A 49,479-nucleotide genomic window follows, 5' to 3' on the forward strand; every position below is an offset into this window, starting at 1 on the left:
CGGCAGGCTTCAGGTCGCCCGCCCGCCCCTCCCCGTGACGGAGACCCGCTTGTCCTTCGACATCACCCCGCTCGTCGACCCCGAAGCCTCCGCCGCCAGCCGCCGTCTCGCCTGGCTGGCCTCCGGGGACGACGGCGTGCCGCTCGGATCGGCCTTCCTGCGGCTGTTCACGAAGGAGGGACAGGAGCACCTCGCCGAACTCCAGCTCGCGGTGCACGGCGCCGAGCGCCGGCAGGGCGTCGGAACCCGGCTCCTCGAGGCCGCCGTGGACGCGGCGAGGTCGGAGCGGCGACGGTCGGTGATCGCGCAGGCCGTCCAGGGCTCCCCCGCCGACCTGTTCCTGGCCGCACGCGGCTTCCGGCAGGTCCTGACGCTCACGTACGCCCGCCTCCCGCTGGCCGACGTCGACCGGGCCGCCGTCGAGGCGCTCGTCGAAGTGCCCCACCCCGGCTACCGGTTGACCGAGTGGGAGGGCACCGTGCCGGACGCGCTGGCGCGGTCCTTCGCGGCGTCCCGGCGCGCGATGGACGACATGCCGATGGAGGGCACGGACTTCGGCACGGTCGTCTGGGACGTGGAGCGCGTGGTCGCGGCCGCGGAGGCCGTCGCACGGCGCGGCGAGCTGCTGCACACCGTCGCCGTCCTGGACGCGACGGACGGCGGCGTGGTCGGCTTCTCCGAACTCGTCGTGCCCGGCGACGGGTTGGGCGACGGCCAGCACTACGGCACCGCCGTGCTCCCCGGACACCGGGGGCGCGGACTGGCCCGCTGGATGAAGGCCGCGGCCGTCCGGCACGTCCTGGCACGGCACCCGGCACTGTCCGGCCTGCGCACCGACACCGCGCAGAGCAACGGGCCGATGCTCGCCGTCAACGACTCCCTCGGATACCTGCCGACCCACCAGGCCGTGGAGTACCAGCTCGACCTGTGACGACCGAGCCGACCACCTCCGGTCGCCGCCCGCGGTGCCGCCGGCCTGGTCGTCCGGGCCGCCGGCCTGGTGCGAGACGGCCGGGTGCACGGCCGGCGCACGTCTACGGCTGGTACACGTGCGGTTGCGTGATGGTCAGCGGCTCGAACCCGAGGCGTTCCAGGATGGGGCGGCTGGTGGCCATCGCGTCGACCTGGAGGTACCGGTAGCCCCGCTCCATGGCGGCGCGGGCCCGGTGGGCGACAAGGGCGCGGTAGATGCCACGGCCGCGCCAGCCCTCGACGGTGCCGCCGCCCCACAGCCCGGCGAAGCGGGTGCCGGGCACGAGCTCCATGCGGGCCGCGCTGACCGGCACGTCACCCGCGAGCGCGACGACCGCGACGACGGTCTCGGGATCGTCCCGGAGCCGGGCGAGCAGTTGGTGCCGCAGCCGGGAGCTGTCGGTGCCGAACGCCTTCTCGTGCACGTCCGCCACGAGGTCGACGCCCGCGCGGTCGGTGACCGGGAGGAAGCGGACCCCCTCGGGCGGCTCGACGTCCAGGGTGAGGTCGGCGACCTCGGCGATCATCAGCGTCTCCTCCGGCTCGGGCGTGAACCCGGCCGCCCGCAGCCGCTGCCCGAGGTCGACGGGCAGGTCGTGGCCGTACAGCTTCCACTCGAACTCCCGGCCGAGCCCCGTGTAGTACGCGATCTGCTCGGCGATCGCCGCGTCGGCGCTCGATTCGTCCAGGCCGGACCAGACGACGCCGTTCCAGCCGTGCTCGGCGGCGACCTGACGGACCACCGCGCCGACTCGCTCCACACGTGCCCCGGGACCGTCCGGCTGTGCGCCTTCGCGCATGTCCCGGTCGTAGAGGGCGAGTACCGCAACATGATCCATGCGCTCACTTCACCACCTGGACGCCCGCGCGGCAACGATGTTTACGGCCGCCCCGGTCAGGATGAGCCTAGGCTCGGGGCATGGTCGTGAAAGAGAGCGAACTGCCGTATCTGCGCCGCTGTGTCGAGCTGGCCGCCGAGGCGCTGGAGGCCGGGGACGAACCGTTCGGCTCGGTCCTGGTGGGCGCCGGGGGCGTGATCCTCGCCGAGGACCACAACCGCGTGGCCTCCGGTGACCGCACCCGCCACCCCGAGTTCGAGCTGGCCCGCTGGTCCGCGGCGCACCTCACGCCCGAGGAGCGGGCCGCGGCCACCGTGTACACCTCCGGCGAGCACTGTCCGATGTGCGCCGCCGCGCACGCCTGGGTGGGCCTGGGACGCATCGTCTACGTCGCCTCGTCCGCGCAACTGGCCTCGTGGCTGGAAGAGTCGGGCGTCCCGGCACCGCCGGTGCGGACCCTGCCGGTCAACGAGATCGCCCCGGGCGTCGTGGTGGAGGGCCCGGTGCCCGAGTTCACGGAACGTGTACGACAGTTGCACCACCGGTTCCACCGGCGCTGACCGCCGTCCTCCGGGATGCAGGCCGTCACTCCCCGTGCCTACGATCGGAGGATCCCGGACCAGGTGGAAGACCCGGTCTCCTCCAGTGGCCAGTGGGGGGAGGCGCTCGCCTTGCAGTGGGCACGCCGGGCGACGGCAGCCCATGTCTGTCTGGTCGCCGTCGCCGCGCTCGTCTACATGACGGTCCCCGCCGCGCGCACACCGCTGTGGGCCGTGATCGGCCTCTCCGGCGTCTGCGCCGTGCTCGTCGGCGTCCAGCTGCACCGGCCCGCCCACCGCTGGCCCTGGTGGGCGCTGGCGGCGGGCCTGCTCACCTTCATCACGGGCGACACGTACTACAACGTCCTGGAGGAGTACTTCGACGCCTCCAACCCCTTCCCCTCCCCCGCCGACGCCAGCTACCTCGCCACCTACCCGCTCTTCGCGGCCGGCCTGTACGGCCTCATCCGCTACCGCTGGGCGAGCCACGACCTGCCCAGCCTGCTCGACGCCCTGATCTTCACCGCGGGACTCGCCCTGCCCGTGTGGGTGTACCTGGTGCAGCCGCTCGCCGAGGTGGAGGGCCTGACCTGGCAGCAGCGGGCCATCAGCATCGCCTACCCCCTCGGTGACGTGCTGGTCCTCGCCCTGCTGGCCCGGCTGCTGACCCCGAGCCCGGTCGACGGGCCCAACCGGTCGGTGCAGCTCCTGGTGGTCGGCACGCTGACCCTGCTCGGCTTCGACATCGCGTACGGCATCCTCCAGCTCAACTCCCTCTGGCAGGCCGGCACCCTGCTGGACTCCGGGTGGGTCGTCTTCTACACGGCCTGGGGCCTGGCCGCGCTGCACCCCTCGATGACGGCGCTCACCGCCGCCGTGCCGCAGCGGCAGACCCCGCTCCCGCCGCCCCGGCGGCTCGTGCTGCCGGCTGCGGTCACCCTCGTCGTGCCGGGGATGCTGCTGTACGAGGCGGTCACCCACAGCGCCCACCACTCGGCGGTGATCGGCGCCTTCTCGGCCCTGCTGTTCGTGCTGGTCATCCTGCGGCTGGCGGGCATGGTGGTGGCCCACCGGGGCGCGGTGGCCCGCGAACTGGCCCTGCGCCGGGCGGCCGGGTCCCTGGTGTCCGCGGTCCGGCAGCAGGACGTCGTACGGTCCTGCGAGGCGGCCGTCGCCATGCTGCTGGGGCCGGCGGTCCGCCACCGCACCCTCCTGCTGTCGGCCGAGGAGGCCGCGCCGCTGCATCCCCGCGAGGCCCGGCGGGCGGCCCCGGCCGACCTCGGACCCGATGTCGCGGAACGGCTGGACGGGCTGCCGGCGGTCCAGGTGTGCCCCATGACCTCGCCCGACCGCCCGGCCACCCACGACCCCGGCGTCCTGCTGGTCGCCGGGCCGCCCGGGCCGCTCGCCGAGACGCGCGGCTCCCTGGAGATCCTCGCCTCCCACGCCGGACTCGCCATGGAACGCGTCCTGCTGCGCCAGGAGGTGATCCGCCAGGAGAGCGAGGCCTACTTCCGCACCCTGGTGCGCAACACCTCCGACGTCATCCTGATCGTCGAGGACGACGACACCATCCGGTACGCCAGTCCCTCCGCCGCCGCCGTGTTCGGCACCGCCGACCTCGTCGGCACCTCGCTGCCGGACCTGGTGGACCCCCGCGACCGGCACCGGGCGGCCCGCGAGCTGACCGCCGTACGCGACCACGGGCCGAGCGTCTCCCACGACCACTGGTGGGTGCGGCACCGGTCCGGGCGGGTGGAGGTGGAGGTGCGGTGCAGCGACTTCCGCGACGAGCGGACCGTGGCCGGCCTGGTGGTCACCCTGCGCGACGTGACCGAGCAGCGCAGGCTGGAGCACGAGCTGACGCAGCGCGCCTTCCACGACTCGCTGACCGGTCTGCCCAACCGGACGCTGCTCCTGGAGCGGATCGAACGCGCCCTGCTGCGCGGCCGCCGCGAGTCGTCCCTGACCTGTCTGCTCTTCATCGACCTGGACGACTTCAAGCTGGTCAACGACACCATGGGGCACTCGGCGGGCGACCACCTCCTGCTCGACGTCGGCAACCGGCTGACCCGCACCCTCCGGCGCACCGACACCGCGGCCCGGCTGGGCGGCGACGAGTTCGCCGTACTGATGGAGGACGCCCGGGAGCCGCTGGACGCCGAGCTGCTGGCGGCCCAGGTGGTGCAGACCCTCACCCGGCCCTTCGTGCTGGGCGAGGAGTCGGTCACCGTCTCGGCCAGTGTGGGCGTGGCCACGGCCCGCGACAGCACCGACGCCGAGGAGCTGCTCGGCCATGCCGACCTCGCGCTGTACGCGGCCAAGGCGGCGGGCAAACGGCAGTGGCGGCGCTACCGGCCGATGCTGCACGCCCGCGTGGTGGAGCGGCACGACCTGCAGAGCCGGCTCGCCCGGGCCGTCGCCGCGCAGGAGTTCGCCCTGCGCTATCAGCCCGTCGTGGACATCGACGCGGGCGAGGTGGTCGGCTTCGAGGCGCTGGTGCGCTGGCCGCGGGCCCCGCACCAGCCCGTCTCCCCCGAGCAGTTCATCAGCCTGGCCGAGGAGACCGGGCACATCGCCCCGCTGGGGTCGTGGGTGCTGGAGAACGCCGTCGCCGACATCGCGGGCCTCCAGCAGCTGCCGGGGCCCGCGGCTCCCCCCTACGTGAGCGTGAACGTGTCCGCGCGGCAGTTCCGCGACACCGGGTTCGTGGACCAGGTGGGCCGGGCGCTGCGGACCCCGGGGCTGGCCCCCGGTTCCCTCCAGCTGGAGCTGACGGAGACGGTGCTGCTGCGCCGGGACGCCCAGATCCAGGGTGTGCTCCAGGCCCTCAAGGAGCTGGGGGTGCACATCGCGGTCGACGACTTCGGCACCGGGTTCTCCTCGCTGCGCTACCTGCGGGACTTCCCCATCGACGTACTGAAGATCGACAAGACGTTCATCGACGACATCACGCGTGACGCCCGGCAGGTCGCCCTCGTCGAGGGCATCGTCCGCATCGCCGACACGCTCGGGCTCCAGGTGATCGCCGAGGGCATCGAGGATCCGGCGCAGCGGGACATGCTGGCCGCGATGGGCTGCCGGTTCGGGCAGGGGTTCCTTTTCGCCCGGCCCATGACGGTTCAGCAGAGCGAACGGGTGCTGCGCCAGGACGGCGGCCGCTTCGCCCCGGGTTCCGGTGGCACGAACGGGCGCCCGGCCCGCCGTTCCGCGCCGTCGGCGGCCGCCGGGAAGCGCTCGGCGGACCTGGAGCACCTGCGGCGCACCAGTCCGATGAGCGACGCGGTCATCGACGAGGTGCGCGGCCGCCGCATCCGCTGCCGCGACCACTGGCTCACCGACTTCGCCTCCTGCAACTACCTCGGCTTCGACTGGGACCCGGAGATCGCCGCCCGCATCGATCCGGCGGTTCGCCGGTGGGGCACCCACCCCAGCTGGTCGCGGCTGCTGGGCAGTCCGCGGCTGTACCTAGCGCTGGAGGAACGCCTCGCCGCGCTGCTGGGCGCCCCCGACACCCTGCTGCTGCCGACGCTGACCCTCATCCACGCCTCGGTGATCCCGGTCCTCGCCGACGGCGGTCACGTCTTCGTCGAGGCGAGCGCCCACCGCACGGTGTACGACGGCTGCGTGGTCGCCCGCGGCCAGGGCGCCACCCTGCACCGCTTCCACGCCGAACGGCCCGAGGAACTGGACGCGCTGCTCTCCTCCGTGCCCGCCCGTACCACCCGGCTGGTCTGCATGGACGGCGTGAACAGCATGACCGGCAACATCACCGACCTGCCCGTGCTGGCCGAGCTGTGCCGCCGGCGGGGCGCGGCGCTGTACGTCGACGACGCGCACGGCTTCGGGGTGATCGGGGAGCGCGCCCCGGACGAGCCGTGTCCGTACGGCCGGCGCGGCAACAGCGTGGTGCGGCACACCGGGGAGTCGTACGACGGGATCGTGCTGGCCGGCGGGTTCTCCAAGGCGTACTCGTCGCTGCTGGCGTTCCTCGCGCTGCCCACCGACCTCAAGAACCGTCTCAAGACGACCGCGGCCCCCTATCTGTACTCGGGCCCCTCGCCCACGGCGTCGCTGGCCACGGCTCTGGCCGGCCTCGAGGTCAACGATCGCCGGGGGGACGCGCTGCGGGCCGACCTGTACCGCAAGACCCTGCGGGTGCTCGACCATCTCGCGGAGCTCGACGTGAGCACCCTCAACCGGGACCGGCTGCCCATCGTGGAGATCCCGCTGGCCGACCCGGCCGATCTCGACGCGGTCGCCGCGTTCCTGTGGCAGGAGGGCATCTACGTGACGCTCGCCGCCCACCCGCTGGTGGCCCGGGACCGGGTCGGTTTCCGGGTGCAGATCACGGCCCTCAACTCCGACGAGGACATCGACCGGCTGAACGCCGCGCTGACCGGGCTGGCAGGGCGCTTCCGGCTGCGGCCGCGGACCTGAGGAGGTGGATGCGATGGTGACGACACACAACGACGACGTGGACTGGGACCGCTGGCCGGTCGCCGACTACCTCGCCGAGAACTACCGGGAGTTGCACCCCGCGGACGCCGAGGTGATCGCCCACCACTCCGCGTTCTACCGGCGTCTGCCCCCGGGCGGGATCGCGCGCTCGGTGGAGTTCGGTGCCGGGCCCAACCTGTACCCGCTGATCCTCGCGTCCGCGGCGAGCCGGCACGTGGACGCCGTCGAGGCCGGCGCGGGCAACGTGGCCTATCTGCACCGGCAGATCGTCTGCGGTCCGGACGCGAGCTGGCTGCCGTTCCACGCCCTGTGCCGGCGTCTCGATCCCGGTCTGCCGCGGACCCTCGCGGGGTCGCTGGCGCAGGTGCACGTCGTGCACGCGGACGTCCGGGACCTGGAGCCGGGCGGCTACGGGCTGGCGTCCATGCACTTCGTCGCCGAGGGGGCCACGGAGGACTTCGCCGAGTTCGCCGACTTCTGCCGGGCGTTCGCCCGCTGTGTGGTGCCGGGCGGCTACCTGGTGGCCGCGTTCATGGAGAACATGCCGACCTACCGCATCGGACCGACCTCGCGCTGGCCGGGCTGTCCCGTGTCCCCGGAGTCCGTCACGGAGGTGTTCGCACCCCTCACCCGGGAGCTGTCCGTCACCCGCGTCGACGCCGATCCGACGCTGCCGGACTACGGGGACTCCGGGATGGTGCTGCTCACGGCGGTGACGGCGGACGGGCGGCGGTGAGCGGACACGGACAGTGCGGCCCGGTCCGTGATCCCGCTCGTCCGGAGGCGTACGGCCACCGGGCCGCTTATCGTGATCGAGGGCGCCGATGGGCGTCCTTGGAGGCATGGATGCTCGCCAAGGTGACGAGGCGGCGATGCGCCGTGTCCGGAGCCGTGGGGCTGGCCCTGCTCGGCGCCGGGCTGCCGGCCGTGGCCGCGGACGGCTCCGGACCGGACCTGTCGCGCTTCTACAGCCAGAAGATCAAGTGGTCGAAGTGCGTGGGCATGGAGACACCGAAGGACCTGCAGTGCGGCAAGGTCACGGTGCCCCTCGACTACACGAAGCCCCGCGCGGGCACCCTCGACCTGGCACTCGCCCGCTACCGGTCCACGGCCCGGCACAAGCGTGGTTCGGTCCTGATCAACTTCGGCGGCCCGGGCGGTGCGGGCGTCCCCGCGCTCGCGGCCGGCGGCGACGACTTCATGGGCCTGACCGACGAGTACGACGTCGTGTCCTTCGACCCGCGCGGCGTGGGCAGGTCCTCGCCGGTGAGCTGCGGCGCCGGCACCGACGAGGCGCTCGCGGCCACCGACGACGAGACGGCCGTCGCCCAGGACCCGCGGTCGGTGCTCGGGAGGCTGCGGGACGCGGCCGCCCAGTGCGCCAAGCACTCCGGGCCCGTGCTCCGGCACATCGGCACGGTGAACGTCTCGCGCGACCTGGACGTCATGCGCCAGGCCCTCGGCGACAAGAAGCTCAACTACCTCGGGTTCTCCTACGGCAGCCGGCTCGGGGCGGTGTACGCGGCCCAGTTCCCGAAGAAGGTGGGCCGGCTGGTGCTGGACGGGGTGGACACCCTGACCGAGCCGCTGTCCGAGCAGGGCGTCGCGGGCGCCGCCGGTCAGCAGACGGCGCTGGAGGACTTCGTCGACTGGTGCGTGAAGGACATCGCCTGTCCGTTCGGCACCGACGCGCGCGGTGCCCGGGAGCAGGTCCTGCGCCTGGTGGCGTCGCTGGACGAGGACCCGGTGCCGACGGACTTCGGTCCCGCCTTCACCGGCCAGGACCTCGTGGGGGCCATCAGCCAGGCCCTCTACAGCGAGGACCTGTGGCCCTCGCTGGAGCGGGCGCTCGCCGAACTGGTGGAGGACGGCGACACGACGGGCGTCATCGCCTTCGCGGGCGGCGGCTCCGGTTTCCTCACCCGCGCGCGCCCGCCCTCCGACGACCCGACGAACACCCCTCTCTCCGACGTGGAGGACGTGCCCTTCGACAATCTTCCGGCGGCACTGATGGCGGTCAACTGCGCGGACGATCCCGACCGCCCCGGCGCCGACCGGATCGCCGGGGACCTGACCCGGCTGCGCGCCGCCTACGAACAGGCGTCCCCGGTGTTCGGGCGCTACCGGCTCACCGAGTACCTCATGTGCTACGGCCGCCCGAAGGGCACCGACTTCATCCGCGAGAAGGTCCGCGACGTCCGCACCCCGAAGATCCTGCTCGTGGGCACCCGCGGCGACCCGGCGACGCCGTACCGCTGGACCGTGGAGACCGCCGAGCGCCTCGGCGACTCGGCCGTGGTCCTCGACAACAAGGGCGGGGGCCACACCGGCTACGGCTCCTCCAAGTGCGTGCACCGCAAGGTCGACGACTTCCTGCTGTACGGCAGCCTGCCGCCCGACGGCAGCTCGTGCGGGGCCGAGAACGAGGACTGAGGGCGGCCCGCTAGGACTCCCAGTGGGCGAGCCGGTGCATGGCCGTCGCCGCGCCGGTGAAGCCGTCCTCGCCGAGCAGCTCGCGCAGTTCGGCGTTGAAGCGGTCGATCTCCGGCCGGGCGGCCCGCAGGGCGTCGGTCCCGGCGTCGGTCAACTCCAGGACGACGGCCCGGTGTTCGCGCGGGTGCGTGTCCTTGGTGACGAGTCCGGCCGCAGTGAGCCGTCCGACCAGCCCGGTCACCGCCGACTCGCGCAGGCCGAGCGTGCGGGCCAGCCGCTGCTGGGTGATGCCCGGCTCGTCGTGCACGGCGAACAGCGCGCCGAGCTGGGCCGTGGTGACGCCCGCGGCGGCCAGGCAGCGCCGGTCCGCGGTGGTGCGCAGGCGGTGTGCGGCCCGCTGGAGCAGGAAGTAGAGGCGCTGGTCGTCGGGCTCGGGCATGGGCCGATGTTGACAGACGGGAGGGACGGGCGCCAGTCTCACTTCACCAGTGAAGTGAGGTGGACAGAGATGACTCGGACCCTGGACCTGGAGCTCGCCCGGAAGGTGCTGGCGGACCAGCCCTTCAGCAGGCTGGTCGGCGCCCGGCTGACCGCCTTCGAGGAGGGCGCGGCGACACTCGAGTTCGACATCCGCGACGACCTGCTCCAGCAGCACGGCACCGTGCACGGCGGAGTGCTCGGTTACGCGGCGGACAACGCGCTCACCTTCGCGGCGGGTTCGGCGGCCGGCCCAGCGGTGACCACGGCCGGTTTCGCCATCGACTTCCTGCGGCCGGCCCGCGGTGAGGTGCTGCGGGCCCGCGCCCGGGTCGTCCGGGCCGGCCGCACCCGCGTGGTGTGCCGGTGCGACCTCAGCACCGTGGACGCGGAGGGCGCCGAGACCCTGTGCGCGGTGGCCCAGGGCTCGATCGCCGTCCTCGAACCGCTCCCCGCGTGAGCGGTCAGAACTCCACCGGGTCCCGCACGATCGGGCAGGTCATGCAGTGCCCGCCGCCGCGACCGCGCCCCAGTTCGGCGCCGACGATGGTGACGACCTCGATCCCGGCCTTGCGCAGCAGGGTGTTGGTCTGGGTGTTGCGGTCGTAGGTGAAGACCACGCCGGGCTCCAGGGCGACGGCGTTGTTCCCGCTGTCCCACTGCTGGCGTTCCGAGGCGTAGACGTCCCCGCCGGTCTCCACGACCCGCAGCTCCGGCAGTCCGAGGGCCTTGGCGACCACGTCGACGAAGGCCGCCGAGCCCTCGTCGACGACCTCGATGCCGGGCGCCTTGTCGGAGGGCCGCAGGGAGAAGGTGTGGACGGCCTCCATGATGGCCGGGTAGAGGGTCACCAGGTCGCGGTCGGCGAAGGTGAAGACGGTGTCCAGGTGCATCGCGGAGCGCAGCCTGGGCATCCCCGCGACGACGACGTGCTCGGCGGCGCCGTTCTCGAACAGGGCGGCGGCCACCTGGGTGATCGCCTGCCGGGAGGTGCGTTCGCTCATGCCCATCAGGACGACGCCGTTGCCCACCGGCATGATGTCGCCGCCCTCGAACGTGGCCTGTCCCCAGTCCAGTTCGGGGTCGCCCCACCAGACGGTGGCTCCCGCGTAGTCGGGGTGGAAGGTGTAGACGGCCTTCATCAGCAACGTCTCGTCGTGCCGGGCCGGCCAGTACAGCGGATTGAGGGTCAGGCCGCCGTAGAGCCAGCAGGTGGTGTCCCGGGTGTACAGGGTGTTGGGCAGCGGCGGCATCAGGTACTCGCGGACGCCGGTCGACTCGCGGGCCAGCGCGATGTGGGCGGAGCGGTACTCCTCGGGCAGGTCGGTGGTGGCCAGGCCGCCGATCAGGTAGCGGGCGAGCCGGTCGGGTTCGAGGGTCTCCAGGTAGGCGCGGGTGGCGTCGATGAGGCCGATGCCGACCTCGTTGGCGACGATCTTGCGGTCGAGGAGCCAGTCCCTGGCCCCGGGGACCGCCATCGTCTGCGCGAGCAGGTCGTGCAGTTCGACGACGTCCACGTCCCGTTCGCGCAGCTTGTTGACGAAGTCGGCGTGGTCGCGCTGGGCGTTCTCCACCCACATGACGTCGTCGAAGAGCAGGTCGTCGGAGTTGGTGGGGGTGAGTCTGCGGTGGGCGAGTCCGGGCGCGCAGACCAGCACCTTGCGCAGCCTTCCGACCTCGGAGTGGACGCCGTATGCGGTACTGGTCACGAGGTGCACCTTTCCGAGCACGTACGAGGGTCAGAGGCTGATCCAGCCCAGCGCCAGGGCGACGATCCCGAGGACCGCGCCGGCGATCGAGACGCCGAGGACGACGAGTTCGCGCGCCGAGAACAGCCGTCTGCCCTGCTCCTTGCGGGCCATCACGAACAGCGCGGTGGCGGGGGCGTAGACGATTAACGAGACGAGGACGAACTTGAGGCCGGCGGCGTAGATGAGGAACGCGGTGTAGAGCGTGGCGAGGACGGCGACCACCAGCTCGCCCCGCACCCCGATCCGCACCGCGAACGCGGCCGCGAGCAGGAAGGGGATCAGGGTCAGCGCGCTGGTGAGGTCCAGGGCGAAGTTGAAGGCGTCGTCGGAGAACAGGGTGACGACGAGGAAGAGCTGGCTCAGCAGGGTGGTCAGGACCAGCGCGGGCACCGGGACGTCGGCCGCCGTGGAGCGCCTCAGGAACCGCGGCATGTCGTCGTCCTTGGCCGCCACGAACAGCACTTCGGCGGCCATCAGCGTCCAGGCGAGGTAGGCACCGAGCACGGAGACGATCAGGCCGACGCTCACGAAGACCTTGCCCCAGGTGCCGACCGCGTGCTCCAGGACGCCCGCCATGGAGGGCTGGCGCAGCTCGGCGATCTCGCTCATCGGCATGAGGCCGTACGACACGATGGTCACCGAGGCGAAGGTCGCGAAGACGCTGAGGAAGCCCAGCACGGTGGCCCTTCCGACGTCCTCGCGGCGGCGGGCGTGCCGGGAGTAGACGCTGGCGCCCTCGACTCCGAGGAAGACGAAGACCGTTGCCAGCATGGTTCCCTTGACCTGCTGGAACAGTGAGCCCGCGTAGTCGGCGCCGCCGAAGTTGTCGGCGAACACGGACGGCTTGAGGTAGAAGAGCGCGAGGATCACGAAGACGAGGATCGGCACGACCTTGGCGATGGTGACGATCCGGTTGATGGCCGCCGCCTCCTTCACGCCCCGGCTGATGAGCGCGAAGAACAGCCACAGGCCGGCCGAGGAGAGCACCACCGCGAGCACGGTGTCGCCCTCGCCGAGCGCGGGCGCCAGGGTGCCGATCGTCGACATGATCAGCACCCAGTACGTCACGTTGCCGACGCAGGCGCTCGCCCAGTAGCCGAACGCCGAGAAGAAGCCGAGGTATTCGCCGAAGCCCGCCTTGGCGTAGGCGTACACGCCGGCGTCGAGGTCGGGGCGGCGGACGGCGAGGTTCTGGAAGACGAACGCCAGCATCAGCATGCCGGCGCCGGCCACCGCCCAGGCGATGAGCGCCCCCGCCACGCCCGTCTCCTGGGCGAACCGGCGGGGCAGCGAGAACACACCGGCGCCGACCATGGAACCGACGACCATGGTGGTCAGCGTCGGGAGACTCAGCTTCGCCGGGGCGACGGGGGCCTGGGTCTCGGTGTCGTTCTTTGCCATGAGATCATCACGTTAACAACGAAATGCCCTGATTGCCCGATCAAGTTGCTCCAAATGCCTGATCGGCGGATCGGTCCTATCGTGCTGTTATGGAGCACGCACTCAGCCCTGCGACCCTCTCCGAACTGCGCCGACCGCGCCCCTATCCGGCGGTGTCCGTGTTGACGCCGACCCACCGCCGGGAACCCGAGAACGCCCAGGACCCGGTCCGGCTGCGCAATGTGGTGGCCGAGGCCAAGAAGCAACTGGAGGCCGACCCCGCGGTGCCCCGGGAGCGGCGCATCGACGTCGTCCGGCAGCTCGACCAGGCCCTCACCGAGATCGATCTGGCGCACGCCGAGGACGGACTGGCGATCTTCGCCGCGCCGGGCGAGCACCAGGTGTGGTCCCTGGCCCGTGCCGTTCCGGAGCGCGTGGTGCTCTCGGACACCTTCCTGACCCGCAACCTCGTCTCCGCACAGGCCTCCGAACGGCCGTTCTGGGTGCTGTCGGTCTCCGCCGACCGCGCCACCCTGTGGAACGGCGGCGTCGACCGGGTCACCGAGCACCGGGCCGGCGGCTTCCCGCTGACCAGGACCCGGGTGAACTTCGACGCCGAGCGCCTGGAGCGGATCGGTGACATGCCGAGCACCTTCCGGGACGAGGACACCCGGCACTTCTTCCGGGACGTCGACGCCGCCCTGGCGAAACTCCTGCGCGAGGAGCCGCGCCCGCTGTACGTCACCGGCGAGACCGGGGCGCTGTCCGCCCTCGACGACGTCGGCAGCGTCACGAAGGAGGCGGTGCACGTCCCGCACGGCGGTCTCACGCACGGCACCCCGGACGCGGTGTGGCAGGCGATCGCTCCGGTGGTCGCCGCGGAGGCGCGCAGGAGCACCGACGCGGTGACCCGCGAGCTCGAATCGGCGCGCGGGCGGCGGGCGTTCGCGGCCGGCGTCGACGAGATCTGGCAGAGCGCCCGGGAGGGCCGGGTACGCCTGCTGGCCGTCGAGGAGAACTACCGGGTGACGGTCCGCGACGAGGGCGGCGACCATCTGGTCCCGGCCGAGAGCGGTGACCTCGACGCCCGCGAGGACATCGTGGACGAGATCGTCGAACAGTGCCTGGAGACCGGCGCCGACGTCCGCTTCGTCCCGGACGGCACGCTGGGCGGCGCCGACGGGATCGCGGGCGTGCTGCGCTACTGAGCGGGACGGCGGTCGCCGGGCCGCCGCTCACACGCTGCCGAAGAGGGCGCTGAGCCCCCGCTCGACGGCCTCGCCGAGGTCCTCCTGCCCGGCGCCGACCACCGCGTAGCTCCGCAGCAGGAAGTCGCGCAGGGTGGGCGTGGGGAACTGGAGGAGGGCGAGGCCGTACGGCGAGTGGAACTCCACGACCGTGACGTCCCGGCCGCACGGCCAGATGTGCACGTCCCCGCCGCCGGCCGGTCCGCGCAGCCCCTCCTCCAGCAGGGCGCGGGCGAAGGTCCAGGTCACCCCCTGCCCGTCCAGGCAGACCTCGGCCGGGAAGTCGACGCACACCGCCAGCGGGTCGGCGGAGCCGTAGCGCAGAGTCGCGGGGACGGGCAGCTCCCGGTTCTCCGCGGTGATCAGACGGGCGGGGGCGGGCTGCTCGAAGGTCGTGTCCATGTTCTTAGGAGCTCGCAGGGGCCCTTTGCATTACGCCTGAACGGGAACGAATTGTGTGACCTGCATCACACTGGTGACCGCACGATCCGCCCGTGTCACACTCCTTAGAACACAGGGTCGTCGAACGCACGAATGAAGACCTCGCCGACCACCCCGCCGGCCCCTCAAGTCACGTACGTCCCCTACGACTTGAGACCCGGAAAGGGGTGGACGACACGCCCGGTACGAGCACTCCGTGAAGACTGTGGCATATGCCAGAAGCACCACCGGATCGTGTGTTGCCAAATCCCTTACAGCGCGTCGCGGCCTGTGCAACAGTCGTAACGGTCCCTCCGTCCCGCCTTGGTCGAACCGTCCCCGCATCGGAGTGCGTCATGCCGTCCCACCTCTCCGCGGACCGCCCCGCCGCCCAGCCGCCCGGACGCGGCTCGGTCGACGCGCTCATATCGCAGACACGGCGGCTCAAGGGGGACGTGGACGCCGTACGACGGGACGCGCCCGTCGACGACGCGGACCCCCAGGAGCGCTGGCAGCGCGCGCTCTACGACCTGGCGCTGCACCAACTCAGCGATCTGGACGAGCACTTGGCGCAGCTGCGGGACGGCCCGCCGCCCGTGCCGTCGGCAGCCGGCGCGGAGACCGCCGCACGAACCGCGCCGCCCGCTCCCCGGCGCGGCTCGCTGCTCAGCCGGGTCGGCAGCGCGGAGTGGAACCTGCTGACGGACGAGGCCAGTTGGTCCGGCGAGCTGTACGAGATCCTGGGCCGCGACCGCAGCGCTCCCCCGCTCACCCTCGACGAGCTCCCTTCCCTGGTGCTCGACGAGGACCGGCCGCGGCTGACGGTCATGGTCACGGCCTGTCTGGTCGACGCCAAGCGCATAGACGGCGAGTTCCGGGTCGTGCGCCCGGACGGCGAGGTGCGCACCGTCCACATGATGGGCGAGCCGGTGCTCGCCGCCGACGGCAGCACCGCCTCGATGTGGGCCGTGCTGCGGGACGTCAGCGAGCTGCGCCGCAGCGAACGGGCGGTGAGCGAGACCCGTGACTCGTTACAGCGCCACCGGCAGCGCGCGCAGAGCGAACTCCGGCTCGCGGTCGAGTTGCAGGAGGCCGTGCTGCCGCCGTGGCGCGGCTCCCTGCGGCTCCCGCACCGGGGCACCGAGACCCTGGACCTGGCCGCCCACCACCTGCCGTCGTCGGCGCGCACCCTGATCGGCGGCGACTGGTACGACGCACTCGAACTGGCCGACGGCGAGACCCTTCTCAGCGTCGGCGACCTCACCGGCCACGGAGTCTCCGTGGCCTCCGGCATGGCGACCCTCCTCGGCGCCGTGCGCGGCATGGCGATGGCGGGCACCCAGCCCGGCCAACTGATGTCCCTGCTCAACCAGTTGCTCGACGCCACCGTGCAGCCGGCCCTCGGCAGCGCGGTCTGCTGCCGCTACCGACCCGAGTCCCGCACCCTGGTCTGGGCACAGGCCGGGCACCCCGCCCCGCTGCTGTTCCGGGGCGGGACGGGGCGCAGGCTGGACTCCCCCGACGGCGTGCTCCTCGGCGCGACCTCCGGAGCCGTCTACACGCAGGCCGAGGAGACCCTCGAACCGGGCGACCTCCTCCTGCTGCACACGGAGGGACTGGTGCCGGGGCACGGCGACACGGCTGCCGTGGACCGCCTCCTGGCCCTCGCCCCCCGGTTCGGCGGGGCGCGCACCGCACACGACTGCGTACGGATGGTCGTGGAGGAGTTCGGCGAGAACGAGCGCGAGGACGACGCCTGTGTGCTCATCGCCAGGGTGACTTCATAACAACCTCACGCACGTGCGCTGTTGCCACCCCTTCCCTTCGGCTTCGGCAGCGCCTGCCTGATCTCCTCGCGCAGTTCGTTGATCTTCGGGTAGCTGGAGTACTCGGCGGTGAGCCGGTACATCTGACGCAGCCGGTCCCAGGTGCGGTGGGAGGAGTTGGAGCCCATCGACACCAGCGCCAACCGCGCGTACCGGTCCGCCTGTTCGGGGTCGTCGGCGATGAAGCAGGCCGAGGCCATCGACAGGAAGTCGAAGATTTTCGACCGCTGCCGTCCGTCGACCCGCAGGGCGAGGGCCTTCTCCGCGTAGTGCTGGGCGTGCGCGGCCGCACCCGGCTCGTGCTCCGCCAGCGTGCGGTAGGCCAGGGCCTGCATGCCGTACAGGTCCTCCTCCTTGAAGGTCTGCATCCAGCTCGGCGGCGGCACGTCGCTCTTGTCGGAGACGAAGAGGTCCTCGGCCTGTCCTAGGGTGCGGCGCATCGCCTGCCCCTTGCCCATGGACGCCTGTGCCCAGGCCTCGATGGTGTAGAGCATCGCCTTGGTGCGGGGCAGCACCTCCTCCCCGGAGCCGGACTGGGCGAGCTTCATCAGGTCGAGCGCGTCGTCGGGCCGGCCCAGGTGCACCATCTGGCGGGCCGCACGGGAGAGCGCCTCGCCGGCGCGGGGCCGGTCACCGCCCTCGCGTGCGGCATGGGCGGCGATCACGAAGTACTTCTGGGCGGTGGGTTCGAGGCCGACGTCGTGGGACATCCAGCCCGCGAGGACGGCCAGGTTGGCGGCGACGCCCCACAGGCGCCGCTGGAGGTGGTCGGGGTGCCGGTAGGCGAGCATGCCACCCACCTCGTTGAGCTGGCCCACGACGGCCTTGCGTTGCAGCCCGCCGCCGCGGGCCGCGTCCCAGGCCCGGAACACCTCGACCGAGCGCTCCAGCTCCTCGATCTCCTGTGACCCGATGGGGGCGGCCTCGTAACGGTCGAACCCAGCGGGGTCGGCGTGCAGGGGGTCGTCGAGATGGGGGGCATCGGCGGTGAGGGCCGGATCGGTGTGCAGCCAGTCGTGCATGGCACTGGTGAGTGCGGATCCCGCGGCGAGCGCGGCACCCGCGCCCACCAAGCCGCGTCGGTTGAGCATGAGGTCCATTCCCGTGAATTCGGTGAGGACCGCGGCGGTTCGGTCGGGCGCCCACGGCATGCCGTCGGGATGTTCCGCGCTCCCGTCGCCCTGCCGTTTCCCCGTACGCCCGTGCCGGACCAGACCGAGGTCCTCGATGGTCACGACACGGCCGAGACGCTCGGTGAACAGAGCCGCCAGCACCCGCGGCACCGGATCGCGCGGGATCTCTCCCATGTCGATCCACCGCCGCACCCGCGAGGTGTCGGTCGAGAGCTGCGGATGGCCCATGGCCGCCGCCTGCCGGTTGACCAGCCTCGCGAGTTCACCCTTGGACCAGCCGGCCAGGCCGAACAGGTCCGAGAGTCGGGTGTTGGGTTGTCCGCTCACGTCAAGCCCCCAGGTTCTCGGCTGAGTTGACAGTAGCCCCGGGTCAGTTGCTCCGGGACTATTCGCCAGGGTTCGCCAGGGTGCGCCAGATGGTGTGCCACGCGGCATATGCGCTGAGGTAGGAACGCGCCACCCCGACCCGGACCGCACAGGGACATTCCCCAGGGTGCACCCGGTGGTCCGGGCCGGGCAGCGCGCTGCTTCTCCAGGCACAGCAGGCACACGAAGGGATCTGTCTCGCCCATGTACGCAGCATCGTCCTCCGTGTCCGCCCCGCCCCGGTCGCCGCACCTCCGCCCGGCGGGCGGTGGCGGCCCCTACCTCGACCCCGCGCGGCCGACGGCCCCCGTACCGGGTACGGGCAGGGCACGACGCGTCCCCGGGCTCGGTACCCAACCGCTCAGCGGGAGACTCGACTTGTCCGGCCCCCAGGGCGCCCAGCTCCGTACGGCGATCGCGTCGGTGCACCGGATCTGCCCGGAGTTCGCCCCGGTGCAGGTGCTGCGCCGCAGCGGACGCTCCGTGCTGCTGGTCGGCACGACGGGGCGCAGCACGGCTGTCGCCAAGTGTTTACTCGACCACTCCCCCGTTTGGGCCGACCGGATCCGGCACGAAATAGCCGCGTACCGCTCGTTCGTCCGGCACCGCCCTCCGGTGCGGGTGCCGCGGCTGATCGCGGCGGACCCGGACAACTGCACCCTGGTCATCGAGCGGATGCCCGGCCGGGTGGCGGCGCTGCACCGGCATCCGGCGGAGGCCCCGCCGCGCGCGGACATCCGGGCGGCGCTCGGCGCGGTGTGCCGGCTCAACGCCTGGCGTCCGCCCGCGGGCACCTTCGACGCCCCGCTCGACTACGCGTCCCGCATCTCCCGCTACCACGAGCTGGGGCTGCTGACCGACCGGGACATGGGCGACCTCCAGAAGCTGCTGCACGGCATCGCGCACTCGGCGGGCCGGCAGGGCATGGGCCAGTTCTGCCACGGCGACGCACTGCTCTCGAACATCCTGCTCTCACCGGCCGGTCCAGTGCTGGTGGACTGGGAGCACGCGGGCTGGTATCTGCCGGGGTACGACCTGGCGACGCTGTGGTCGGTCCTCGGCGACGCCCCGGTGGCGCGCCGTCAGATCAGTCAGATCGCCCAGTCCGCGGGCCCGGCCTCACGGGACGCCTTCCTGGTGAACCTGATGCTGGTCCTGACGCGTGAGATCCGTACCTACGAGACGGCCGTGCAGCGTTCGATGCACGACTCGACCCCGGCGGCACCGGGCGCGGCCCACCCCGGTGCTGCGCCGTCCGGCGAGGAACAGCGGCTGCTGCTGAGGCGGCTGCACGACGACTGCCAGCTGGCCCGACGGGCCGTACGCGCGGCGGTCGGCACTCGCTGACGGGGACGACGGTCCGCGGTGCGTCCGGTGGAGCGGCGCACCGCGGACCGCCGTATGTCCGGAGCCCTCCGGGACCCGGTCAGTGGTGTACGCCACTGACGCCCCGCAGGCCCGCGAGGCGCCCGCCACGAAACTCCCGTGACCCCGGATTGACATGGGAAATCCCCTGCCTCTGGGCATGATTGACGGATCGTCGACAAGCCGGTAGCACTGACGCACGCCCGGCCCCGCTCGGCTCATCGCGCTCGATCGTCCCTGGAGGCTGCATTGCGAGGATCCGCCACCGACTCCACCAGAGCCACCCGCAGGGTGCTCGGCACGCTGGCCGGTACGGCCCTGCTGCTGCCCCTGCTGGGCGCGGCCCCGTCGTCGGCCGGGGACTCCTCGGCCGGTCTCCAGCGGGCCTTCGCCGCGGCGGCCGCCGAGTACCACGTGCCGCAGAGCGTCCTGCTGGGAGTCTCGTACCTCCAGTCCCGCTGGGACACGCACGCCGGTGCGCCCAGCGTGACCGGCGGCTACGGCCCGATGCACCTGACCGACGCCCGTACCGCGCTCGCCTCGGCGCCGCACCACAGCGAGGGCACGGAGGACGCGCGCGGCGACAGCGCCCGTGCGGCCCTGCTGCCCGACACGAAGGTCGCCGGGCCGGCCGATCTCCCCGCCCGTCTCGAGACCCTGCCGAAGGCCGCCGAGCTGACCGGCCTGAGCGCGCGGGACCTGCGCACCGACCCTGCGGCCAACGTCGCGGGCGGTGCGGCGCTGCTGGCCGCCGCCCAGAAGGACCTGGGCGAGCCGCTGAGCCAGGACCCCGCCGACTGGTACGGCGCCGTGGCCCGCTTCTCCGGCGCGGACGACAGCGCGACCGCCGCCGCGTACGCCGACGACGTCTTCGACGTGCTGCGCTCCGGCGAGGAACGCACCACGGACGCCGGCCAGCGCGTCGCCCTGGCCGCCCGGCCGCAACTCGCCCCGGACACCGCCCAGCTCGCCCGGGCGGGCCTCAGGAAGCTGGACGCGGCGAACACCGAGTGCCCGAAGACCGTGTCCTGCGAGTGGGTCCCGGCGCCGTACGAGCAGTTCGGGGACAACGACTACGGCAACCACGACCTGGGCGACCGTCCGGCCTCGCAGAGCATCAAGTACATCGTCATCCACGACACGGAGGGCGCCTGGGAAGGTGTCCTCAACCTGGTGCAGGACCCGACCTACGTGTCCTGGAACTACACCCTGCGCTCGACCGACGGTCACATCGCCCAGCACGTGAAGGCGAAGGACGTGGCCTGGCACGCGGGCAACTGGTACGTCAACGCCAAGTCGATCGGCCTGGAGCACGAGGGCTTCCTGGCGAACCCGGACGCCTGGTACACGGAGGCGATGTACCGGTCCTCGGCGCGGCTGGTGAAGTACCTCTCCGCGAAGTACGGCATCCCGCTGGACCGGCAGCACATCCTCGGCCACGACAACGTGCCGGGCCCGACGACCTCGACCGTGGCCGGCATGCACACCGACCCCGGCCCGTACTGGGACTGGCGGCACTACTTCGAGCTGCTGGGCCACCCGTTCCGGGCGACCGCGCCCAAGCAGGGCGGCCTGGTGACGATCCGGCCCGACTACGCCACCAACCGGCCGCTGTACACCGGCTGCGTCACCAAGGGCGAGCCCTGCGCGGCCCACGGTTCCAGCGAGGTACGGCTGTACTCGGCCCCCGACGAGAACTCCGCCCTCATCACGGACATCGGTCTGGGCGGCAAGGCCCCGACGACCGACGTCAACGACCTGTCGTCGCGGGTCTCCACCGGCCAGCAGTACGCGGTCGCGGGGCGCGAGGGCGACTGGACGGCGATCTGGTACCTGGGCCAGAAGGCCTGGTTCAGGAACCCCGCGAGCGACCCGACCGCGGTGAACGCCGCGGGCCTCGTGGTGACCCCGAAGGAGGGCCTCGACAGCGTCCCGGTGTACGGCCGCGCCTACCCCGAGGCTTCCGCCTATCCGACGGGAGTTCCCGCGCAGGCGGTGTCGCCGCTGCCGTACAAGGTCCTCAAGGGCCAGTCGTACGTGGTCGGGGACAAGGTGCCCGGCGAGTACTACTACGCGGTGACCTTCACGACCGACTCGCACAAGGTCGTCGTCGGCGAGGACCTGTACTACGAGATCCAGTACGGCCACCGGGTGGCGTTCGTGCGGGCGGCGGACGTCGACGTGAAGCCGTCCGTCCGGCGGTAGCACTCCAGCTCCGCGGCGGGACGTGCTGTCCCGCCGCGGACAGCGTGCTGTCGGTGGAGGTTCAGCCCTGCTGGAACAGCTCCGCGGGCAGCGGCTTGAGGAGGGCGTAGAGGTCGTCCGTGATCGGGCGGTCCCAGGCGGCGATGGTCACCAGGACGTTGTCGCTGCGGTCGAACTGGACGCAGGAGATCCGGCTCTCGGAGAGCTTGAGACGGCGCACGATGAGGAGGTTGTCGCCCTGCATCACCGGCACGTCCTCGGTGTCGGTGACGGTGACCTCCTCGTCGTTCTCCAGTGCGATCAGGAGCTGGGCCACCTCGAAGGGGATCTCGCCCTCGGCGACCTCGCGGGCCGGGGAGCCCTCGGGGAGGTTGCCGATGATCATCGCGGGGCCGCGGCCGCCGAAGAGGTCGTAGCGCAGGAAGACGCCCTGGCAGGTGCCGTCGGGGGCGGGCAGGAGACCCGCGCCGAGGTTGCCGGGCCAGTCGCCCGGGTCCATGGCCAGCACGTCGAAGTCTGGACCGGCGGGGGTTGCGCTGCGGCGGCGGAGGAACGACATGCGCCCATGGTAATGGCGCCCACGGGGTCGTGCGGGCGCAGGTGCAAGGGGGTCGGCCGCCTGGTTTCGCGCACCGCTACGGGTGATCACTCACGGTTCGCAGGTCGGTGCCGTCCGTTCCCAGCTTGCGGCAGACGGCCGTGCGTTCGCGTGCCGTGAGCGAGTCCGTCTCCGTGCTGTGCAGGCGGCGGCGCTGTCTCATGGCGCACCGGCGGGTCCGGTTCACGTGCTCTGCCCCTGCTTGTGACGCTCGTGGTGGCGTGCCACCCGGGCGCGGTTTCCGCAGGAGGGCTTGCACCACTCCTGCCGCGGATGTTCCTTCAGGAAGTAGCGCACACAGCGCGGCGCGTGACAGGCGCGCAGCCGTCGCCGGTCGGCGCCGGAGAGGAACGCGATCGCGGCGTGCGCGAGCACGGCCGTGAGGTCGGTCGCCGGCGCCGCGGGCCGCCGGTGCGCGGCGGGTTCGGCGTCGTCGGTCCAGCGCAGCACGGGGACGGTGGGGGTGCGGGCGGCGGCCGTGTTGAGGCGGTCGAGCGCCTCGGGCACCGGCAGGAGGCGTGCCGCGTCGGCGGGGCTGGGGGCGCCGGGGCGCACGGCGCGGGCGAACAGGGCGCGGACGGCGGCCCGCAGGTCACGCACCGCGGCGAGGGCGCTCTCGTCGAGGACGAGGTCCGGGGCGTCCGGCAACGCCTCGGCGTGTTCCCCGACCCACGCGGTGAGCCCGGCGAGGTCGCTCAGGTCGTCGGCGACTCCGCCGTGGCCGTCGTGCCGGATGGTGAGGGCCAGGTCCAGGGCGAGCCGGGTGTCGCTGTCGATCGTGTCCCGCATGCGGCTGATGCTAAATGCCGACGCTCGCATTGACACGCCGCCTCCGCACCGCCCGCTTCGCCGGGGGCCCGGTCGTCGCTCAGTCCTCCGGAAGGTCCTGCGGCTCCACCGCCCCGGGCGGTACCACGGCCACCGGGCTCGCCGCGTGCAGCAGGACGGCCTGGGTGACGGACCCCATCATGCGGGCCGGCGCCAGCAGGCGGCGCCGGTGCCGGCCGACGACGACCAGGTCGGCGCCCTGGGAGGCCGCGACCAGATGCCCGGCCGCGTCGCCCGGCAGCACGTGCGGCTCGGCCACGACTCCGCGGTGCCGGGCGCTGTGCGGGGCGAGGAAGCCCTCGGCGAGGGCCCGGGTCTCGTTCTCCACGGCGTCCTGGTCGATCTTCGGCGGGATCATCTCGCCCGGGGTCGCCCAGCCCTGGAGGGGCCACTGGTAGGCAGCGATCACCTGGAGGCGGGCGCCGCGCAGGCCGGCCTCGGTGTACGCGAAGTCGAGGGCGGCGTCGTCGGGGCTGTCCACGTGCAGGCCGACGACCACCCGCGGGCCCGGCCCGGCGGGCGCCTCGCCGTCGGCCTGGCGTCCGGGTCGGGGCACGACAACCACGGGGCACTCGGCGTCACGGGCGGCGGCCATGCCGTTGGAGCCGAGCAGCAGACTGGCGAAGCCGCCGCGGCCCCGGGAGCCGAGCACCAGGAGCTGGGCGCCGGAGCCCAGTTCGGGCAGCACGGCACCGGGCGCGCCCTCGACTCCGAGGTACTCCGTCCGCGGTCGGCCGGGGCCGTCGGGGCGGTCCGGCCCGTCGGTGCGGTCGGGGCGCTCCTCCAGATAGGTGCGTACCCGGTCGAGGACGGGATCGTCGTCCGCGTCGGGCGGACCGGCGACGAGGACGTCGGGCTGGGCCCAGACGGCGTACTGCCGGACATGCACCACCCGCAGCGGCGCTCCGCGTCGGCGGGCCGCGTCGAGTGCCCAGTCCAGGGCGCGCAGGCTGTCGTCCGAACCGTCCACCGCGGCGATCACCGGCAGGGTGCTCATGTGTTCCTCACTTCCGGAAGTCGACCCTCCCCCTCCTCGGGTCAGCCTGGCTCAGGCGTCGGCCCCGGGAAGGTGCTCAAGGTCGCGTGTCCGGAAAATCGGAAGGAACACCGCCGGATCGGCCCGTCGGTTCACGCACCCATGTGCTCACCCGCAGGTGAGGTCTCGCTCTCAGGTGAGGTCGAACTCCCCCTCCCGCGCCCCTGACACGAACGCGCCCCACTCCGCGGGGGTGAAGATCAGGGAAGGGCTCTCCGGGCGGCCGCTGTTGCGCATCGCGATGAACCCCTCGACGAAGGCGATCTGGACATCCCCCAGACCGCGGCTGCTCGAGTGCCAGTCGGCGTTGCTCAGGTCCAGCTCCGGCTTCTCCCAGCCCATGAGCGGCTGCTGCTGGATGGTGGTCTCGGCCACGTCCCTGCTCCTCCCGATCGCTTCGTCCGCGGCCAGCCTAGCGATCGACTCCGACCGCCGACAGGCCACGTGAGGGGGACCTTTCAGGAGGCGTTTCACGCATTCGGGGGCTCGGACCCCACGAGCCACATGGCGAAGAACTGGGATCCGCCGCCGTAGGCGTGTCCCAGCACCCTGCGGGCGCCCTCCACCTGGTGCTCCCCGGCCTGTCCGCGTGCCTGGAGGGCGGCCTCGGCGAACCGGATCATGCCGGAGGCGCCGATCGGATTGGTGGACAGGACGCCGCCCGACATGTTGACGGGCAGGTCCCCGTCCAGCTCGGTGACCCCGGCCTCGGTGAGCTTCCAGCCCTCGCCCTCCTCGGCGAAGCCGAGGTTCTCCAGCCACATGGGCTCGTACCAGGAGAACGGCACGTACATCTCGACGGCGTCGATGTCCCGGCGCGGGTCGGCGATCCCGGCCTGCCGGTACACGTCGGCCGCGCAGTCCTTGCCGGCCTGGGGGGACACGGCGTCCTTGCCGGCGAACAGCGTGGGCTCGCTGCGCATGGCACCGCCCAGCATCCAGGCGGGCGGCCGGGGCGCGCGGGCGGCTCCGGCCCGGTCGGTGAGCACCATGGCGCAGGCGCCGTCGGAGGAGGGGCAGGTCTCCGAGTAGCGGATCGGGTCCCAGAGCATGGGCGAGGCCTGGACCTTCTCCAGGGTGATGTCGTGCTCGTGCAGGTGCGCGTACGGGTTCTTGAGCGCGTTGCGGCGGTCCTTGTACGCCACCAGGGAGCCGACGGTGTCGGGCGCGCCGGTGCGCCGCATGTACGCGCGTACGTGTGGCGCGAAGAAGCCGCCCGCCCCGGCCAGCAGGGGCTGCTGGAAGGGGATCGGCAGGGACAGGCCCCACATGGCGTTGGACTCGGACTGCTTCTCGAAGGCGAGGGTCAGGACGGTGGCGTGCACCCGGGCGGCCACCAGGTTCGCGGCGACCAGGGCGGTGGAGCCGCCGACGCTGCCCGCGGTGTGCACCCGCAGCATCGGCTTGCCCACCGCGCCGAGCGCGTCGGCCAGGTACAGCTCCGGCATCATGACGCCCTCGAAGAAGTCGGGCGCCTTGCCGATCACCACGGCGTCGATGTCGGCCCAGGTCAGCTCGGCGTCCTCCAGGGCCCTCTGGGCGGCCTCCCGGACGAGCCCGGCGATCGACACGTCCCGGCGGGCCGCGACGTGCTTGGTCTGGCCGATGCCTACGACGGCCACGGGCTCCTTGCTCATCGGGGATCCCCTTCGAGTACGGCGACCAGGTTCTGCTGGAGACAGGGCCCGGAGGTGGCGTGGGCGAGGGCGCGGTCGGACTCGCCCCGGTGCACACGGGCGGCTGCCTCGCCGATGCGGGCGAGACCGGCGGCCATCATCGGGTTGGCGGCGAGGGCGCCGCCGGACGGGTTGACCCGCACGGAGTCGTCGAGCCGCAGCGCCTTGCGCAGGACGACCTCCTGCGAGGTGAACGGAGCGTGCAACTCGGCGGTGTCCACGGGTCGTTCGAAGACCCCGGCCTTCTCGGCCGCGAGGCGTGTGGAGGGTGAGTCGGTCAGGTCGCGGACCCCGAGCGAGTGGGCCTCGATGCGGTGGTCGATGCCGCGGATCCAGGCGGGGCGCCCGCACAGTTCCCTGGCCCGCTCCCCCGCCGCGAGGACCACGGCGGCCGCCCCGTCCCCGACGGGCGGGCAGTCCCCGGTGCGCAGCGGCCGTACGACGTAGTCCCCGTGCGGCACGGGTCCCTTGAGCTGGGCGCGCGGGTTGCCGGTGGCGCGGCTGCGGGCGCCGATCGCCGCCAGCTCGTGCTCGTCGGTGTCGCCCGCGTCGATGAGGGCCTGGGCCTGGAGGGCGGCGAGGGCCACGGAGTCGGGCCACAGCGGGGCGAGGTAGTACGGGTCGAGCTGCCGGGTGAGCACGTCCCGGAGGGAACCGGGCGAGGACTTGCCGTAGGAGTACACCAGCGCGGTGTCGGCGTCCCCGGACAGCAGCTTGGTCCACGCCTCGTACAGCGCCCACGCCCCGTCCGTCTCGACGTGCGACTCGGAGATGGGCGGCCAGGCGCCCACGCCGTCGAGGGCGAGGGTGAAGGAGAAGGCGCGCCCGGCGAGGTAGTCGCAGGAACCGGAGCAGGTGAAGCCGATGTCGGCGGTCTTCAGGCCGGTCTGCGCGAGGACGTCGTGCAGGACCGGCATGAGCATCTCCACCTCGGACAGTTCGTCGGTGGAGCGCAGGGTGTCGGACTTGGCGAAGGCGACGACCGCGATGTCACGGGTCACAGCAGCTCCTTGTAGGTGTCGTACTCCGCGTCGGGTTCGCCGGTCGGCCGGTAGTGGTCCGGGAAGCGGCCGCCCTCGGTCCACACAGGTTCGACCCGCAGGCCCATGCGGACCTGGTCGTAGGGGATGCCGCCGATCCGGCCGTGCAGCGCGAGGTCGGCGCCGTCGAGGGCGATGTGGGCGTAGACGTACGGCACTTCGATGTCGAGGGTCCTCGCCTTGATGTTGACGATGCAGAAGGTGGTGACCGTGCCGCCCGGGCCCACCTCCACCTGCTCCGACGTAGCGAGACCGCAGGTGGGACAGGCGCCCCGCGGCGGGACGTACACCTTGCGGCAGGACGGGCAGCGCTCGCCGACGGCCCGGTGCTCGGCGAGGGCGTTGATGTAGGCGGTCTGGGCGCGGCCGGGCGAGTAGGTGTAGTCGAGGCGGGCCTCGGCGACGATGCCGCGGACCGGGTCCTCGAACTCGCCCGCGTGGGCGGTGACTTCGGAGGCGTCGCCGTCGTAGGGCTCGAAGCAGGAGATGTCGGTGATGGCGCCGGTGCGTTCCTCGGCCCAGCGGACCCGGACGCGCATCCCGGTGCGGACGGCGTCGGGTCCGGGGGCGTCGAGGGCGTGCAGCAGGGCGGTGTCGGCGCCGTCCAGGCGCACCAGCACCCAGGCGAAGGGCGTGTCCAGCGGCTGACCGCGCCGGGGCTCGTGGTTCCAGGCCCAGGTGGTGACGGTGCCCGTGAGACCGACGCCGACCAGCTCGCGGAGCTCCTCGGCGGTGACGGGGTCGTACTCGACGGGCGGAACCAGCGTGCGCCCGTCACGGGTCCTCACCCCGAGGACCACCCGTTCCCGCAGCCCGGTCAGGAAGGCGCTCTGCACGGGCCCGAGGGAACGGGTGAAGGGGAATTCGACGACGAGCGGCGCCTTGAGTACGTCAGCCATGGGCGCGTGCCTCCTTCAGAGGTCGGTGCGGGGGGCGCCCCCTCAGGGGCGCGGGAAACTGCGCGACCAGCCACGACGGACCCGCGGTCAAGGGCACTACGCTCGCCTGTAACGGGGCGGCCGTTTCTCCGCGAAGGCACGCGCCCCCTCCTTCGCATCAGCGGTGTCGAAGATCGGCCACCCCCGCTTCAACTCGGCGGCCAGCCCGTCGGTCTCGGTCATCCCGGCCGTCTCGTACACCGAGGCCTTGACCGCCTCGACGGCCAACGGACCGCAGGCGTTGATCAGTTCGGCGATCTCCAGGGCCTTGGCGAGCGCGGTGCCGTCCGGGACGACGTGCCCGACGAGACCGATGTCGGCGGCCTCGCGCGCGGTGTACGGGCGCCCGGTGAGCAGCATCTCCAGGGCGTGGGTGCGCGGGATCTGGCGTTGCAGCCGGACCGTCGAGCCGCCGATCGGGAACAGACCGCGCCGGACCTCGAAGAGGCCGAAGGTCGCGGATTCGCCGGCGACCCGGATGTCGGTGCCCTGGAGCATCTCGGTGCCGCCGGCGACGCAGTGACCCTCGACGGCCGCGATGACCGGCTTGCGCGGGCGGTGGTGGCGCAGCATCGCCTTCCAGTGCAGGTCGGGGTCGGCGGTCAGCCGGTCCCGGTACTGCTCGCCGCCGGTGTCCTTGCCCGCGAGCGCCTTGAGGTCCATGCCGGCGCAGAACGAGCCGCCCGCGCCGGTGAACACGACCGAGCGGATCGAGTCGTCCGCGTCCGCCTCCACCCAGCCGTCGTACAGGCCGACCAGCATCGGCAACGAGAGCGCGTTCTTCGCCTCGGGCCTGTTGAGCGTGAGCACCAGTGTGGCGCCCTCGCGCTGGATGTCGAGGTGTTCCGTCCCACCCATGGACCCTCTCCCCTCTGCCAGAACGAGAACAGGTTGCAGGAGGCGCCGATGCACTTCAAGGGTTTTCTGACAGACAGTCAGATTTATTCGCGCGAGCCCTTCACAGTCAGGCCGCCCTTTGCTCTGATGACCGGCGAACCCTCGCAGAGCCGGGCCGGGACCAGTGCAGGAGGAACGGTGGAGTACAACCTTGCCGACCTGTTCGAGTCGGTCGTCGACGTGGTGCCGGACCGTGAGGCGCTCGCGTACCTCGACGTTCCCGGTACGGGTGCGGAGCGCCGGCTGACGTACGCGGAACTGGACGCCGCGGCCAGTCGTATCGGCCACCATCTGCTCGACAGCGGGGTACGGGCCGGTGAGCACGTCGGACTGCACCTCTACAACGGGGTCGAGTACGTGCAGACGCTGCTCGGGTGCATGAAGGCGCGGATCGTGCCCGTCAACGTCAACTACCGCTATGTGGAAGAGGAGTTGGTGTACCTCTACCGGGACGCGGATCTGGTGGGTCTGGTCTTCGACGCCGAGTTCTCGGAGCGGGTGGCGGCCGCGCTGCCGCACACGAAACGGCTGCGGCATCTGATCCGGGTCGGGGCGGCGCAGCCGGGCGGACCGGCGGCGGTGGACTTCGCGGACGCCGAGGCGTCCGGGTCGCCCGGGCGCGGGTTCCCGAAGCGTTCGGCCGACGACCAGTTCATCATCTACACCGGCGGCACCACCGGGATGCCCAAGGGCGTGATGTGGCGCCAGGAGGACCTGTTCTTCTCCGGTCTGGGCGGGGGCGCTCCCACGGGCGAGCCGGTGCGGCGGCCCGAGGGACTGGCCGAACGGGTCGCGGCGGGCGGGGCCGGGATCACCTTCTTCCCCACTCCCCCGCTGATGCACGGCACCTCGACCCTGACCGCCCTCATCGGGTTCAACTTCGGCCAACGGGTCGTACTGCACCGCAGGTTCGTGCCCGAGGAGGTGCTGCGGACCGTCGAGCGGGAGAAGGTCAGTGCCATGTCCCTGGTGGGCGACGCGATGCTGCGGCCGCTCATCGACGCCCTGGAGGGGCCGATGAAGGGCACCGACATGTCGTCGCTGTTCAGCGTGTCCTCGTCGGGCGCGATCATGTCGGACACCGTGAGCCGGCAGTTCCGGGCGCTCGTCCCGAACGCCGTGCTGCTCAACAACTTCGGCTCCTCCGAGTCCGGCTTCAACGGGACCGCGACGGACGACTCCGGCCCCGAGCGGGGTTTCCGGGTGCGGGTCAACTCCCGCACCCAGGTGGTCGATCCGGCCACGCACGAGCCGGTGGCCGTGGGCGAGGTCGGCCGGGTGGCACAGTGCGGCCATGTGCCGCTCGGCTACTACAACGACCCGGGGAAAACCGCCGACACCTTCTTCGAGAAGGACGGGGAGCGGTGGGTGCTGCTCGGCGACATGGCCACCGTCGACGAGGAGGGCGTGGTCACGGTCCTCGGGCGGGGTTCGCAGTGCATCAACACGGGCGGCGAGAAGGTGTACCCGGAGGAGGTCGAGCAGGCGCTCAAGGCGCACCCGGACGTGTACGACGCGCTCGTGGCCGGGGTTCCGGACGTCAAGTGGGGCCACCACGTGGCGGCTGTCGTGCAATTGCGCCGGGGGGCGGAGCGGATGTCGCTGGACGATCTCCAGACGCACTGCCGGACGCGGCTCGCGGGGTACAAGGTGCCGCGCCAGCTCGTGATCACGGATTCCATCCGCCGGTCGCCGAGCGGCAAGGCGGACTACCGGTGGGCGCAGAAGGTGGCGGCGGGCGCGGCAGGGGGCTGACGGCCGGAACCCGGCCCCGTGCGATTGAACCGAACGTGACGTGCGACCGTACTGGTGGTGGCAGGCTCGGTCACCGGGCGCTGTTCGTCATGCCGTCGCGTCAGAACCCGACGGCGCCGGCACGGCCGCACGTCACAGCACGACCGCACGGAAGGACCACCGGGTGTCGCTCTTCACTCGCTCAAGCCAACCGCAGGACATCACCGAGGGCGAGAGTGATGCGGACGGTGCGGGTGCGACGGGGGACGAGAAGGCACAGGAGGCCGGGGAGCGCGACAACTCCGCGCGCCCCGGCTGGTTCGGCTGGCGCCTCCGCTGGCCCCGTACGGCGCGCGGGGTGTCCGTGGGGACGAGCGTGCTGGCGGGACTGCTGGTACTGCTGGTGCTGCTCTTCCCCAACCGGCTCGACCACATGAACCTGCGGTCGTTCCTGCGTCTGCCCGTCGAGGCGATCGTCATCGCGGCCGTCCTCCTGGTGCTGCCGCCGAGGGCGCGCCGGATCGCGGCCGTCGTCTTCGGGCTGTTCCTCGGCCTGTTCACCGTCCTGAAGTTCCTCGACATGGGCTTCTACCAGACCCTGGCCCGGCCGTTCGACCTGGTCTTCGACTGGATCATGCTGGGCAACGCGACGGACTGGCTCAGGGAGTCGTTCGGCCGCACCGGCGAGGTGCTCGCGGTGACCGGGGTGATCGTCCTGTTCCTCGCCCTGCTCGCGCTGAGCACATGGGCGGTGGTGCGGCTGGCGAACGTGATGTCCCGGCACCGCCCCAGGGCCGTCGGCACCACCCTCGTGCTCGGCACGGTGTGGGTCACCTGCTTCACGGTGGGCGTGCAGTTCGGCGGGGTCTCGTTCGCCACCAAGGGCAACTCCGAGTTCCTCGCCAACCGCGTCCAGCACGTGCGCAACGGGCTGGGCGACGCCAAGGTCTTCGAGAAGCAGTCCGCCGTCGACGCCTTCGCCGCCACCCCGCCCGACCAGCTCCTGACCGGACTGCGCGGCAAGGACGTCCTGTTCACGTTCATCGAGAGCTACGGCCGGGTGGCGATCGACGACCCGGCCATGGCACCGGAGATGGACGCGACCCTCAAGAAGGGCGACGCGACGCTCAAGGCGGCCGGTTTCGCCTCGCGCAGCGGCTGGCTGCGGTCCCCGGTGACGGGCGCCGGGAGCTGGATGGCCCACTCGACGTTCCTGTCCGGGCTGTGGGTCAAGAACCAGCAGCGCTACCTGAACCTCACCTCCAGCGACCGCGCGACGCTGACCAGCTACTTCCAGAAGACGGGTGACTGGCGCACGGTCGGCATCGTGCCCGGTGTGCGGAAGTCCTGGCCCGAGGGCAAGTACTTCGGCCTCGACCACATCTACGACTCCACGCACCTCGGCTACAAGGGCCCCTACTTCAGCTGGACGCCCGTGCCGGACCAGTTCAGCCTGGAGGCCTTCCAGAAGCTGGAGCACGGCAAGAAGAACCGCGACCCGATCATGGCCGAGATCATCCTGGCCTCCAGCCACAACCCGTGGTCGCCGATCGCCCACACGATCGACTGGGACGACCTCGGGGACGGTTCGGTCTTCGAGCAGATCAAGAAGGAGGGCACCGATCCGACGGAGGTCTGGAAGAGCCAGGAGCGGGTGCGCACCGAGTACCGCAAGGCCGTCCAGTACTCCGTGGACAGCCTGACCCAGTGGATGCAGCGCTACGGCGACGAGAGGACGGTCCTGGTGTTCCTCGGCGACCACCAGCCCGTCCCGACCGTCACCAAGGGCTCCACCAGCAGGGACGTGCCGGTCACGATCGTCGCCAAGGACCCGAAGGTCCTGGACCGGGTCGACAGCTGGAACTGGACGGACGGCCTCAAGCCCGCCGACGACGCGCCGGAGTGGGGCATGGACAAGTTCCGCGACCGCTTCATGACGGCGTTCGCCAAGTGAGGTCCGGCGGCGCTCCCGAACTGCGCCGGACCCTTGCCTCGGGCCCGCTCCGCCTGGATTACTGATCCCCAGCACCTCGACCGAATGATCGGTCGCCCGTAATGACGTGGTGGGAAGGACGTTCCGATGGCGGATGCGGAGCTGCTGGACTCGGGGGAACGGCTGGACGCCGGGGCGCTGCGGGCGTTGCAGCTCGAGCGGTTGCGGGCGTCGCTGCGGCACGCGTACGAACACGTGCCGTTCTACCGGGAGTCCTTCGACAAGGCGGGTGTCCGGCCGGACGACTGCCGGTCCCTGGGCGACCTGGCGAGGTTCCCGTTCACCACCAAGGCCGACCTGCGCGAGAACTATCCGTACGGGATGTTCGCCGTGCCCCGGGACCATGTGCGCCGCATCCATGCCTCCAGCGGCACCACCGGGCGCCCCACGGTCGTGGGCTACACCGAGAACGACCTCTCCCTGTGGGCCGACATGGTGGCCCGTTCCCTGCGGGCGGCGGGCGCCCGGCCCGGGGACGTCGTCCATGTGGCATACGGCTACGGACTGTTCACGGGCGGGCTCGGCGCCCACTACGGCGCCGAGCGGCTCGGCTGTACGGTCGTCCCCGCGTCCGGCGGCATGACGGCACGCCAGGTGCAGCTCATCCAGGACCTGGAACCCGGGGTCATCATGGTGACCCCGTCGTACATGCTGACGCTTCTCGACGAGTTCGAGCGGCAGGGTGTCGACCCGCGGAGCACCTCCCTGCGGGTGGGTGTCTTCGGTGCCGAGCCCTGGACCGAGGAGATGCGCCGGGAGATCGAGGAGCGGTTCGCGATCGACGCCGTGGACATCTACGGGCTGTCGGAGGTGATCGGACCGGGCGTCGCGCAGGAGTGCGTGGAGACCAAGGACGGGCTCCATGTGTGGGAGGACCACTTCTACCCCGAGATCGTCGACCCGGTCACCGGGGAGGTCCTGCCCGACGGTGAGCGGGGCGAGCTGGTGTTCACCTCGCTCACCAAGGAGGCGATGCCAGTGATCCGGTACCGGACGCGGGACCTGACCCGGCTGCTGCCGGGCACGGCCCGGGTGTTCCGGCGGATGGAGAAGGTCACCGGCCGCAGCGACGACATGGTGATCCTGCGCGGGGTGAACCTCTTCCCCACGCAGGTCGAGGAGATCGTCCTGCGCACCCCGGGCGTCGCGCCCCACTTCCAGCTCCGACTCACCCGCGAGGGCCGCCTCGACGCCCTGACCGTGCGGGCGGAGGCCCGGCCGGACGCCCCACCCGAGACCAGGGACGCGGCCGCCCGCTCCATCGCGGCGGCCGTGAAGGACGGCATCGGGGTGTCGGTCGGCGTCGAGATCGTCGAACCGGAGTCCCTGGAACGGTCGGTGGGCAAGATCCGCCGGATCGTCGACCTGCGCCCCCGCTAGCGCGGCACTACGAGAACCGGTCCCGCAGCTGCCGCTTGAGGATCTTCCCGCTGGCGTTCCGCGGCAGCTCGTCCACGAACAGCACCCGCTTGGGCGCCTTGAAGTGGGCGAGCTTCTCCCGCGCGTGGTCGAGGAGTTCGGCCTCGGTGACCTCGCCGCGCGGGACGACGACCGCGGTGACCGCCTCGATCCAGCGCTCGTCGGGCAGGCCGATCACGGCGACCTCGGCGACGCCCTCATGGGTGTAGAGCGCGTCCTCGACCTGGCGTGAGGCGACCAGCACGCCCCCGGAGTTGATGACGTCCTTCACCCGGTCGACGATCGTGAAGTAGCCGTGCGCGTCCCGCACCGCGAGGTCACCGGAGTGGAACCAGCCGTCCCGGAAGGCCGCTTCGGTCTCCTCGGGCTTGTCCCAGTAGCCCTCGCACAGCTGCGGCGACCGGTAGACGATCTCGCCGGGCGTGCCGTCCGGTACGTCCTTGCCGTCCTCGTCCACGACCCGCGCGTCCACGAACAGGACGGTACGGCCGCAGGAGTCCATCCGGCCCTTGTGCTCGTCGGGCGCGAGGACGGTGGCCAGCGGGCCGATCTCGCTCTGCCCGAAGCAGTTGTAGAAGGCGAGCTTCGGCAGCCGTTCGCGCAGTCGCTCCAGGACGGGCACGGGCATGATCGAGGCGCCGTAGTACGCCTTGCGCAGTCCGCCGAGGTCACGGGTGGCGAAGTCGGGCCGGTTGGCCAGGCCGATCCACACCGTCGGCGGCGCGAACAGGCTGTCCGCACGGCCCTGTTCGATCAAGTCGAAGAGCCGGTCGCCGTCGGGTGCGTCGAGGATGATGTTCGTCGCGCCGACCGCGAGGTAAGGCAGCAGGAAGACGTGCATCTGCGCGGAGTGGTACAGCGGCAGCGAGTGCACCGGCCGGTCGCCGGCGCTCAGGTCGCAGGCGGTGATCGCGCTCAGGTACTCGTGCACCAGGGCACGGTGGGTCATCATCGCGCCCTTCGGCAGGGCCGTCGTCCCCGAGGTGTACAGGAGTTGGACCAGGTCCTCGCTGCGCGCTTCGGGACCGTCGTACGGGTCGGTCACGGCCAGCCGCGTCAGCAGGGAGTCGTCGGAGTCCCGCAGCGGCAGCGTGCGGACGCCCTCGGGGAGGCGCCCGGCGAGAACGGGGTCGGCGAGGACCAGAGTGCTGCCCGACTGGCCGAGGATGTACGCGAGGTCGTCACCGGTGAGGTTCTGGTTGACCGGCACATGGACCAGTCCCGCGCGGGCGCAGGCGAGGAAGGCGATCAGATACGCGTCCGAGTTGTGGCCGTAGGCGCCGACCCGGTCGCCCCGGTCGAGGCCCTGGTCGAGGAGCAGTCGCGCCGCGCGGGAGACGGCGTCGTCGAGTTCCTCGTACGTCCAGGAGCGCTCGCCGTACTCCACCGCGACGCGCGCCGGGGTGCGCCGGGCGCTGCGCCGCAGCACCCCGTCAACCGTACTGCCGTGTCCAGGCGTCATACGGGACAACCTACCGGTTGGTACGCTCAACCGCTCCTTCCCTCACTGACGTTGGGAGGCACGATGCGCACCCGCCCCAGACGCGCCGTCGTCGCGGCCGTGGCCCTGTTCGCCGCCGTCGGCACACTGCCGTCCGCAGCCGCGCAGGACCGGCAGAAACAGGAACACCCGTCGCACGGCGGCCTGTCCGCCACCATCCGCTACACCGAGTACGGCATCCCGCACATCCTCGCGCGGAACTACGCGGACCTCGGCTTCGGCACCGGGTGGGCGCAGGCCGCCGACCAGGTGTGCACCCTCGCCGACGGGTTCGTGACCGTGCGCGGCGAGCGTTCGCGTTTCTTCGGGGCCGACGCGCCCTCCGACGCCGCGCTGTCCTCGGCCACGAAGAACCTCTCCAGCGACCTGTACTTCCGCGGGGTGCGGGAGGCGGGGACGGTGGAGAGTCTGCTGGCCACGCCCGCGCCGCGGGGTCCGAGCCGTGACGTGAAGGACTTGATGCGGGGCTTCGCGGCGGGCTACAACGCCTGGCTGGAGAAGAACCGGATCACCGACCCGGCGTGCCGGGGCGCCGACTGGGTGCGTCCCGTGTCGGTCCGGGACGTGGCCGCCCGCAACTACGCGCTCGCCGTCCTGGGCGGCCAGGGCCGGGCCGTGGACGGCATCACCGCCGCGCAGCCGCCCGCGCCCACCGCCGCGCAGCCGCCCGCGCCCACCGCCCCGGCGGCCGGCACGCCCGACGCCCGGGACACCGCTCGCGCGGCCCGGGACCTGTTCGCCGCCGACTCCGCCGACATGGGCTCCAACGCCGTCGCGTTCAGCGGGGCCACCACGACGAACGGCCGCGGGCTCCTGCTCGGCAACCCGCACTACCCCTGGCAGGGCGGCCGCCGGTTCTGGCAGTCGCAGCAGACCATCCCCGGTGAACTGAACGTCGCGGGCGGCTCGCTGCTCGGCTCGGCCACGATCTCCATCGGCCACAACTCCCGGGTGGCCTGGAGCCACACGGTGGCCACCGGCGTCACCCTCAACCTGCACCAGCTGACCCTGGACCCGGCCGACCCCACCACGTACCTCGTGGACGGCACACCGCAGCGGATGACCCGGCGCGAGGTGACCGTCGCCGTCCGGGGCGGCGCACCGGTGACCAGGACCCAGTGGTGGACGCGGTACGGCCCGGTCGTCACCTCGCTCGGGGCCGCGCTGCCGCTGCCCTGGACGACCACGACGGCGTACGCGCTCAACGACCCCAACGCCGAGAATTTGCGCGCCTCCGACACCGCCCTCGGCTTCAGCAAGGCCCGCGGCACGAGCGACGTGCTGGGCTCGCTCAGGCGCACGCAGGGGCTGCCGTGGGTCAACACCGTCGCGGCCGACTCGCGGGGGCACACCCTGTTCACCCAGTCCCAGGTGCTGCCCAGGATCACCGACGAACTGGCGCAGCGCTGCTCCACCCCCCTGGGCAAGGTCACCTACCCCGCCTCCGGAGTGGCGGTCCTCGACGGCTCGCGCGGCGACTGCGCCCTGGGCCGTGACCCGGACGCCGTGCAGCCGGGGATCTTCGGGCCCGCGAGGATGCCGGTCCTGAAGGACGCGCCGTACGCGGAGAACTCCAACGACAGCGCCTGGCTGGCCAACGCCGATCGGCCGCTGACGGGTTACGAGCGGGTCTTCGGCACCGTGGGCACCCAGCGCTCGATGCGCACGCGGGGCGCCGTCCAGGACGTGGCCGCGATGGCCGCGCGCGGGAAGCTGACCGTACGGGATCTCCAGGCGCAGCAGTTCGCGAACCGGGTGCCCGCGGGCGACCTGGTGGCGGCCGACGCGGCGAAGGCGTGCGCGGCCCTGCCCGGCGGCACGGCGACGGGCAGCGACGGCAGGGCCGTTGACGTGAGCGATGCCTGCGGGGTGCTGGCGGCCTGGGACCGCACCGCGGACACCGGCAGCCGAGGCGCGCTGCTCTTCGACCGGCTGTGGCGGCGGCTGCCGACGGCCCAGTTGTGGAAGGTGCCGTTCTCCGCGGCCGATCCGGTGGGCACCCCGAACACGCTCGACGCCGGCGCGCCCGCCTTCGCGGCGGCTCTCGCGGACACCGTGACCGAGCTGCGGGCGGCGGGCGTCGCGCTGGACTCCCGGCTCGGCGAGCACCAGTTCGTCGTGCGGAACGGACAGCGCATCGCCGTGCCGGGCGGCACCGAGTCGCTCGGGGTGTGGAACAAGGTCGAGCCGGTGTGGAACCCGGCGGGCGGCGGATACACGGAGGTGACGACCGGGTCCAGCTACGTCCAGGCGGTGGGCTGGGACGGCGGCCGCTGTCCGGTGGCCCGGACCCTGCTGACGTACTCCCAGTCCTCGAACCCGAACTCACCACACTTCAGCGACCAGACCCGGCTGTTCTCGGCGGAGAGGTGGGTGACGTCCCGGTTCTGCGAGAAGGACATCCTGTCCTCACCCGAGCTGCGGATCGTGCGGGTGCGCTCCTGAAGCCGGGGGGACTCAGACCGGGCGCGAGCGCCCCTGCCAGTACGGGTCCCGCAGGCGTCGCTTGTACAGCTTGCCGTTGGGATCGCGGGGCATCTCGGTGATGAAGTCGACGCTCTTCGGGCGCTTGTAGCCCGCGAGCCGTTCGGCGCAGTGGGCGAGGACGTCGGCGGCCAGGTCCGGTCCCGGGGTGTGGCCCGGGGCCGGTTCCACCACGGCCTTGACCTCCTCGCCCCAGTCGTCGTGCGGGATGCCGAAGGCGGCGGCGTCGGCGACCGCGGGATGCTGGAGCAGCACGGACTCGATCTCGGCGGGGTAGATGTTGACCCCGCCCGAGATGATCATGTCGATCTTGCGGTCGCGGAGGAAGAGGTAGCCGTCCTCGTCGAGGTAGCCGAGGTCGCCGACGGTGAAGAAGTCGCCGATGCGGTTCTTCCGCGTCTTGGCCTCGTCCTTGTGGTACGTGAAGCCGCCGGTGTTCATCTTCAGGTACACGGTGCCGAGTTCACCGGGCGGCAGCCGGTTGCCGCCGTCGTCGAAGACCGCCAGCTCGCTGATCGGCCAGGCCTTGCCGACCGTGCCGGGTTTCTTCAGCCAGTCCTCGGCGGTGGCGAAGGCTCCGCCGCCCTCGCTGGCGGCGTAGTACTCCTCCACGCAGGGCCCCCACCAGTCGAGCATCGCCCGCTTCACATGGTCGGGACAGGGGGCGGCGCCGTGGATGGCGTGCCGCATGGACGAGACGTCGTAGCGCGCCTTCACCTCCTCGGGCAGGGCCAGCAGCCGGTGGAACTGGGTCGGGACCATATGGGTGTGGGTGCAGCGGTGTTCGTCGATCAGCCGCAGCATCTCCTCCGGTGTCCACTTGTCCATCAGGACCAGCGGGTGCCCGATGTGCAGGGACGCGGCGGCGAACTGGAGGACGGCCGTGTGGTACAGCGGTGAGCAGACGAGGTGGACGTTGTCGTCGAAGGGCCGGATGCCGAAGATGCCGAGGAAACCGCCCAGGTACGCCTCCTCCGGCAGCTTGCCGGGCAGGGGCCGGCGGATGCCGCGTGGACGGCCCGTCGTACCGGAGGTGTAGTTCATGACCCAGCCGAGCTCACGGTCCGCTGGCGGCGACTCCGGTTGCCCTTCGAGGAGTTCGGCGTACGGCCGGAAGCCCTCGACCTCGCCGACGGCGTACCGGTGGCTCGCCGGGAGGCCGGCCTCGTCGGCGGCCCGGCGTGCGGTCTCCCCGAACCTCTCGTGGGCCACGAGCACTTTCGCGCCGGAGTCGGCGACGATCCAGGCGATCTCGGGGGCGACGAAGTGGTGGTTGACCGGGACCAGGTAGAACCCGGCCTGGCTCGCGGCGAGATGGACGGCGAAGAACTCCGGGCTGTTGGGCAGGACGACGGCGAAGGCGTCCCCGCGTTCCAGGCCGGCGGCGCGCAGGCCGTGCACGAGCTGGTTGGCGGCGGCGTGGAGACGGCCCGCGGTCCACACCGATCCGTCGGGGGCGACGAGGGCCGTGCGGGCGGGGTCCTGCGCGGCCTGGGTCCAGAAGCCCGCGGGAGGTGTGCTGGTCACTGGCCGCTCCTTCCGGCGATGCGGTTGATGCGATCGACGGCTTCCTCGAAGCCGCGGGTGAGGTCGTCGAAGACGGCCTGGACGCTGCGTTCGCTGGTCATCCGGCCGACGATCTGGCCGACGGGTGTGCCCAGGAGGGGCTCCACCTCGTACTTCTGGATGCGCGAGACCGCGTCGGCGACCAGCAGGCCCTGGAGGGGCATGGGCAGGGTGCCGGGCCCGTCGGCGGAGTCCCAGGCGTCGGTCCATTCGGTACGGAGCTGGCGCGCGGGTTTCCCGGTCAGCGCGCGGGAGCGGACGGTGTCGCCGGAGCCGGCCGCGAGCAGCTTCGCGATCAGCTTGGGCGAGGGCAGTTCGGCCTCTGTGGTGGTCAGCCATATGGAGCCCATCCACACACCCTGGGCGCCGAGTGCCAGTGCGGCCGCCACCTGCCGGCCGCTGCCGATGCCGCCGGCCGCCAGCACGGGCAGCGGGTCCACGGCGTCGACGACCTCGGGCGTGAGGACCATGGAGGCGATGTCCCCGGTGTGGCCGCCGGCCTCGTAGCCCTGCGCGACCACGATGTCGATGCCGGCCTGCTGGTGCTTGACCGCGTGCCGGGCGCTGCCCGCGAGGGCGGCGACCAGGACGTCGTGTTCGTGCGCGCGGGCGACCACGTCGGCGGGCGGGGAGCCGAGGGCGTTGGCGAGCAGCCGGATCGGGTAGTCGAAGGCGACGTCGAGCTGGTTGCGGGCGACCTGCTCCATCCAGCCCGTGATGCGCCACCCGGACGCCTCGCCCTCGGCGAGCTCGGGCACCCCGTACTTGGCGAGGGTGTCCCTGACGAACTGCCGGTGCCCCTCGGGGATCATCGCCTCGACGTCCGCCTCGGTCACCCCTTCGACCTTCCTGGCGGGCATGACGACGTCCAGGCCGTACGGCTTGCCGTCGACGTGGGCCTCGATCCAGTCGAGGTCGCGTTTGAGTTCGTCGGGGGCCGTGTAGCGGACCGCGCCGAGCACTCCGAAGCCGCCGGCCCGGCTGATGGCCGCGGCGACGGCGGGGAACGGCGTGAAGCCGAAGACGGCGTGCTCGACTCCCAGTGTCTTGCTCAGCTCCGTCTGCATGGCCGCAGGATGCCGCAGACCCCCGGACGACGGAAGAGGTTTTCTGATGCTCCGTCAGATTCAGGTCCGGGCGGACACGCCGGGCCGACGGCGGCGGCCGGGCCTGAGAGCGCGCGGGCGGGGCGGTCAGCCGCCGAGCTCCTCCAGTACGGCCATCGCCGCGTTGTGCCCCGGCACCCCGCTCACCCCGCCGCCGCGCACCGCGCCCGCCCCGCACAGGAGCACGTTGGCGTGCCGGGTCTCCACGCCCCAGCGGCCGGTGCCCTCCTCGGCGTACGGCCAGGACAGTTCGCGGTGGAAGATGTTGCCGCCGGGCAGCCGCAGGTCCCGCTCCAGGTCGAGCGGGGTCTTCGCCTCGATGCAGGGCCGGCCGTCCGCGTCCGTGGCCAGGCAGTCGGCCAGCGGCTCGGCGAGGTGGGCGTCGAGCTGGGCCAGGGTCGACTTGAGGAGTTCCTCGCGCACGGCGTCGTTGTCCCGGTCGAAGAGCCGGGCCGGGGTGTGCAGGCCGAACAGGGTGAGGGTCTGGTAGCCCTGCTCGACGAGGTCCGGGCCGAGGATCGTCGGGTCGGTGAGGGAGTGGCAGTAGATCTCCGAGGGCGGCGCGGCGGGGAGCCGGCCGGCGGCGGCCTGGGCGTGGGCCATGGCCAGCTCCTGGTAGCCCTCGGCGATGTGGAAGGTGCCGGAGAACGCCTCGCGCGGGTCGACCTCCCCGTCCCGGAGCCGCGGCAGGCGCTTGAGCAGCATGTTCACCTTGAGCTGGGCGCCCTCGGCGGGGGCGGGCGGCCGGTCGCCGGTGAGTTCGGCGAGGGCCTGCGGGGAGGCGTTGACCAGGACGTGCCGAGCCTCGACGGTGCCCTCCGTCCCGTCGGTCCGGTACGTGATCTGCGCCGAGCTGCCGTCCGTGGAGATCCCGACGACCTCGTGTCCGGTGGCGAGAACCGCGCCGGCCTGCCGTGCCGCGCCGGCCAGGGCGTCGGTGAGGGCGCCCATGCCGCCGACGGGTACGTCCCAGGCGCCGGTCCCGCCGCCGATCACGTGGTAGAGGAAGCAGCGGTTCTGCTTGAGCGAGGGGTCGTGGGCGTCGGCGAAGGTACCGATGAGCGCGTCGGTCAGGACCACGCCCCGGACCAGGTCGTCGGCGAAGCGGTCCTCCACGGCGACCCCGATCGGCTCCTCGAACAGGACCCGCCAGGCCTCCTCGTCGTCCACCCGCCGGCGCAGTTCGTCGCGGGTGGGCAGGGGTTCGGTCAGGGTAGGGAAGACCGTCCGTGCGACGCGGCCCGTCATGTCGTAGAACCGCTGCCAGGCCCGGTACTCGTCCTCGCTGCCGGTGAGCCGGGCGAAGGCCTCCCGGGTGCGGCGCTCGCCGCCGCCGACGAGCAGTCCGGTCGCCCTGCCGTCGCGTTCGACGGGGGTGTACGACGAGACGTTGCGGGTCCGGACTCTGAAGTCCAGGCCGAGATCGCGGACGATCTTCCTGGGCAGCAGGCTGACCAGGTACGAGTAGCGCGACAGCCGGGCGTCCACCCCGGCGAACGGCCGCGTGGACACCGCGGCTCCCCCGGTGTTCCCGAGCCGCTCCAGAACCAGCACGGACCGTCCGGCCCGGGCCAGGTAGGCGGCGGCGACGAGTCCGTTGTGGCCCCCGCCGACGATGACGGCGTCGTAGCGGCGGTGGTGTCCCTCGTGTGCAGGCATGGTTCTTCGTAACACGTGATGATCTAGGTCGGCCAGAGGTACGCGGCAGTCGACCCACGGCCCCGCACGAAGGTCACTGCGCTCCGGAGGCCCGCTGCTGCCGCAGTGCCGCGACCCTGCGGTAGAGCGCGACCGCCTCCGCGCCCCGGCCGAGCTGCTCCAGGCAGTGGGCCTCGTCGTTGCGACTGGCCAGGGTGTCCGGGTGGTCGGCGCCGAGGACGCGTTCGCGGGCGGCGGCGACGGTGCGGTACTCGGTGAGGGCGTCCGTCCAGCGGCCGAGCCAGCCGAGCCCCACGGCCACCTCGCGGCGGCTGACCAGGGTGTCCGGGTGGTCGGGGCCGAGGACGCGCGCGCGGATCGCGCACACGTCCCGGGACTCGGCGAGGGCTTCCTCCCAGCGGCCCAGACGGCCGAGGTTGACACCGAGGCCGTGGCGGGCGCGCAGGGTCTCGGGGTGGGCGGGCCCGTGGACGCGCGTGCGGTCCTCGATCAGATCGTGGTAGAGGCGGAGCGCTTCCGCGCTGCGGCCCAGGCGGCCGAGGCTGATGCCGACCTCGTAGCGGGCGGCGAGGGTGTCGGGGTGATCGGGGCCAAGAGCCCGGGCGCGGGCCTCGGCGACCTCGTGGTAGGTCTGAAGGGCCTCCGCCCAGCGGCCCAACTGGCCGAGCGCGTAGGCGACTTCGTAGCGGGTGACGAGGGTGTCGGGGTGGTGGGGGCCCAGCACCCGGGCGCGGGCGGCGGCCACCTCGCAGGCCATGCGGTAGGAGTCCTCCAGGCGGCCGAGCCGGGAGAGGTTGAAGGCGAGGTTGTGGCGGCAGCGCAGGGTGTCCGGGTGGTCCGGTCCCATCTCGCGCTCGCGGGCGGCGAGGACCGAGTTGTAGACCTGGTGGGCGTCGAAGTGGCGGCCCAGCTGGCCCAGCACGTACGCCATCTCCTGGCGGGCGGCGAGGGTGTCGGGGTGGTCGGCGCCCAGGGTGCGGGTCCGGGTCGCGGCCACGTGCTTGTACTCGCGCAGGGCGTCGGCGGCGCGGCCGGTGCGGCTGAGGGTGAACGCGACCTCGTAGTGGCTGGCGAGGGTGTCGGGGTGGTCGGGGCCGAGCAGGTGCGCGCGTTCGGCGGCGACCGCGCGGTGCACCTCGCCGGCCTCGGCCCAGCGGCCCAGGCGTCCGAGGCTGAGCCCCGCGTTGTGCCGGCCGGCGAGGGCCAGGAGGGCCTGCGCGGAGGGCACGGGCGGCCCGTCGGGCACGGGTTCCTCGACGCGGCCGGTGGCGAGGCGGGCGACCCACTCGCCGGTGAGGGCGGCCCCGGCGTCCGGGGGCGTGGTGACAAGGCCGGCGCCGGTGGCCTTGTGGCCGGTGGTCATGCCGCGGGTCCAGGACGGCAGCCGGGTCTCGCGGTCGCGCTCCGGCTGCGGCCGGAAGTCGGGCCGCGGGGTCACCACGGTGGGCACGTACGCCGGTGTGGTGCGGCCCAGGGTGATCCGGCGGCCCAGCTCCCGGGCGTCGGGCGGGCGTTGTCCGGGCTCCTTGGCCAGCAGGTCGAGGATGACCCTGTCGAGGTACTCGGGGAGTTCGGCGCGGTGGCTGCGCGGAGGCCGGGGCGGGGTGTCGCGGTGGCCGACGAGGATCGCCCAGGCGTCCTCCAGGTCGAACGGCGGTGCCCCGGTGGCGATCTCGTACAGCACGCATCCCAGGGAGTACAGGTCGCTGCGCTGGTCGACCTCGGAACCCCCTATCTGCTCCGGCGACATGTAGTGCGGGGTGCCCATGGCGATGCCGGTGCCGGTCAGCCGGGAGGTGAAGTCGACGTCGTGGCCGAGCCGGGCTATGCCGAAGTCGCAGATCTTCACGGTGCCGTCGGTGAGCCGGACGATGTTCGCGGGCTTCAGGTCGCGGTGCACGATGCCCTGCTGGTGGGTGTAGGCGAGGGCGGCGGCCACCTGGTCGGCGATGTCGACGACGTCGGACACGGGCAGGGGGTGCTGTTTGTTGTCCTCCAGGAGCTGGCTGAGGTTGCGCCCCTCCAGCAGCTCCATCACCAGGTACAGCACACCGTCGGACTCGCCGAAGTCGTGCACGACGGTCACCCCGCGATGGCTGAGCGCGGCGGCCACCCGGGCCTCCCGCCGGAACCGCTCCCGCAGGACCCGGGTGAAGGTCTGGTCGTGCTGCCCGCCCAGCGGTTTGAGGCACTTCACGGCGACATGGCGCCCCAGCGACTCGTCACGGGCCCGCCACACCTCGCCCATGCCCCCGCGCCCGATCAGGTCGAGCAGTCGGTACCGCCCCTGGATGAGCCTGCTGTCCCCCATCTTCCGCGACCGCCCCCGTCGAACTCGCCCCGCATCCCCTGGCCTGTCCAGTATGGCGACCTATCGTCCGAGTTTGTACGGGGCGGGACGGGTGCCCGGGCCGAGCCGTGCCATGGCGCGCAGGATGTGTTTGGGCGGGAGTTGCCAGCGCAGACGTGCGGGGACGCAGCGCAGGACGGTGCCGGTGGCGCGCAACCGGCGGGTGACGGCGCCGGGTTCGGGGGCTTTCCTGCCGTACAGCTCGTGGGCGTACGGCGGCAGGGCGGCGTACGCCAACTGCGCCACGCGCCGCCACAGCACGTCACGCGCCGGGACGAGGAGGGGGTGCGTCGGCGGGCGGAGCAGGAAGTCGTCCACCGCGCGGGCCTCGGGCGTAGCGGCGAGTTCGGGAAGCACCTTCTCGAAGTAGGCGCTCATCTCCGCCTGGTTCGCGGGTACGGCCTCGGGGTCCAGGCCCACCAGGCGGGCGCTGACCCGGTGTTCGGCAATGTAGCGGTCGGCCTGCTCGTCGGTGAGGCGGAAGCCGGAGCGGCGGGCGACGTGGAGGTAGGAGTCGATCTCGGCGCAGTGCACCCACAGCAGGAGTGCGGGTTCGTCGACGCCGTAGCGTTCGCCGGTGTCGGGGTCGGTCGCGCCGAGCATGGTGTGGATCTTCCGGACCCGGGCGCCGGCCTTCTCGGCGGCCTCGGTGGTGCCGTAGGTCGTGGTGCCGACGAAGTCGGCGGTGCGCATCAGCCGGCCCCAGGCGTCCCTGCGGAAGTCGGAGTTCTGCATCACGCCTCGCACCGCGCGCGGGTGCAGTGCCTGGAGGTAGAGCGCGCGGATGCCGGCGACCCACATCATCGGGTCGCCGTGCATCTGCCAGGTCACCGACGATGGACCGAACAACCCCGGATCACCCGTCATGCCGGAAGGCTAACGCCGTACCCGCGGCATACCCAGGCCGATCCACGAGATGATCTCCCGCTGGATCTCGTTGTTGCCGCCGCCGAAGGTGAAGATGACGGCGGAGCGGTAGCCGCGTTCCAGTTCGCCGTGCAGGACGTCGCCGGCCGAGCCCTCCTTCAGCGCGCCGGCCGCGGCGACGATCTCCATGAGCCAGGCGTAGGCGTCCCGGCGGGCCTCGGAGCCGTAGACCTTGACCGCGGAGGCGTCCTGCGGGGTGAGGGTGCCGTCCTGGACGGCGTTCACCATCCGCCAGTTGAGGAGCTTGAGGGCTTCGAGCCTGGTGTGGGTCTGAGCCAGGCGGCGCCGCACCCACGGCAGGTCGATCACGCGGCGGCCGTCGGCGAGCTTGGTCTCCGTGGCCCAGCGCTGGACGTCGTGCAGGGCGCGGATGGCCATGGTGCCGTGGGCGGCGAGGGTGACGCGCTCGTGGTTGAGCTGGTTGGTGATCAGCCGCCAGCCCTGGTTCTCCTCGCCGACCCGGTGCGAGACGGGGACGCGGACGTTCTCGTAGTAGCTGGCCGTGGTGTCGTGCGAGGCGAGGGTGTTGATGACGGTGCAGGAGTAGCCGGGGTCGGTGGTCGGCATCAGGAGCATGGTGATGCCCTTGTGGGGCGGGGCGTCGGGGTCGGTGCGCACGGCGAGCCAGACCCAGTCGGCGGTGTCGCCGTTGGTGGTCCAGATCTTGTGCCCGTTGACGACGTACTCGTCCCCGTCCCGTACCGCGCGGGTCTTCAGGGCGGCCAGGTCGGTGCCCGCGCCGGGCTCGCTGTAGCCGATCGCGAAGTCGATCTCACCGGAGAGGATCCGCGGCAGGAACCAGGACTTCTGCTCCTCGGTGCCGTACCGCATGATCGTCGGCCCGACGGTGTTGAGGGCCATGAGCGGCAGCGGTACGCCGGCCTGGGCGGCCTCGTCGAAGAAGATGAACTGTTCCATCGCGGTCAGGCCGCGGCCGCCGTACTCCTTCGGCCAGCCCACGCCGAGCCAGCCGTCGGTGCCGAGGCGGCGGATGGTGTCGCGGTAGAAGCGCTTCTGGGCGTCCCGGTCGGTGAACCGGGCGTGCGCGTTGTCGGGGACCAGGCCGGCGAAGTAGGCGCGCAGTTCGGCGCGCAACCGCTGCTGTTCGGGCGTGTGGTCGAGATGCACGGCGCCTCCAGGCTCCCAGGCCGGTCCTGACGGCGCACACGGTAGAACGTGTTCCAGTAATTGGGAACGGCCAGGAGGAGGTCCGTGCCGCGCGGGCGGGCTCCGTCAGACCAGGGTGGCCATGAAGTCCGTGCACGCCTGGGCGCACTCCCGGCACGCCTTGGCGGCGTCCTGGGCACCGGCGTGCTGGTCCAGGACCTGCGCGCACTCCAGGCAGACCGACCGGCACCATTCCAGTTGGACGCGGATGCCGGCCTCGTCGAGGTGGTTCTCCTCGGACAGCACCCGGCAGGTCGCGTCGCACACCTCGGCGCACATGATGCCCTTGCGCCGCAGCAGTTCCTGTTCCTCGGTCCCGTCCGGATCGACCAGGCTCGCGCGCAGCGCGCAGGCACGCGCGCACTCGGTGCACGCCTGGGCACACGCGAACCGGTCCTCCAGGAACCGGATGAGCTCCTGTTGCGAAGTCGAAGTGGTCACGAGGGGCGGGTAGCCGGGGGCCCGGCCGCCAAACCCGGACTTCCCGGGGGTTTCCGGGACTGCGGGGGCAGGTCGGTTCGCTCGCAGGTCCCGGGGTACCCGCGTGACATGAACGAAGCCCTGAACAGCGAATGGATGGACCTGGCCGCGGGCCGGGGCGGCCTCGCCGCCGGAGTGATCGCGGCCGGTGTGGTGGTCGTGGCGGTGCTGATCGGCGCCTTCTTCCTGGGCTCCCGCGTCCGGCGCCGGGAGTCGCGTCCGCCCACGCCCGAGGAACAGCCGAGGCTGCCCGAGGGCGGGCCGGTCCGCGAGGTGAGGGAGCACCGGGAGCCCGACGAGGTGCCCCGCGGCGACACCCGGCTGACCCCGCACGAACTGCCCAACCACGGCAACAGCCCGACCCGGACCGGCCCGGGCCGTGAACGCCCCCGCTGGGACGAGGGCAGCAGCGGTTCGTTCGGCAGCGGCGGCCCGGGAGGCGGCTGAGGCCCGCGGCCGTGTCGCGGACCCTCACGCGAAGGCCTTACGGCAACCTTCGCCCACAGCTCTGGAACCGCTGGAGGCGGGCGCCCGGTCACTCACCGAGCCGGGCGGCCGCCTCCAGCAGCAGTGCGTGGACGAACGCCTGCGGGAGGTTGCCGCGGAGCTGACGCTGGGCGATGTCGAACTCCTCCGCGTACAGCCCCGAGGCCCCGCAGGCGCCCCGGTTGCGTTCGAACCAGCGGTACGCCTCGACGGTCCGCCCCTGCTGGTGCTCGGCGAGAGCCATGACGAACCCGCACAGCACGAAGGCGCCCTCCGCCTCCTCCAGGGGGCGGTCGTCGTGGCGGAACCGGTACAGGAAATGGTCGTCGGCCAGTTCCCGGCGGCACGCGGCGAGGGTGGCCCGGGTGCGCGGATCGTCGGCGGACAGGGCCCCGCGGACGCCGGGCAGCAGCAGGGCGGCGTCCACGGACGGGTCGTCGGGGGTGCGCTGCCAGTGGCCGTCGGGGTGGAGACAGGTCCGCTCGGCGGCGCGGAGGAGGGTGTCGGCCAGGGCGGTGCAGGTGCCGGCGAGCGGGTGACGGGGCGCCGCCGCCGCTACGGCCCGCAGGCCCCCGACGCAGATGAGCCTGCTGTGGGTCCACTCCCGGTCGCTCAGCTCCCAGATCCCGGCGTCGGGCTCGCGCCACCGGTCGGCGACGGCCCGCACGGCGATCTCCACGGCCTTCCAGTGGCCCTCCTCCAGGCGCCCGTGCCGTTCGGCGGCCGCGAGCAGCAGCAGGGCCTCGCCGAAGCAGTCGAGCTGGAACTGCCGGCGGACCTGGTTGCCGACACGGTCGAAGCCGCCGGGATAGCCGGGCAGGTCGAGGTCGCGCTGGGTCGGCACGGGGTCGCCGTGCACGGTGTAGGCCGGCACCAGGCGGGACCCGTCGGCGTGCAGGCGCGCGGTGACGAAGCCGACGGCGTTGTCGAGGAGGTCGTGGGCGCCGACCGCGGCGGCTGCCTGGCCGGCGTAGCTCTGGTCGCGGATCCACACGTACCGGTAGTCGTAGTTCCGGCCCTCTTCGGCGCGCTCGGGCAGGCTGGTGGTGGCCGCCGCGACCATGCCGCCGCCCTGGGTGGTGAGGCCCCGCAGGACGGCGTAGGCCCGGCGTGCGTCCCGGGGGGCGACGGTCTGGTCCAGCGCGGGGACGGTCCCGTGCCAGGCGGCCTCGGTGGCGGCCCAGGCCCGCTCCGGCTCGGGTGGCTCGGCCGGCAGCGGGGACACGGCGCATTCCAGAACCAGGTCGTGCCGCTCGCCCGGCTTCAGCTCGATCTCCGCGGTGAGCCCCCGCTCCCCCGGCACGGCATGCGGTGCCCCCTGCCAGCGCAGTCGGTACCGGCCGGTGCGCAGCTCCCACACCCCGTCGTCGCCGCGGCGCACCGAGCCCGGTTCGATCGGTGCCGCACCGTACCCGGCATGCGGGTCGAGGACGACGGAGACCCGGGCGGGGCCGTCCACCGCGCGCACCTGCCGCAGCAGGACGAGCCGGTCCGGGTCCCCGGGGAAGGCCAGCGCCTCGCGGCACTCGACGATCCCGCCGTCGGTGACCCAGCGGCTGCGCCAGATGAGCGTGCCTTCTTCGTAGTAGCCGCCGAACACGTACCGTCCGGCGGGAGTGACGGCGTACGCGCCCCGGCCGCCGACGAGACCCGCGAAGATCGCCTCGTCGTGCCAGGTGGGCGCGCACAGCCACCCGATGGCACCGTCGGGCCCGATGAGCGCTCCGCGCTCACCGTCGGCCAGCAGCGCGTAGTCGTGCAGTGCATGCGGCGGGAAGGGGGTGCTCATGGGCGGCGGGTACCCAGGGGTGGCATGGTCAACTGCCGGTCCGGCAGCGCCCTCGCGGAGAACCGCCGGGCCGCCACCTGGTGAGCACCCGTCCCGCGGGCGCCGACGTGCGCCTGGTCCGGTCTCCGCGGCCTCTGCCACCGTCGGCCGGCCCGAGTCTGCGGGCCTTCGGGCCGGCGCCACACGACTCGCCGCGGCATCCCGGCCCCGCCGGGCGTCCTACCACGGGCAGGGCTGGGCTGTGGATCACGGTGAGGGGAGACGGACGGTTGCGCGCCTTGGGTCGCGCCCAGCAGCCGGACCGGCATGGCACGGCACGAGTCGCTCGGCGTCCGCGCCGCGTCCTGCCCGGACCACGGCCCGTGTCCCTCCCCCGGCCACGGCCCCGGCC

The 49,479-nt window shown here is 72.4% G+C and carries 38 protein-coding genes; 15 read left to right on the forward strand and 23 right to left on the reverse strand.

The features are described from left to right. Positions 1 to 49: 49 nt before the first annotated feature. Complete coding sequence (locus tag AOJ26_RS04510; protein WP_053846876.1) at positions 50 to 931, forward strand: GNAT family N-acetyltransferase; 882 nt, start codon at positions 50 to 52, stop codon at positions 929 to 931. A 103-nt stretch (positions 932 to 1,034) separates the two neighbouring features. Here the strand turns inward: AOJ26_RS04510 and AOJ26_RS04515 are convergent, their stop codons facing one another. Then, positions 1,035 to 1,811: a GNAT family N-acetyltransferase gene (locus AOJ26_RS04515; RefSeq protein WP_053846843.1), complete on the reverse strand. Its 777-nt coding sequence runs from the start codon at positions 1,809 to 1,811 to the stop codon at positions 1,035 to 1,037. An 80-nt stretch (positions 1,812 to 1,891) separates the two neighbouring features. Here AOJ26_RS04515 and AOJ26_RS04520 point away from each other — a divergent pair, with 80 nt between their 5' ends. The 4 genes from AOJ26_RS04520 to AOJ26_RS04535 all read left to right on the forward strand — a co-directional run bounded on the left by AOJ26_RS04520 (position 1,892) and on the right by AOJ26_RS04535 (position 9,244). Beyond that, on the forward strand, positions 1,892 to 2,371 hold the full coding sequence (locus AOJ26_RS04520; protein WP_053846844.1) for a nucleoside deaminase: 480 nt from the start codon (positions 1,892 to 1,894) through the stop codon (positions 2,369 to 2,371). A 177-nt stretch (positions 2,372 to 2,548) separates the two neighbouring features. Then, entirely contained in the window at positions 2,549 to 6,790 is a 4,242-nt protein-coding gene (locus AOJ26_RS04525) for an aminotransferase class I/II-fold pyridoxal phosphate-dependent enzyme (protein WP_053846877.1), read from the forward strand. Positions 6,791 to 6,803: 13 nt separating this feature from the next. Further along, positions 6,804 to 7,547, forward strand: coding sequence for a hypothetical protein (locus AOJ26_RS04530; RefSeq protein WP_053846845.1), 744 nt, complete (start codon positions 6,804 to 6,806; stop codon positions 7,545 to 7,547). Positions 7,548 to 7,657: 110 nt separating this feature from the next. After that, positions 7,658 to 9,244, forward strand: a complete 1,587-nt coding sequence (locus tag AOJ26_RS04535; RefSeq protein ID WP_053846846.1) for an alpha/beta hydrolase — start codon at positions 7,658 to 7,660, stop codon at positions 9,242 to 9,244. 10 nt (positions 9,245 to 9,254) lie between these two features. Here the strand turns inward: AOJ26_RS04535 and AOJ26_RS04540 are convergent, their stop codons facing one another. Continuing rightward, entirely contained in the window at positions 9,255 to 9,683 is a 429-nt protein-coding gene (locus AOJ26_RS04540) for a MarR family winged helix-turn-helix transcriptional regulator (protein WP_053846847.1), read from the reverse strand. A gap of 69 nt (positions 9,684 to 9,752) precedes the next feature. Between AOJ26_RS04540 and AOJ26_RS04545 the strand changes: the two genes are divergently transcribed. Then, entirely contained in the window at positions 9,753 to 10,181 is a 429-nt protein-coding gene (locus AOJ26_RS04545; protein WP_053846848.1) for a PaaI family thioesterase, read from the forward strand. A gap of 4 nt (positions 10,182 to 10,185) precedes the next feature. Here the strand turns inward: AOJ26_RS04545 and AOJ26_RS04550 are convergent, their stop codons facing one another. Both AOJ26_RS04550 and AOJ26_RS04555 read right to left on the reverse strand, forming a co-directional pair. Continuing rightward, entirely contained in the window at positions 10,186 to 11,430 is a 1,245-nt protein-coding gene (locus tag AOJ26_RS04550; protein ID WP_373413157.1) for an arginine deiminase, read from the reverse strand. 30 nt (positions 11,431 to 11,460) lie between these two features. Beyond that, a complete protein-coding gene (locus AOJ26_RS04555) occupies positions 11,461 to 12,873 on the reverse strand; it encodes a basic amino acid/polyamine antiporter (RefSeq protein WP_053846849.1) in 1,413 nt (470 codons plus the stop codon). 89 nt (positions 12,874 to 12,962) lie between these two features. Between AOJ26_RS04555 and AOJ26_RS04560 the strand changes: the two genes are divergently transcribed. Further along, complete coding sequence (locus tag AOJ26_RS04560; RefSeq protein WP_053846850.1) at positions 12,963 to 14,060, forward strand: chemotaxis protein; 1,098 nt, start codon at positions 12,963 to 12,965, stop codon at positions 14,058 to 14,060. A 27-nt stretch (positions 14,061 to 14,087) separates the two neighbouring features. On the opposite strand, the gene AOJ26_RS04565 is transcribed toward AOJ26_RS04560, so the two are convergent. Continuing rightward, positions 14,088 to 14,501 carry an SsgA family sporulation/cell division regulator gene (locus AOJ26_RS04565; protein ID WP_053846851.1) on the reverse strand — a complete coding sequence of 138 codons (414 nt, stop codon included), beginning with the start codon at positions 14,499 to 14,501 and terminating at the stop codon, positions 14,088 to 14,090. A gap of 374 nt (positions 14,502 to 14,875) precedes the next feature. Between AOJ26_RS04565 and AOJ26_RS04570 the strand changes: the two genes are divergently transcribed. Continuing rightward, positions 14,876 to 16,306, forward strand: a complete 1,431-nt coding sequence (locus AOJ26_RS04570; protein ID WP_053846852.1) for a PP2C family protein-serine/threonine phosphatase — start codon at positions 14,876 to 14,878, stop codon at positions 16,304 to 16,306. A 5-nt stretch (positions 16,307 to 16,311) separates the two neighbouring features. On the opposite strand, the gene AOJ26_RS04575 is transcribed toward AOJ26_RS04570, so the two are convergent. Further along, entirely contained in the window at positions 16,312 to 17,805 is a 1,494-nt protein-coding gene (locus tag AOJ26_RS04575; protein WP_053846853.1) for a hypothetical protein, read from the reverse strand. 243 nt (positions 17,806 to 18,048) lie between these two features. On the opposite strand from AOJ26_RS04575, the gene AOJ26_RS04580 reads away from it, so the two are divergent. After that, complete coding sequence (locus tag AOJ26_RS04580) at positions 18,049 to 19,191, forward strand: aminoglycoside phosphotransferase family protein (RefSeq protein WP_053846854.1); 1,143 nt, start codon at positions 18,049 to 18,051, stop codon at positions 19,189 to 19,191. A gap of 267 nt (positions 19,192 to 19,458) precedes the next feature. After that, on the forward strand, positions 19,459 to 21,414 hold the full coding sequence (locus AOJ26_RS04585) for an N-acetylmuramoyl-L-alanine amidase (protein ID WP_053846855.1): 1,956 nt from the start codon (positions 19,459 to 19,461) through the stop codon (positions 21,412 to 21,414). 61 nt (positions 21,415 to 21,475) lie between these two features. Here AOJ26_RS04585 and AOJ26_RS04590 read toward each other — a convergent pair whose 3' ends face one another. The 8 genes from AOJ26_RS04590 to AOJ26_RS04625 form a co-directional block, all read right to left on the reverse strand. Continuing rightward, complete coding sequence (locus AOJ26_RS04590; RefSeq protein ID WP_053846856.1) at positions 21,476 to 21,973, reverse strand: hypothetical protein; 498 nt, start codon at positions 21,971 to 21,973, stop codon at positions 21,476 to 21,478. 222 nt (positions 21,974 to 22,195) lie between these two features. Beyond that, positions 22,196 to 22,801 carry a CGNR zinc finger domain-containing protein gene (locus AOJ26_RS04595; RefSeq protein WP_078959740.1) on the reverse strand — a complete coding sequence of 202 codons (606 nt, stop codon included), beginning with the start codon at positions 22,799 to 22,801 and terminating at the stop codon, positions 22,196 to 22,198. A 79-nt stretch (positions 22,802 to 22,880) separates the two neighbouring features. Continuing rightward, a complete protein-coding gene (locus AOJ26_RS04600; protein WP_053846858.1) occupies positions 22,881 to 23,837 on the reverse strand; it encodes a universal stress protein in 957 nt (318 codons plus the stop codon). 171 nt (positions 23,838 to 24,008) lie between these two features. Beyond that, positions 24,009 to 24,251, reverse strand: a complete 243-nt coding sequence (locus tag AOJ26_RS04605; protein ID WP_007379863.1) for a DUF397 domain-containing protein — start codon at positions 24,249 to 24,251, stop codon at positions 24,009 to 24,011. A gap of 95 nt (positions 24,252 to 24,346) precedes the next feature. Then, entirely contained in the window at positions 24,347 to 25,513 is a 1,167-nt protein-coding gene (locus tag AOJ26_RS04610; protein WP_053846859.1) for a thiolase domain-containing protein, read from the reverse strand. Then, positions 25,510 to 26,553, reverse strand: a complete 1,044-nt coding sequence (locus AOJ26_RS04615; protein WP_053846860.1) for a thiolase domain-containing protein — start codon at positions 26,551 to 26,553, stop codon at positions 25,510 to 25,512. Before AOJ26_RS04615 ends, AOJ26_RS04610 begins: the two co-directional genes overlap by 4 nt. Then, on the reverse strand, positions 26,550 to 27,491 hold the full coding sequence (locus AOJ26_RS04620) for a Zn-ribbon domain-containing OB-fold protein (RefSeq protein WP_053846861.1): 942 nt from the start codon (positions 27,489 to 27,491) through the stop codon (positions 26,550 to 26,552). The genes AOJ26_RS04615 and AOJ26_RS04620 overlap by 4 nt, the downstream gene beginning before the upstream one ends. Positions 27,492 to 27,587: 96 nt before the next feature. Next, entirely contained in the window at positions 27,588 to 28,388 is an 801-nt protein-coding gene (locus AOJ26_RS04625; RefSeq protein WP_053846862.1) for a crotonase/enoyl-CoA hydratase family protein, read from the reverse strand. Between the two features lie 177 nt (positions 28,389 to 28,565). Here AOJ26_RS04625 and AOJ26_RS04630 point away from each other — a divergent pair, with 177 nt between their 5' ends. From AOJ26_RS04630 to paaK, 3 genes are all read left to right on the forward strand, one after another. Further along, positions 28,566 to 30,182, forward strand: coding sequence for an acyl-CoA synthetase (locus AOJ26_RS04630; RefSeq protein WP_053846863.1), 1,617 nt, complete (start codon positions 28,566 to 28,568; stop codon positions 30,180 to 30,182). A 163-nt stretch (positions 30,183 to 30,345) separates the two neighbouring features. Next, positions 30,346 to 32,115, forward strand: coding sequence for a sulfatase (locus AOJ26_RS04635; protein WP_053846864.1), 1,770 nt, complete (start codon positions 30,346 to 30,348; stop codon positions 32,113 to 32,115). A 126-nt stretch (positions 32,116 to 32,241) separates the two neighbouring features. Beyond that, a complete protein-coding gene (gene paaK, locus AOJ26_RS04640; RefSeq protein WP_053846865.1) occupies positions 32,242 to 33,534 on the forward strand; it encodes a phenylacetate--CoA ligase PaaK in 1,293 nt (430 codons plus the stop codon). 7 nt (positions 33,535 to 33,541) lie between these two features. Here paaK and AOJ26_RS04645 read toward each other — a convergent pair whose 3' ends face one another. Continuing rightward, positions 33,542 to 35,035 (reverse strand): acyl-CoA synthetase, encoded by a 1,494-nt coding sequence (locus tag AOJ26_RS04645; RefSeq protein ID WP_053846866.1) that lies wholly within the window; start codon positions 35,033 to 35,035, stop codon positions 33,542 to 33,544. A gap of 63 nt (positions 35,036 to 35,098) precedes the next feature. On the opposite strand from AOJ26_RS04645, the gene AOJ26_RS04650 reads away from it, so the two are divergent. Beyond that, positions 35,099 to 37,519, forward strand: coding sequence for a penicillin acylase family protein (locus tag AOJ26_RS04650; protein WP_053846867.1), 2,421 nt, complete (start codon positions 35,099 to 35,101; stop codon positions 37,517 to 37,519). A 12-nt stretch (positions 37,520 to 37,531) separates the two neighbouring features. On the opposite strand, the gene AOJ26_RS04655 is transcribed toward AOJ26_RS04650, so the two are convergent. From AOJ26_RS04655 to AOJ26_RS04685, 7 genes are all read right to left on the reverse strand, one after another. Further along, the gene (locus AOJ26_RS04655; RefSeq protein WP_053846868.1) at positions 37,532 to 39,085 is read right to left on the reverse strand and encodes an acyl-CoA synthetase; all 1,554 of its coding nucleotides are present in this window, start codon (positions 39,083 to 39,085) and stop codon (positions 37,532 to 37,534) included. Next, a complete protein-coding gene (locus tag AOJ26_RS04660) occupies positions 39,082 to 40,191 on the reverse strand; it encodes an NAD(P)H-dependent flavin oxidoreductase (protein ID WP_053846869.1) in 1,110 nt (369 codons plus the stop codon). Before AOJ26_RS04660 ends, AOJ26_RS04655 begins: the two co-directional genes overlap by 4 nt. Positions 40,192 to 40,317: 126 nt before the next feature. After that, positions 40,318 to 41,889, reverse strand: coding sequence for a phytoene desaturase family protein (locus AOJ26_RS04665; protein WP_053846870.1), 1,572 nt, complete (start codon positions 41,887 to 41,889; stop codon positions 40,318 to 40,320). 73 nt (positions 41,890 to 41,962) lie between these two features. Next, positions 41,963 to 44,200 carry a serine/threonine-protein kinase gene (locus AOJ26_RS04670; RefSeq protein WP_053846871.1) on the reverse strand — a complete coding sequence of 746 codons (2,238 nt, stop codon included), beginning with the start codon at positions 44,198 to 44,200 and terminating at the stop codon, positions 41,963 to 41,965. Positions 44,201 to 44,260: 60 nt separating this feature from the next. Then, entirely contained in the window at positions 44,261 to 45,106 is an 846-nt protein-coding gene (locus AOJ26_RS04675) for an oxygenase MpaB family protein (RefSeq protein ID WP_086724026.1), read from the reverse strand. A 9-nt stretch (positions 45,107 to 45,115) separates the two neighbouring features. Then, positions 45,116 to 46,294: an acyl-CoA dehydrogenase family protein gene (locus AOJ26_RS04680; RefSeq protein WP_053846873.1), complete on the reverse strand. Its 1,179-nt coding sequence runs from the start codon at positions 46,292 to 46,294 to the stop codon at positions 45,116 to 45,118. 105 nt (positions 46,295 to 46,399) lie between these two features. Further along, complete coding sequence (locus tag AOJ26_RS04685) at positions 46,400 to 46,774, reverse strand: ferredoxin (RefSeq protein ID WP_053846874.1); 375 nt, start codon at positions 46,772 to 46,774, stop codon at positions 46,400 to 46,402. A gap of 108 nt (positions 46,775 to 46,882) precedes the next feature. Here AOJ26_RS04685 and AOJ26_RS04690 point away from each other — a divergent pair, with 108 nt between their 5' ends. Further along, the gene (locus tag AOJ26_RS04690) at positions 46,883 to 47,260 is read left to right on the forward strand and encodes a DUF6479 family protein (protein WP_234358439.1); all 378 of its coding nucleotides are present in this window, start codon (positions 46,883 to 46,885) and stop codon (positions 47,258 to 47,260) included. An 88-nt stretch (positions 47,261 to 47,348) separates the two neighbouring features. On the opposite strand, the gene AOJ26_RS04695 is transcribed toward AOJ26_RS04690, so the two are convergent. Beyond that, positions 47,349 to 49,088, reverse strand: a complete 1,740-nt coding sequence (locus AOJ26_RS04695; RefSeq protein ID WP_053846875.1) for a glycoside hydrolase family 15 protein — start codon at positions 49,086 to 49,088, stop codon at positions 47,349 to 47,351. Positions 49,089 to 49,479 lie beyond the last annotated feature (391 nt).

This window comes from Streptomyces sp. NRRL B-24085, from assembly GCF_001282115.1.
In the GTDB taxonomy this organism is placed as follows: domain Bacteria; phylum Actinomycetota; class Actinomycetes; order Streptomycetales; family Streptomycetaceae; genus Streptomyces.

Coding starts and splice junctions, on each gene's coding strand:
- AOJ26_RS04620 (WP_053846861.1), bottom strand. CDS start 27,491: ATGGCTGACGTACTCAAGGCGCCGCTCGTCGTCGAATTCCCCTTCACC.
- AOJ26_RS04675 (WP_086724026.1), bottom strand. CDS start 45,106: ATGACGGGTGATCCGGGGTTGTTCGGTCCATCGTCGGTGACCTGGCAG.
- AOJ26_RS04670 (WP_053846871.1), bottom strand. CDS start 44,200: ATGGGGGACAGCAGGCTCATCCAGGGGCGGTACCGACTGCTCGACCTG.
- AOJ26_RS04520 (WP_053846844.1), top strand. CDS start 1,892: ATGGTCGTGAAAGAGAGCGAACTGCCGTATCTGCGCCGCTGTGTCGAG.
- AOJ26_RS04645 (WP_053846866.1), bottom strand. CDS start 35,035: ATGACGCCTGGACACGGCAGTACGGTTGACGGGGTGCTGCGGCGCAGC.
- AOJ26_RS04565 (WP_053846851.1), bottom strand. CDS start 14,501: ATGGACACGACCTTCGAGCAGCCCGCCCCCGCCCGTCTGATCACCGCG.
- AOJ26_RS04560 (WP_053846850.1), top strand. CDS start 12,963: ATGGAGCACGCACTCAGCCCTGCGACCCTCTCCGAACTGCGCCGACCG.
- AOJ26_RS04625 (WP_053846862.1), bottom strand. CDS start 28,388: ATGGGTGGGACGGAACACCTCGACATCCAGCGCGAGGGCGCCACACTG.
- AOJ26_RS04525 (WP_053846877.1), top strand. CDS start 2,549: ATGACGGTCCCCGCCGCGCGCACACCGCTGTGGGCCGTGATCGGCCTC.
- AOJ26_RS04600 (WP_053846858.1), bottom strand. CDS start 23,837: ATGAGCACCCTGCCGGTGATCGCCGCGGTGGACGGTTCGGACGACAGC.
- AOJ26_RS04570 (WP_053846852.1), top strand. CDS start 14,876: ATGCCGTCCCACCTCTCCGCGGACCGCCCCGCCGCCCAGCCGCCCGGA.
- AOJ26_RS04660 (WP_053846869.1), bottom strand. CDS start 40,191: ATGCAGACGGAGCTGAGCAAGACACTGGGAGTCGAGCACGCCGTCTTC.
- AOJ26_RS04590 (WP_053846856.1), bottom strand. CDS start 21,973: ATGTCGTTCCTCCGCCGCCGCAGCGCAACCCCCGCCGGTCCAGACTTC.
- AOJ26_RS04530 (WP_053846845.1), top strand. CDS start 6,804: ATGGTGACGACACACAACGACGACGTGGACTGGGACCGCTGGCCGGTC.
- AOJ26_RS04595 (WP_078959740.1), bottom strand. CDS start 22,801: ATGCGGGACACGATCGACAGCGACACCCGGCTCGCCCTGGACCTGGCC.
- paaK (WP_053846865.1), top strand. CDS start 32,242: ATGGCGGATGCGGAGCTGCTGGACTCGGGGGAACGGCTGGACGCCGGG.
- AOJ26_RS04555 (WP_053846849.1), bottom strand. CDS start 12,873: ATGGCAAAGAACGACACCGAGACCCAGGCCCCCGTCGCCCCGGCGAAG.
- AOJ26_RS04610 (WP_053846859.1), bottom strand. CDS start 25,513: ATGAGCAAGGAGCCCGTGGCCGTCGTAGGCATCGGCCAGACCAAGCAC.
- AOJ26_RS04690 (WP_234358439.1), top strand. CDS start 46,883: ATGAACGAAGCCCTGAACAGCGAATGGATGGACCTGGCCGCGGGCCGG.
- AOJ26_RS04695 (WP_053846875.1), bottom strand. CDS start 49,088: ATGAGCACCCCCTTCCCGCCGCATGCACTGCACGACTACGCGCTGCTG.
- AOJ26_RS04665 (WP_053846870.1), bottom strand. CDS start 41,889: ATGCCTGCACACGAGGGACACCACCGCCGCTACGACGCCGTCATCGTC.
- AOJ26_RS04545 (WP_053846848.1), top strand. CDS start 9,753: ATGACTCGGACCCTGGACCTGGAGCTCGCCCGGAAGGTGCTGGCGGAC.
- AOJ26_RS04535 (WP_053846846.1), top strand. CDS start 7,658: ATGCTCGCCAAGGTGACGAGGCGGCGATGCGCCGTGTCCGGAGCCGTG.
- AOJ26_RS04580 (WP_053846854.1), top strand. CDS start 18,049: ATGTACGCAGCATCGTCCTCCGTGTCCGCCCCGCCCCGGTCGCCGCAC.
- AOJ26_RS04515 (WP_053846843.1), bottom strand. CDS start 1,811: ATGGATCATGTTGCGGTACTCGCCCTCTACGACCGGGACATGCGCGAA.
- AOJ26_RS04650 (WP_053846867.1), top strand. CDS start 35,099: ATGCGCACCCGCCCCAGACGCGCCGTCGTCGCGGCCGTGGCCCTGTTC.
- AOJ26_RS04540 (WP_053846847.1), bottom strand. CDS start 9,683: ATGCCCGAGCCCGACGACCAGCGCCTCTACTTCCTGCTCCAGCGGGCC.